A 46,938-nucleotide genomic window follows, 5' to 3' on the forward strand; every position below is an offset into this window, starting at 1 on the left:
GGAGCCCGCCAACCTGGATGAAGTCGCCAAAAGCCTATAACTACGGAACGCTGCGCTGGGAGAAGGATATTCTGGAAGCGTACGCGCTATATTTCGTCAAATTCGTACAGGCATACCGGGACGCAGGCATTACCATCCATCAGGTTCATGTGCAGAATGAAGTGATCGCCGATCAGAAATTTCCTTCCTGCATGTGGACAGGCGAGCAGCTGCGTGAATTTATCGCCGATTACCTAGGGCCTGCTTTTGACCAGCATGGTCTGGACACGGAAATCTGGCTGGGAACGATCAATGCACCTGATCCATGGGAAGAATTGATCAAGAAGAAAACGAATGATTTCGACGAATACGCCGGACTGGTGCTTAGTGATCCCAAAGCGTACGCCTATATCAAGGGAGTCGGTTATCAGTGGGCAGGCAAACATGCCATTCAACGCACAGCCGCCAGCTACCCGGAGCTTCGTTACATGCAGACCGAGAATGAATGTGGTGATGGCAACAACTCGTGGAACTATGCCAAGTATGTATTCAATCTGTACCAGCACTATTTCAGCAACGGAGTGAATGCGTACATTTACTGGAACATGGTTCTGGAGCCCAAAGGCCGCAGCACGTGGGGATGGGAGCAAAACTCCATGATTACGGTAGATCCGGATACCAAAGGAACGACACGGAATCCCGAGTATTATGTGATGAAACATTTTGCTCATGATGTCGTTCCTGGTGCGCGAAGAGTAGGATTGTCTGGTGCATGGAGCGGCAAAGCGGTCGCCTTCCGCAACCCGGACCATAGTCTCGTCATTGTCATCAACAACCCGTTCAAGGACAGACGAAGTCTACATCTGGCCTATGAAGGGCAGACACTGCGATTCGAGCTGGAAGCTGATTCCTTCAACAGTATTGTCATTCCGAAATCCTAGTTATGCGGAATTAAAAAAAGAAATAGCGCTCTGTCCGCTGCTTGATCTGCGGAACAGGCGCTATTTTTGAATACATATGATATCAGAGGAACGTAATTATGCCGATGTGGGCTTAAGGATTGTTTGCCAGATAATTTCTCAGCCACTGCATTGCTGGGCGCTCTGTACCATTGCTGTTCACCAGATGGGAACCCGCTTGCCAGGTTTGATTCTGGTTGTACCCCCACAGCGTCACACCTTTAACAGCGGAATGCTTCCATAGTACAGGGAATTTCTGTTGGTAACGTTGTAATTGCGTATTGTCATCGCCCGTCATGTCCAGCTCGGATACATAGATCGGCAGACCAGTCGCAGCCAGCTTGTTCAATACGGTATTCATCGTGCTTACGGAAACGTTATCCATGTTAAAGTAATGGGCCTGAATACCAATCCCGTCAACAAGGCCTCTGCTTTTCAGGATATTGATGATCTGTATATATTGATCCGCTTTAGCCGGATCACCGATGATGCCGTATTCATTGATCAGCAGTTTAGCATTCGGGAAAGCTTGTCTCGCCTGTTGGAAAGACCAGATTACCCAATCCCAGCCTGTCGCTCCGTCTCCACCAATGGCATTGCGGTAAGAAGGCTTGGCATGCAGCGGCTCATTGACTACATCCACAAATGCCGCTTTGGGGTAACGCTGACCTGCCGCTTTAATCCACTGTGTCACTTCAGCCTTCTGATCCGCTGCTGAAAGACTGTTTATCCATCCAGGCTGCTGATTTCCCCACACCAACGTATGGAATTTGAAAGGAAATCCATTATTGACGGCATAATTGTATGCCATGTCTGCCTGAGACCAGTTCATGACGTTGCGCGTACCCTCCACCGCATCCCATTTGGTTGAATTCTCAGGAGTCACCTGATTCCAGTAGGGATTAAAATTCGAAGGGACACTGCTTGCGATGATATTCCCCAGAAATTTGCTGCCTTTCGCCAAACCGGCACTCACACTACCAACGGCTACAGATGCAGCAAGTACACCCACTAAAGCGAGCGAACCCACCGTTTTGAACCATTTGGACTTAAACAATGTATTTCCTCCTTTGAAAGTATAATATTCGACCATATGGTAGGCGCTTACAAATTCATTTTACTGGATATATTTGTAATTATCCATGTAAAAAGTATAGCTTATGCCTCAGAAAGTATAGGTATTGGGCAGTGAATATATGGGTTGAACCAAAGATCATTTCAATTTATTATATTTACAAATCTATAAATATAGATATAATGAAGTCCAGGGAAGCTGACTTTTAACGATCATTTATAAGGTAAGGAGGTATTTCTTTAAGTTATTATATCTATTTTTCTATATATATAAATATAAGTTCAATTGGAGGTTTACTTTTTAAAATGAAATCACAACAGGTTAACCCGCTGCTCATCCTTATTCTGGCATTGGGTGTATTCGCCATCATCACTACCGAAGTAGGCATTATAGGTGTCCTGCCCCTGATTACGCAGAAATTCAACATCACCGCTGCACAGGCTGGATGGTTGGTAAGTATTTTCGCTCTGGTTGTCGCCGTGTCCGGCCCTTTCCTGACTTTACTCGTATCCGGTATTAATCGTAAAGCCATATTGTTAACGGCTGTGCTGTTGTTTGCCATTTCCAACGTAGTATATGCCTACACAACCCGATTCGACATGATGTTAATCTTTCGAATTATCCCGGCTATCTTTCATCCCGTCTTCTTCTCTGTGGCTCTCGTCACGGGAGCCAAGCTGGTCCCACCGGAAAAGAGCAGTCAGGCGGTTGCCAAAGTGTTTACCGGCATTACCGCTGGCTTTGCATTCGGCGTCCCTCTAACTTCCTATCTTGCGGAACGATTCTCACTGGAGATTGCGTTCTGGTTTGGTGCAGTTGTCAGCATGATCGCTTTCGTTGGTATATGGATTTGGATGCCTTCGATGCCTGTGCAAGAAAAGATGTCTTATGGCAAACAGATCGGTATTTTGCGTAAACCTGCGCTGTGGTTGAACATATCCACCGTCATTTTTATTTTTGCAGCCATGTTCTCCGTATACAGTTATTTCGCCGAATATCTTGGGCAAGTCACTCATATGAATGGTTCCTGGATTAGTGTAATGCTCCTGTCCTTTGGCATCATTATGATCGTCGGGAATTTGGGTTTTGGACAGCTTCTGCATCGGAATATTCCGAAGACCGTTCTCCTTTTCCCCGTACTATACATGGCGGCTTATTTACTCGTTTATTATGCAGGCTCTTATTTCATCCCGATGATCCTTATGGTCTTCGTCTGGGGTGCGATTCACTCTGGCGGTCTGATTGTCAGCCAAACCTGGCTTACGACGGAGTCTCAGGAAGCACCCGAATTCGGAAATAGCCTCTTTGTCTCTTTCTCTAATCTGGGGATTACCTTAGGTACCTCCATTGGCGGATGGTTCATTGCCCAACTCGGCATTCATCAGGTTATCTGGAGCGGAATCCTCTTTGGTTTGCTGGCTGTAGTGTCCATCGTTATCAAAATAAAGTTTTTCACTTCCCGTAGTTCAACTCACTCGATGTGACAAATGAGCGACGGATCACCAAGGAATTGGATTGATTATGCCTATTGGCCCGTTGCTCAGAGACAGCTTGGACCATTCCTAATCGAATTTCCATGGATAGATCCAAAGCAGGCTTTTTTATTTGTCATTTTGTGGTTTACATTTAGCAAATGTTTATCTAGTATTAAATTCAATGACACATATCTTTACATAACACTAGATAAACAAGGGAGATTACAACATGCGCAAATTTTCGCCGAAACGTTACGCCGGATGGCCCTTATCATTCCTCTTATGTGCCTCCATCCTCTTCGCACCTTTTGCCTTCACATCAGCTCAGGCTGCTGAAGCAGACAAGGAAACCAAGATTACGTTGCTGGGCACATCGGACATTCACGGCCGATTCATGCCGTGGGACTATGCTCTGGACGGCCCGAACCCGACAGGAAGCATGACGCAGTTGTATACGATCGTGAAAAAGGTGCGTGCGGAGAATCCAAATACGATTCTGCTGGATGCAGGTGACATGATTCAGGACAACTCGGCTGAACTGTTCAACGATCAACCCCAATCTCCCATGATGGTCGCAATGAACGAAATGAAATATGACGCATGGGTTATGGGAAACCATGAATTCAACTTTGGATTGGACGTATTAGAGAAGATTTCCTCCCAGTTCAAGGGGCAACCCTTGGTAGGAAACATTTTCAAAGAAAACGGCGACCGCTACATGCCTGCCTATACGATTATTGAGAAAGATGGTATCAAGGTGGGCGTCATCGGAATGAACACACCTATGATTACCGAGTTCGAGAAAGGGACGGATCACCTGGACGGTATCATCGTCAAAGATCCTGTAGAAGAGACCAAGAAGGCCATTGCCGAGCTGAAAGGCAAAGTGGATGTCATGGTTGGACTCATGCATATGGGACTCGACAACGAGAACGGGAACCCGGGCACCGGGGTCACGGATATCGCCAATGCCAACCCGGAGCTGGCTGCCATTTTTGCCGGACACATGCATACGCTGATTGAATCGCAAACGGTTAACGGCGTATTAATCTCCGAACCGAACAAATATGGTTCACACATCTCACGGATTGATCTAACGTTCGCCAAAGAAGGCGACAAGGTTGTTCTCAAAAGCAAAGAAGCTCAGGCCCTCGCTGTAAAAGCAGCTGATGGCTCGTATGAGGTGTCCGATCCCGGACTGGAAGATACGCTGCATCCGTTTCATGAGTTCGCTCGTGCCGATGCCAACATTGAAGTGGCTGAACTGAAAGGAACCAATCTGGTACCTTCCGATGAGATCAAAGGTATTCCTGCCGTGCAGATTCAGGAGACACCACTCTCGGACTTCTTCACTGAAGTCATGCTGCATTATAGCGATGCGGACGTGGTCGCGCATCAGATCGATAACGATAAAGCCAAGCTGGACGTTGGACCGATCAAGAAAAAGGATATCGCATTCAACTACCAATATACCTTCGGTGAAGTAACGGTATATGAAGTGACCGGACGTGATCTGAAGGATTACATGGAATGGTCTGCGGGTTATTTTAACTCCACTCGCCCTGGCGATGTAACAATCAGTTTTGATCCCAAACGACGTGCGTCCAAATACAGCACCGACGATTTCTTCGGCGGCGTGACGTATGAGATTGACCTGACCAAGCCTTACGGCAGTCGGATTACGAACCTTAAATACAGCAATGGCACTGTGGTCAAAGAAGCCGATACGCTCAAGCTCGGCATGAATGCCTACCGGATGGAAGCCCTAATTGCCAAAGGCGGCGCGCTGGAAGGACGTAAGTTCAAACAGTTGTGGTCCTCCAAGGATGCTTCCGCATTCGGCGAGATTCAAGGTACGATCCGCAACCTGTCGATTGCTTATCTCAAAGACGTGATGAAAGGCGTCTACGAGCCGAAGATCCAGCACAACTGGAAAATTACTGGTGTGGATCTGACAGCCCCTGCACGTGCAGATATCGTAGAATTGATCAACGATGGCATTATGTCTGTTCCGACAATGGAAGATGGCAAGTATACCAATATTGCGTCCATTAATATTTTGGATGCGGTGACTGAAGAAGAAATGACTGCACTTGCCACCAAAGCGAACGTAAGTATGGCGAAATTGTCTGGCGCAAAAACCAAGGGTGAGTTCTATCAGCAGCTGAATAAAGCTCGCAAGGCATCTACTGGCAGTGGTGAAGAGGTGACTACGCCTGAGAAGCCGACGACACCAACGGTAACTAAACCAAAACCAGACACATCGAAACCCGGCAAACCATCAACATCACCAGGTACAGGTAAACCGGGTACAGTGGTTAAAGGCAAGCAAGCCAAGGTGACTGCGGCCTATCTGAACGTGCGTTCCAACGCTTCATCCAAAGCTAAAGTAGTTACTGCCGTACCGAAGGGTACTGTCCTTGAGGTAATCAGTACAGATCCGTATGGCTGGGTCAAAGTGAAACTGGATGGACGCACAGCTTATGTCTACGGTAAATATGTAAGCATGCTGCCTTAACTTTAACAGCTATATATTGAGGAAATGGCCTGCATCCCTAGAAATCAAAAAAACCAACTCTGGTCATATCCCTGTCAATTAGACAGATGAAAAAAGCTATGCTGCCAACGCGCATCGATATTCAATCGGTGCGCGTTGTTTGAGTTTGGCTTGAAAACCTCGGTAGTTGTAATTGTAAATTGTTAAGGTACAGCTTCTCGGTCTTGAGATTCGAAAAGAAGGATTCGATGCATGCGTTATCCAGGCAGGTTGTGATCTAACAGCATTCAATTTAAATTCTTCGGTATACGTCTGAATGTTTGCCTTTTTTGCCATGAAAATATCCCCTCCAAGTGTCACTTGAACCCTCATGATAACATGAAGGTTTTTTTAAGTGTCTACTTAAAGGGGATAATACCACTCAGCTTGTTAGCTGGGTTGGTTTTTTTGATTGTAATGAACGTCTGACGATAAGCTCAGGTTTCAGACAACTCAGGCTAAAAAGGCGTTTATACTTGCAGTTACATTTCCCCAAGTCCCAAAGTATAGTTGCCGCTGTAGATCTCTCGATACAAATATACATTAAGCTGGGCCGTTTCAAGCGTATTATAATCATAAAATTCGATGCCCGTATCTGGACCATTGCCAAAAATGCCAACCAGCATGTAATTCGACGGATACAGTACCCATGAGTTACCCGGTCCCTGGCTCTCCTGGTGTTCCTTCAGCCAATAATTGAGTTGTTCACCCGCTCCGGCACTGCGTAACATGCCAACAATATCAGGCGTGGGAGACATGCCGCTGTCAATGCCAAAAGAACTGATAATCAGGATATTGCCGGCCGTATCCAGCTTGCCCTGAATGTCCTGCTTCATCTGATCAAACAACACATGGTAGGTCCTGATCCACCCTTGCTCTTTGGGAACCGTATAATAGCGGTCGAGCAGTACATGGCTCAGATTGCTACTGTCCAAAATAACAACTTGATATCCGGCCGGACCGTCCGGTTGCCCGGAGGAGGGCTCGTAGGGAACAGATCCGATGTAGATATCGGGTGCGATGGCCTTATCTTCAATCGGCCAAGTGATTCCACGGCTGCGCGTCCCAATAGCTAGGTGCGGGTGCATACTTCTTGCGTACTTTTCCCAGGCGGCCTGCACAGCTTGCCGCTTCTTTCCGCAAATCTGCCAGATCCCTTCAAGCGTAAAATCAATAATGGCGGGCTCGGATGAGACGCTCTCCACCCACTTACGGAACAGATTTACCGTGTTCTCCCCGGGTTCCAACGGATTGATCAGTGTCAGATCGGTCACCTCCGAAGGGTTGCCTCCATGGGCCCGAACCGTTGTGCTGCTATGTGACGCGTACTGCTTCCACGCACTGCTGTTCTTGACTCCGGCATCCAGACTGCCACTGCTGAACAGTGCCTCGTACTGTGCCTTCATCATGGCGGAGATTTCCTGCACATTGGATAGGCCTTCCACACTTACAGCGGTGTAAAATTGCAGTGAACCGCCAAGTACGATTTTATTGGTAAAATACATGCCAAAGTCATTGAAAAAGCTGCTGAAGACGTCCAAATTTCCATCCGACAGCTCATACGGCAATTCGTTCAGTCGTTCGTTAAATTCATCGGATAGAAAACGAGCGTCATACTGGAATTGCAGCGTAGCCGTTTCAGCGTAAAAATTCCGGTATGCGTAGGCATACTGGCTGTTCTTGTTGAATTCACCCGAGTAATCAAGAGCCATCTCCCCGCTGAACGCACCATAGCTTCCCTGTATGCCTACATGAGCAGCCAGACTGTTCTGTACTTCCTCACGGGTTCGGAACGTGCCGCCTTCATCATAGGTTTCCGTATCCTGAATCAGGTTCACATATTCGGGAACCTCATAGTCTTTTCCCAGAAAGGTAACCGTCTTGACCGCGGCCTTGGCCGGAGAAACAAGCAATTTGATAAACGAGGATACGTCACGTGTACCGTAAATATTCATTCCCTGGGCAAGTGCGTTGGCTTGTGACATTATCGGGGTCTGTTCTGTGTTTTCAATTTTCCCCATGTGGATAATCCTCCTCTGTATTCAAATGATTCGTTCACGCTCTTATTTCAGTGTAACTTCAAAATATTGAACATAGTGATCCGATACAAAATTGTCGGCTTTGCCGGGAATTTCCCTGATCCAGCGAATCCCGTTACCTGGAATGGAGGACAGCATATTTCGGCTGACTACATAATCCAGCTTGCCACCGCTGATCTGGGTTTGCTCCGAACCCGCCGTAACGATCCAGTCTTGCTGCCAGTCCCCTGTTCCCTGATCCAGCTCCGAAGGCTCGCAGTTGAAATCTCCGGCATAGATCCATTGTGACTTTCTAATTTTGGGCAACATAAGCCGGGTATATCTCGAAGCAAACTTGGGATTTGAGGATGGAGCATGCTGGGAGTAGATATACACCCCTCCAGTATGGGCTATCTCCATACCAACAACAGAACGAAGTCCAGATTGACGCGGTGGCGGGAGGATGGCTTCCACATTCCCGGTTGCCAGATCCGCTCGGGTCACAATGGCCAGATTGGTCCGATTGTTATCGACCTCCGCCTCGTAGTAGACCACAAACATTACCTGCCTTGAACTAAAACGGATAGCTCCGGCGGATACGGAGGATTTGGGACTAATGGGTCTCAATTGTCTGAACTCATCAAGCTTTCCGCACTCCTGAAGACAAATGACCGGATTTTCGACAGCTCCTGAAAATAACCAGTTCTTCAGCGCGCTCATTTTATTGCCCATTTTATCCGTGTCCTTGGAGTCCTTTCCTTGCATATTCCATGTCAAAAGGGATAGCTTCAATGCGTTTTTTCCTCCAATCTCTGCAATTCCTGGTGAAACAGTTCTTTCCAGCGCTTTGCGATTTCCTGCCACCTCCATTCCAGAGAAGTTGCGTATTGATAGGCCTGCCAGGATCGGTCCTCCAGATAAACAGGGGAGGTATACAATTCCTCCAGAACTTGGGCAGTTGTCTTGGCAGACACCACGGGCATGTTTCCTGTCTCTGGCTTGGAAGGAATACAGATTCCTTCCGCCCGCCACAATTCTCCGCAGGCACTATGATCCGGCACCACCTGGGCTGCCCCGGTGGCCGCATGTTCAAAAGCAACGAGTCCCCATCCTTCGCCACTGCTGGTGTTTAGCCCCACATCAGCTGAGTTGTATATAAGGTTCAGATCGATTTCGTTCGTACGCGGCCTTTGCCTGTCACGGGTTGTTGTCAATAGTCGGTCCATAATGCCGTACTCGCTCGCCAGTTTGAGCACGTCAACACCGCAATCGCGCATCCCCATGTGTAAATAGAGATAGACATCCGGCTTGCCATGAGCAAACTCGGCAAAAGCCTCAAGGGTAATATCCACCCTTTTTCGTTGTCCGTTACGATTGGCATTCAGTACAATGAATGCGTCCTGCAGCTCCGGTCGATCTGGAAACATGAACATCCGTGCATGACGTCTTTCTCTTGTCAGTCCTTGCTTCTGAAGCGGCCGGGACGACAATGGGTAGAACTGCGATGTCTCCACCCCATGAGGAAGAATGTACATCCGCGGGCTTCCGACATGTACGCCCCGACTCCTCTCTTGTTCAAAGGCCTGGGATACCATATTGAATCCAAAATGTGTATAAGTGACTACTACATCGGCATAACTCAATGCCCTCAATCGGGATGAATCCACCGGGGTATCGATCGGACAATACACAACCGTGATTCCCTCATAATGCCGAAGTGCTTCTTCATGCAGTTCATAAAAACCAAGATCATCACACATCAGCACCAGATCAGGCCGATATTTACGTAATAGCCCCGGCAATTGCAAGCAACCGTACTTGTCACCCAGCATCTGATTGATTTCCAGCTTCCATGTGGTATCGCGTGACACATCACCATAGTCACTGATGGCAAAGTAGACCAGATCAAAATCATCCTTCAGGTAACCAGCCAGGCTCTCCAGAACCCGGGCGTAACCGGTAGCGTTCCCGCCCTGCCCAACGACGAGGACCCGTGACTTGTCCAAACCTGCATCTCTTAAAAGATACCCATATGTCATGAACTCCCCCCTTTCCGTATCACCTTTCTGTATCACTTGAAAAGAAGCACACCAATAATCCAGAAAGAGAATAACATAGGCGTCCATTCACCGCGTCTACCTCCAGTTAGATACCAAAAGAGCCCATTCTATAACCGCAGTTATAGCGCAAGAGTTTTACTCCCCTCTAGGCTTTTGCTGCCAGGTCGTACATAACAATCCTTGGATCAAGCACAAACCAAAAGCGATCCCCCACAACAATGGAGGGATCGCTTTTTCAGTTTCTAACTTTGGCTTAGAATTTTATTAGCCCTGTTTCACATCCCAGTTCGCAAGCATGCCTCTCGCCATTTCCATATTAGACTCTTCTCCGGTGATCAAGGCAAACTTTGCAACGATCGCCGGGTATGCCGCCCACTGCTCCCGAATATGCTCCAGCATCCAAGGCCATGTCCTTCCCCCTGCCTTCTCATAGCGATTGAGCAAATCCCGCAAGCCTTCCTCTTCGAAGAGCGCATAATAGATGATAAAATCCTTCCCCGGGTCGGCAATCTCCGCCTCCGTCCAATCAATCAGTCCGGTAACCCGCTGGGCATCGTCGACGATAATATGCGGTGGATGCAGATCACCATGATTGAACGTTGAGTGCTCAGGCCAATATCTGTCCGTTGTTAGCCACGCTTCCCACCGCTTGGACAGTTGATCTGGCACCTCAAAGCTTTGTTTAATCTCCTCCATATTGGCTGCAAATTCCTGACGAGCTTCCATAGGCGTCTTGCTGCGCACTCCGCCATTTACCGCTTCATCAGGATCAATGTTATGCAATGCGACTAGTGAAGCAGCGAGCGAATCGAAAAAGGTATCGGATAAGCTTTCCTGCGGAAATCGCCATGCGTATCCTCCCCCAGCGGGATCAACGATCGCAACCGGTTCTCCGTCAAGTAAAGGATAGGCGATCAGTTCCGGCGTACAAATCCGCCACTCCGGTACCTCTACCGGCAGATGCGCTTTTACAACCTCCAGCACCTTGCGCTCATTTTCGGCCCTTTCCCATACATCCTCGCGCCTCGGCTGACGCAGTATCCACTGTTGTCCCTGTCCATCGGTGGCAAACGCTACACGAAAGTCCATACCGGACTCGTTGATTTTCATGGATTCCTCAACAATATGAAGCCCGTTCTGTTCAGCTAAAGATAATAGTTCTTTCTGAAATTCATCATGCTCATTCACGTTCGATTTGGTCATATCGGGCACTCCCCTTTTCCTCTATAAAATAAAAAAACACAGACATTCATGCCTGTGCCGTTCATCTCGGATATGGGGTATACCTGAATGCCCGCAAAGAAATAGTAGTACATCAAAGAACCACTCTAGCAGAGTGTTTCTCTCTTCCACCACTAACGGCATACGTGTAAATAGGCAAACCGATCCCGATGAGCTGCACACAGGCAGATACACAGCAAGCGCAAACAAACGTTTCGCCATACTATCTCAATCGGACAAAATTTGCCACACGTATCCCTCCGTTCTGTAAGTTACCCATATGTTAACATATTCCAATTCCTAGTTCCAGCTTCAATGGAGTGATTTTGTTCTTTTTTCGACGATGTACAGGAACTTTGATGGTCCAGAAACCGTCATATGTTTAGATCCATTACAAAAAGGATGAGGTGAGCAGCAGATGTCTATTGTACGAAGCATATGTCTAATACCGCTCATTTTGCTTCTGCTAACGCTAGGATGTTCTGAAGAAGCTGAAGAAAAGGGGGAGGGTAAGGCTCATGTTAGCGGGTTGATCACTGATTTTTATGAAGAAAAGGGACAAGTCCTCATCGATAATGAAGAGGGAAATGGTAATAAATCAGGCCCCATCTTGATCTCACTTCATACGGATGCGGAACTTATCATCAATGGTGAAACCGTCACTGCCCCTTTGGATGGAACATTGGTTGGACGCAGAGCTGAAGTGTGGACAGGTCCGTCGATCGCCAAATCTTCTCCCCCGCAGACCACAGCCTTGAAGATGGTTATTTATTAAAAAAGGTATTGCGTCCGAAACATTTCGTTTCACGTGGAACGATTGGATATACCTTCACCTGCTAGAAGTTATGGCATTCACATCCAAACAGACACATACCTTTGCCCGGAAAATGAAGTTTGGCAGCATTAATCTAAACGCTCAAAGTAATTACTCCGTTAGCGCACCGCTATATAGAGTATAATGAAGAGGTATATGATAAATGTACGGTGCAATGCTTATATGTAAGTACTATTGCATAATTCGATTCCAAACGCTCCCGTGTACAAGTCGCTTTAAGGAATTATGCAATATGCTCTTGTATTCAAAACTAACGTAAAAGAGGTTAACGATGAGTAAGCAACAATTTAAAGATTATGGACTTGGCGAAGAAATCGTAAAAGCGCTGGATAGCCTGGGCTATGAAACCCCAACGGAGGTTCAAACTAAAGTTATTCCAGTAGCCCTTGAAAATAAAGATCTTGTAGTCAAATCCCAAACAGGCAGCGGAAAAACAGCCGCCTACGGCATTCCAGTCTGTGAGCTGGTAGATTGGAACGAAAATAAACCCCAGGCTTTGATTCTCACGCCAACCCGTGAGCTGGCTTTGCAAGTCAACGAAGATATTACCAATATTGGGCGCTTTAAGCGGATTAAAGCAACCGCACTTTACGGTCAGTCCCCTTTTCATGTTCAAAAAGCCGAGTTAAAACAAAGAACGCATGTCGCTGTAGGCACACCTGGACGGGTACTGGACCATATCGAACGCGGCACCCTGCCGCTGGATCGGATCTCATACCTTGTCATTGACGAGGCCGATGAGATGCTGAATATGGGCTTCATCGAGACGGTTCAATCCATTATTCAGGCACTGCCTAGCGAGCGAGTGACGATGTTATTTTCCGCTACGTTCCCTGAAGATGTAGCCAAGCTGTCACGCAAATACATGAACAATCCGGTCGAGATTGAGATCAAGGCAAGCGGTCTTACTACAGCCACGATCGAACATGCAGTGATTCACGTGCCAGAGGTGAACAAAACGGCGCTGCTTCAGGACCTGTTTATTGTTGAAAACCCGGATAGCTGTATCGTGTTCTGTCGTACGCAGGAGAATGTGGATAAACTGTTCCGTGTCATGGCTGACCTCGATTATCCAGCGGATCGCATCCATGGAGGCATGGAACAAGATGAGCGTATCGAAGTGATGAATGCATTCAGAAGAGGACAATTCCGTTATCTGATTGCAACGGATGTAGCCGCCCGCGGGATTGATATCACGAATATTACCCATGTCATCAACTACGATATTCCTTTGGAAAAAGAAGGTTATGTGCACCGTACAGGTCGAACGGGTCGCGCCGGGAAAACAGGTAAAGCATTTACCTTGGTTACCCCGAAGGATGGCAGACGTCTGGCCGAGATCGAATCGTATATCGGATTTGCAATCCCTGTCATGAAAGCTCCTTCCGAGGAAGCTGTTGACCGTCGCCGGGAAGAGTTCGAGAAGCGATTAAAGATCGTGCCTGAACGCAAAAAGGACAAGCGTGAACAGTTGAACCAGCAGATCATGAAGCTAAACTTCAACGGAGGCAAGAAAAAGAAACTCCGTGCGGTCGACTTTGTGGGCACCATCGCCAAGATTGAAGGCGTCACTGCAGACGACATTGGGATCATTACCATTCTGGATAATGTAACCGATGTGGAAATTCTGAACGGCAAAGGTCCGCTCGTGCTTGAGGTGATGCAAAATACAACGATAAAACGCATGCAGCTTAAGGTTCGCAAAGGTCACAAATAGATTTTGAACCTGCTTAATTAGAGTGTTTAGAGTGTTATCCAAAAAAGGGTAGTGGCTTATTCGATAAGTCTGCTATCCTTTTTTTATATATTGAAATGAGGTGAATTACTCGCTACCGCCGCTATATTCCATATAAAGTTCCATTTGTTCATGAGGATGCACATTGTTCACTTGTGAAAGGTTCGCTTTTTATTACACTAAATATGTAAGCGCTTCACGACCGATATAAGGAGGATGTGTGTAATGGGCAGCAGGAAAGCAGTCTGGTTTCTGGTCTTCGCGCTCACGCTAACCATGTTTGGCCTTCATCCTGGACGAACCAGCGCGGCAAGCGTGACCATCACCAACGGTTCTGATTGGCTGGATACCGCAGGCAGCCCCATTCAGGCCAATAGCGGAAACATTCTGAAAGTGGGCAGTACGTATTACTGGTACGGCGAGCATGCGGTTAGCGGCAAGTTTGACAGCGTTAATGTCTACACTTCATCCGACCTGAAGAACTGGACGTTCAGCAATGCCATCCTGACCAAGGATTCGGCCACCGAGCTGGCTTCCAGCAAAATCGAACGTCCCAAAGTCATCTACAATGCTTCCACCAAGCAGTATGTGCTATGGGCGCATTACGAGAACGGCACAGATTACAATCTGGGACGGGTCGCGGTAGCAACGAGCAGCACACCAAACGGTAAATTTACGTATGAGGGAAGTTTTCGGCCTCTGGATTACGAGTCACGCGACATGACTGTTTTTGTTGATACAGACGGTACTGGCTATCTGATCACAGCATCCCGCAAGAATGGCGGCGCCAATGATACCATGGCTATTTTCAAAATGAACGCCAGCTATACCGGTGTGGAATCCTTTGTGGGTTGGCAATTCGAGAATGCCTATCGTGAAGCTCCTGCCGTTGTGAAAAAGGGGAATTGCTACTACCTCTTCACCTCCCAGGCTGCTGGCTGGTATCCAAACCAGGGTGCGTATGCAACCGCATCGTCCATGACAGGCACGTGGTCCGCTCTTACACCTTATGGCAATCCATCGGCCTTTGGCTCCCAGATCCATGATATTGCCACGATTACAGGCAGCAGCACCACATCCTATATGTATATGGGCGACCGCTGGAATCCACTCCATCTTGGTGAGCATAAGCATATCTGGCTGCCTTTAACCTTGAATGATTCCAACGGAACCGCCTCACTGGAATGGTACAACGAGTGGAATATCGACGCTGTAACAGGCACGGTAACGCCGCCTTCTCTTGTTAATCACGCCCAAGGCAAAACAGCTGCCGCCATCTCCACAGCCTCCGGCTCATCTGCATCCCATGTCAATGACGGCAACTATCAGACTTCTTGGACAGCATCGTCCAATACTTGGCCCGCCTGGTGGCAGGTCGATTTCGGCGCACCGAAAACCATCACGGAGATCGACATCTCCTGGTTTATGTATAAAGGCTCAGAGGGCTATTATAAATACAAAATTGAGAGCAGCAATGATGGCGTTAACTACTCCACGCTAGATCGAACCAGCAACACCACCTATGGGTTTACGACTGACGCTGTTCATTTTACCGCCCGTTATGTGCGTATTAATATGGTCAATGCTGTCCTGTGGAACAATCCAGGCAACTGGTATATCCCAACCCTACATGAGGTCAAAATGTTAGGCCCTGCAACTTCTGATGCGACAAACTAACAGCCGTTTCAGCTCAATTATGCGGATCGTTACGTCCGTCATTCCAATTTCACTGCACGGATCGATGCATTAGTTAAATGAACCAGGTACACAAAAACGTTGGGGTATGTTATAGTCGTCGTGCAATGATTTGGAGGGGATAATTATGATTATCACAATTACAATAGGACCCATTTTCTAAAGGATAGCGCCTACTGGTCCAATAACTGCGTGTTTCCTTAAACATGAAGGTGTGAATACCGTGTCAACATATGAAGTCATTTCCATGAAGTATAATTCCCGAGAACAGATTGCAGATATTACTCTGCTTGAACAACAGTGTAAACAACTGGATTCCATTTATTTGAAAGCAGACATTGACCATATCAGCAAAAAAGACGGAGACCATGCGCTTCTCTGTTACAGTGATGATAGTTTGGTCGGGCTCCTTAGCTGGTATCCCTCCGATGACGCAACTGGAAACATTAATGCCATCGTACATCCGCACAAACGTCGCCTAGGTGTGTTCAGTCGCTTACTGAAGCATGCTGTCGCGGACATGAGGACACAGGGGATTAACCAGCTTAGTTATCGCATTCCGCAAGGCTCACCCTCAGGCCTGAAAACCGCTCAATCGCTTGGAGCCGTCCATGATCGTTCAGAATACTCGATGCAGCTTGTGAACGGAAGCTTGACGGTTGTAGAACCGTCCGATTTGATTTTGTCAGTGGCGGAAGCCAAGGACTTTGAATTTATGGTCACCTGCTCGGCCCAGGCATTTGGAGATTCCGAGGAATGGACACGTAACTATTTCACACAAACCGATGAACCCAGCCGGGTCACGTATATTGCATGGAAGAATGAATTGCCTGTAGGGCTTGTCCGAATTAACGTTATAAATAAGACAACGGCCTTTATTCATAATTTTTGTATCCTGCCTGCTTATCAGGGCAAGAGGCTGGGGCGTACTGTTCTTGGCGCTTTAGTGAAACTTCTTATGAAACAACACTATACAGTTATTCGATTGTCTGTAGTTACGGATAACGACCGTGCCTTGAATTTATATCAAAGCGTTGGATTTGAGGTACATTCCGAGTATCAATATTTCAGTGGAAATTTATAACGGATATCCTGAAAGATCGTTTTCCTAATAAGGAAAGCGATCTTTTTTAGGGAGTATTCCTCTTGGCAAGAAGCCTTCCGGAATACTCGTCTGGCCCCTTCCATATCTCTTAATAGAGAACTTTAACGATTTGAAAATCTAAAGATCACCTTTTCACCATCATGGGTTTGGTCCAGCAGCTCCTTATAATTTCCTTGCGTATAACTCGATACAGTCTTTCGCCAAAAGTGTTGACCCACCCTATTCTTCTCCGAGGGATTCGTAAATATCTCCCATCTGCCCCGATACCTCTGAAATACCTCCTTTGCAGCATACTCTGCAATCCCCACACCTCTGAATGGCTGCATCAGAAAGAAATCATGTACAAAGAAATCCGTGTCAGCCGAACAATGAGGCGCAGTAGCCACAAATACAAAACCTGCTGGCACGTCATCTACTCTAATTAAAAATGCATAGAGACAGTTCGGTTTTTCCCACCATATGTTCTGGACATCATATTGATCTTGCAATGTTATATACTCATTACTCACTTCGAAAATCCCGTGTTGATTCGGGGTGTGTTCTGCATCCAGACCATAATGTCCGGATAAATCATGAAGGTAGAGAGGATACATATTTTTGATGATATAAGCCTCATTGTTATGCGTTAATTGTACGTTAATTTTCAATGTAACTCCCCCCATGGCTAATGTACTGTTTTGTTAGTAAACGTTCTGTAATCAAATTGTATGGGTCTTCTTTCACACAATATAGGCAACAAACCATTTAATCCAAATCCTACACAAAAAGCCACATTCGATTTCTCGAGTGCAGCTCTAACCGTTCAATCACCTTTTGGAATATACAATTTTCTTAATACTGTCGATGGACAAACAAAATTGTTCTGTAAGTTGGTCAATCGACATACCCGCAGCGAATAGCTGGCGGATCTCATCGTTCCTTTGCCGCAGCATCATCCTGCTGCCCGAACCCTCGCCCCATTTTTGATGCGTTTCCTTCGGTTTGGGAATATACACTAATCCACCAGGGATATGGCGCTGGATCTCCTTCAATAGTGTTTCCGGGAAGATGGTGTCTGCGTTAATATATTTCATATTGCCCCGCTCCTTAAAAGTAAAATGTTAAGGCAGCAGAGCCAAACGGTGAACGTATCTTCGACGCACTAGACTAGCATGGCGGAAATGGACTTCAGGCTCTATACAAACAACCGCCGTTGTTCATCGCATGGACTCTGCATAGAGCGGATCGTGAAACTTCTTATGAAATGAATCATGGTAGCCCCCCATTCAGTGAATCATATATAAGGTCTTTCATGGTACTACTCTTATATGTTCCATATGAGGACACAATATCCTTTTACAACATTCAATACTGGTTCAAACTCCGCTCCAGCATTTCTCTCACTTGTTGTTGCAGCTCCAGCGGCTCAATCACCTTCACTTCAGGCCCATAGGAGAGCAGCTTCCGCGCTGTAAAAGGGAATTCCTCATATGGAACTAGCCCTCGCCATTCATGACCTTCAACCGACTTAAACAGTACATCTGATCCTGCCAGTCTCGCCCCAAAATCCGTGAATTGCAGCACCACTTCTACGCTTTCTCTCTCTTCCTTGGAATTCAACCACTCATGCAAACTAGGAACCGACTCGTCGATGGAATCCAGCATAACCAGCTCCTGCATGCGATCCACTCGATACAACAGCACCCGACCCTTCCTCCGGCCCGGCATATACCAATAACCGTGATCGTAATAGATGCCGATAGGATTAGCCTGTACTTTTTTATGTCCCTGCCGGGAATGATATATAAATTGTATCTCTCTTTTATCTACTGCTGCGCCTAATATCTCTGTTGTTAATGCCTCGACCTGCACAGCATGATGTTGAAGGAACGTAATGTGCCGCCTCATGCGTGTAATCAGATCCTGTACATCCTGAGGCAAAGTTGAATAATATTCCTCGGCCAGATGCTCACGAATCGATCCATACGGAAAATCCGGGACGTTCTCCAAATATTCAATCATCATAAACAGACCCAACGCCTCATGCTGTGTGAGTTGAAGAGGTGGCAAAATCCGATTAGGAAGCACTCGGTAACCCCCGTTCACCCCAACCTCCGTATACAAAGGAAAGCCCAGCTCCTGCAGATCATTCAGATCTCGCTGGATCGTACGAATCGACACTTGAAAACGCTCCGCCAATTCACGAGCCGTAAATTTCTTTCTCGAATCCATGAGTCGCATCAATGCGAGTTTTCGATTATTCATGTTCACCCCACCTAATTACGTCAACATTTGTCATAGTTTGAGTGTATCATACATTTCAGAAGGGAGTGATGGATATGTCTAACAATAAAGTTGTGTTATATATTGCGATGAGTCTGGATGGGTACATTGCAAGATTGGATGGTTCGGTGGATTGGCTGTTCGATGTGGAAGGCGATGGTGGGGATAACGGGTATGGCGAGTTCTATTCAACGATTGGATCAGTCGTTATGGGACGTCTTACGTATGAAGAGGTGCTCAAGCTGTCAGAGGATTTCCCCTATGCAGATCGCCCGACGTATGTACTTTCCCGTTCCAAACAAGCCCCTGCACCACATGTACAATTTACAGATGAGGCTGTGGAGAACCTGATTCCCCGATTGAAGCAGGACTCCAGCGGTGACATTTGGATTGTTGGCGGAGGCCAGCTGGTGCAAGGCGTTCTGGAACAACAACTGCTCGATGAGATTGAGATTGCCATTATTCCGAAAATTCTTGGTGACGGGATCCCCCTATTTCCAACAGGGACGGTATCAACCCATTTCAAAATGATTCATACTCAGACGCTGGGACAGATCGTTTCGATCCGCTATCAGGTACAAGGGAAGTAAATCGTAGCGTAGTTAACACATCCCCTTTCGGGTGTCGAAGGCCTACAAATCTAAAGCCAGACCTCTCTTGAACAAGAAAGGTCTGGCTTGGCCTATTTTTAAACATAACGTATTAATTTAAAACTCCCTTTAGATATTCCGCTAACGCATCAGCTGTCCTTCTATGGGACAACTCACCCGGATGACTTCTGGCGCCTACCGTCTTCTCGGTTGTATCGGGAAGCTGAATAACCGAGACTTTTGTATCGCCAGCCTGTTTCGTATAAGCATCAACAGCACGATAGATCGCTGGCATCATCGGGAATCCAAGCATGCCGTACGCCCATACGAGATGCGCATTCGGATTGTTTTTACGAAGCTGGATCAGGAATTGGGTTACAGCTTTCTCGAAGGCAGCGAGATCCTCCTCATGGTACGTGCCATCTTCGTTCAGACGTTGCTTATACACCTCTCCGGTGACGGGGTCCTTCCACGCCGGGGTTTGAAAGGCTCCTCCATCATTGCTGCCCAGATTAACCACCACGATATCCGGCTGCCAAGAGTTGAAATCATGCTTGTCCCCTGCGCCGAGTGCTGCGTTCTTATCCCCCGTCGCCAATCCACAGACTTGCTCGTAATAATCAGGGATATTCGCATTCGGATTGTTATCCCAACTTGTCAGTACACCCCAGCCGCTCTGCGAGATGACCCGATATTCTGCATTCAGCGCTTCGGCTGTCATAAACGTATAGTTATGTATGGCACTGAACCACATCGAAATCCAATCCTCTTCTGCTTTCGCTCCAATCGCGCCTTCTCCGGATGTAATACTGTCGCCGATAAATTCAATCTTGTACGGTTTCTCTTCTACAGGCAAGAAGACACCATCCGATTTCACCGTATGAATCTGCAAGGAACAGCCCGGATCTCCATTCATGGCCTGTACATCTTTGACGATGCGTACATGTTTCACCACATTCTCGTTCATGCCTCGGAATACGCAGATCCAATATCTTCCCGCTACTAACATCTGTCTGCTCACCGGCACTCCGTTAATCAGAATGCTGATCCAAGGCTCATACAGATCATAATCGGACTCGATCTCCACCCACAACTCAGAGCCTTTTACATTAAGTTCAACCGCACTTCCGGTCCAAAACAAAGTTAAAGGCGACCGTTGTCCTGTCGTTCTGCCATGTACTTTGAGATTGCTGACATCAGATAACGCGTACGTCTGTAATTTCTCATTAACCCTCACGATGTTTTCCTCCTTCATTAACTAATATTGTGCAAAGCCTGAAGCGCTTCCTCTTTGTTTTTCAAAAAGAAAACATGCTTGCCATGGTTGCACTCATAGATGAAGTCTTTGAGACTTTTGCTGTGGTATCCTTCAAAATCTCCGACTATAGCGAGTTTCACCTGGTAATTCACGTATTTCTGCAAAATGTCACCCGCAAGTTTGGTCTTCAATTCGAAAAAATCTTCGGTGAGATTGGATTTATCGATTAGAATTTTATAGGCATCATCCGTGTAATTCACAGAGGCCATCAAATCCAATGCGTCTTGAACGTTGTTAATAACGATGTCGTTGCTTTCGATGATGGCAACCTTGGAACTGCCCTGTTGATCAATGATTATATTCATTTTATTTCTCCTTCCGCATAGCTTTTCTTTATACTATCTCGCAGTTCCATAGTGAAAGGCAACGACTTTTTGAGCGTGTGTATATATTCATTCGGATATCCCGATTGTGATGAATTTTCCCTTGATTGTAATTATTTACAACAATTCTTCTGCTATAATAGGGGTGTTTCCTATGAAGCTTAATTTCTCGTGGACTTCTCGAAGAAAGAGGGAGTTATTTATGGACATGAAGTGGTTAGAATGGGCCAAACAAATACAAGCTATCGCACAAACCGGTTTAACCTATGCCAAAGATGTTTACGATATTGAGCGTTATGAAGAATTGAGACGAATTAGTATCGATATCCTGGCCAATTACACTTCGGTTAACAAAGAAAAAATCGCACTCACATTTGCCAATGATTCCGGTTATGCAACGCCTAAAGTTGATATTCGTGGTGTTGTTTTCAGGGGAAATAAAATACTGTTGGTTCGCGAAAAAATAGATGGGGCATGGGCATTACCAGGGGGATGGGGCGACATCGGCCTCTCGCCGTCAGAAGTGGCCGTGAAAGAAATTAAAGAGGAATCCGGGTTCGATGTAGTACCCATTCGACTTTTGGCCATATTGGACAAAAAATTTCATGGACACCCCCCAGAACCCTATCATGTATATAAAATGTTCATTCAATGCAATATTGTTGGAGGAACCGCCGAAATTGGCGTAGAAACCAGCGCAGTTGAATTCTTCTCATTGGATGAATTGCCTGAGCTTTCGTTGGAAAGGAATACGGTGGAACAAGTTAAAACCATGTTTGAATTTCTTGACCAACCCGATAAAGAAGTAATTCTGGATTAGATTTTATAGAATTGGTCCGTTTGACAAGACCCGCAAACTAGCAATTCATCCCTCAAAATATCACCGCCACTTCGAGCTGTCACGAATATTAACTAGCACTCTAAACGGCGCATGCCCTGTCTTAGTTAAGTAATAAATATTGGTAGTTTTTGAATGATCTAGATTCCTCATTCCTCTTTATGTATATACGAGTATGGGGAATCTAGTTCAATTCTATCCATCATGTGCTTGAAGGGGATTTTAGGATTGAAAAAATTAGTGACTTTTTTTATATTACTCACATGTTTTATCTCATTTTATACGAGTTATAACGTTTATGATCAACAGGAAATAGAACGCGTTTATGGATTAGATCAACAATTAGGTTCTGAATTTTTCATTCCAGATAACCTGGTGTTATCCAATCCTGATGAAATCTATCCTATTTTATTAAATACATCTACCAAAATGCATGTCAATATTATGCGGCCAGCCATCAACAATAAGCCTGATCAACAGATTGAATTGGTCAAATACATATTACTGAATGGAGAAACTTCTTTTTATGATGCATTTAAACTGGGGTCAGGGAGAGTTCTTAATGACAAAGACACTCTAAGTACGACAATGTATATGTCAACTTCGACTCATGGGGACCAAAATCAAGTTGGAGTAATCGAGGAATTTGGTGGAAATGATACAATTACAATACGGACTCTTAAAAGCTCTTACAATTACTTGCCAGTAAGTGGATATTATTATCTGGAAGCAGACCAAACTGTTCTAAATACATTTTTGGAGAAATTTTCTCAAAATCTGAATAACCACTACAGTCAGCAAGGAATATCTGTTAATTTTTCACCTAATGACTTCACCAATACTACATCTCCAAAAGATTCATACAAGCCTTCGCCGAAGTCAGATGTTAAAACATTATCTTACATTCTAATGTTCATAAACGGTTTTTTTGTGCTCTATTATAGCTTTAAGGAGACGAAACGCGTCGCTGTATACAAACTAATAGGTTTTTCTACTATACGAATATGGACTGAAGTAATTGGTAAAAATATTACATTTATTTTTGCTCTCAGTGCAGGTTTTGCCCTATTTCTATTTCTCCTTGTCCCACATTCTAGCATCCTATTCTTTTATTTTCTAATCTATGAGCAAGTCAAGTTGTTCCTGATTATGGTCATTTCGACAATACCAGCGTTAATTTATATGAACTATATTAAAATAAGTGACGCTATTAAAAATAGAAACAAAACATTTTTAATTTTTTTAATAAATGTTCCACTCAAAATAGTTACCACGATCGTGGTTATGTCTTTATTCTCAGTATTGGTCAGTCAATATAATGCTGTTAAAAATGAAAAATATAACCTGCGAAATTGGAAGGAAAATAGTGGATTTGGTGTGTTTTATCCTGTGAACCAGGGATATGATGCAATAGATTTTCAGAATGGTGCTATTCGATTTATTCGTGCAACAGCAGGCCAACTTTATCCTGTATTAAATGAGTTGGGTTCCCTCCTTATTAATTCTCGTCAGTATGAGGAAACGGCACTTTTATTGGACAAAGATTATAGTGGATTCCGGTCTTTACAAGTCAATACTAATTACCTTAGGGAATTTCCTGTATACGATAATAGTGGAAAGCCCATCCTTATATCTGATCAGGAAACTAGTTGGATTATATTGGTTCCTGAACAGTTCAAAAATCAGGAAGATGAGATTGTCCATTTTTTTAAAGATGAGCGCGAACAAAGGTCAAAGTTCGAGAAAGAGCAACTCCAGCTGGAAATTCCAGCGCTGAAAGAACAACAAAACATTCAGATTATATGGTCTGCAAATCATCAGAATATCTTCAGCTTTAATCCGGATGTCAACCCAAAAAACAATAATACCATTTTAGATCCTATCATTCAGGTGGTTACTGAAAAAAACAGTTTATTAGGAGATCGGGACGCGATTCTTGGTGGAGGAAGTACTGATCCAATGAAAGTCAAATTACTCGATGGAGATACGGCGGGAACATATTCACTTTTAGAACCTACTTTGAAAGAGTATCAATTGGATGATAATCTCCATTACCTTATTACCGTTGATCAGTACATTGCGGAGAAATTATATCATTTGCAGAAACAATTTTATTCTACTTTAGTTTCTCTAATTATCAGTGTGATTATTTTTTGCCTTCTTATGATTCAGCATCTATCCATTTTATTCAATAAATTTCAGCAAAAATTTATTATGCGAGGACTGTTTGGCCTCTCTGATGCCAAAAAATATAAAGAATTCATTCTGTTTTTCAGCATTATATGGGGAAGTGCAAGTATTGGTATTTACGTATTGGGCCTTTTCGGTTCGCTTCTGACTATTGTTATTGTTATTGCTCTCATTATTTTGGAGCTATGCTTCTCCGTAGCTTGGCTAACTCGAATTTCACGCAAACACGCTATCAAGATGCTAAAAGGAGGGCACTAATTTGAAGGTTATACCGGTATATGCACTTCATAATGTGAGTAAAAGTTATTCTACAAACCACATCATAAGTAACCTTAACCTAAATATTTTACAAGGACAGATGGTCGCAATAGTAGGAAAGAGTGGTTCAGGTAAATCGACATTGTTAAATATGCTTGGTATGTTGGAAAAGCCCGATGAGGGAAGCATTAAGTTTTATGATGAAGATATCCTGAAAGTTGGAAGAAAGAAGCAGACACTTGTATTGCGAAATCAAATCTCTTATTTGTTCCAAAATTACGCTCTGATTGAGAATGATCGTGTAGACAGAAACTTGGAAGTGGCTCTAGCCTACAGCCGTAAATCTAAAAAAGAGAAACAGGACTTAAAAATGGAAGCTTTAAGAAAAGTAGGATTGAATATTCCTTTGAACAAGAAAGTATATGAGTTATCTGGTGGAGAGCAGCAACGTGTGGCGCTGGCCCGCATTTTATTAAAACCATGTGATGTTATTTTAGCAGATGAGCCAACAGGCTCTCTGGATGCAATCAATCGAGATTTTGTTGTAAACATGCTTACTGCTCTTAACCGACAGGGTAAGACAATTGTAGTTGTTACCCATGATGATATCGTAGCTGAACATTGTGAACAAATTATTGAATTGTAGGGAATTGCAATAAAAAAGAGGTTCATAAACTTGGGCTATGCCATGTAGATTCTGAACCTCCTGTTTGTTTATACCGACTGTAAAAAAGGGGATTAAATTGCGGGCAGCCTGAGGCAGACTGACCAACCTCATGGTAAGGTAAAGACTTAATCCGAGCGATCGCGCCCGCTTCCCCTGCCTACTCACCCATTCCGCATGCCTCAATGATATCTTGCAGCATATTTCTGGACAAGATATCATCATCCACGATCATGATATAAGGCGTCGTCCGCACCGTCCTCATTGATCAGATTCGCTTTTGGAATGGATACAACAAATGTGGAACCCTTCCCGCCCTGCGGAGCAGATTCCACCGCAATTCGGCCTTCCAGAGACTGAACGATATCCCGTACATGGGACAGGCCAATTCCGGTTGCCGCAATGCCCACTTCATTGAATTTGGTTGTATAACCTGGTTCGAAGATCACGTCTCTCTTCCCCTCGGGTACACCTTTCCCAGAATCGATAACCACAAATTGCACATCTGCTCCTTCATCCAACACGCGAATCCGAATTGTTCCGTCGTTCTCAATGGCTTCCACGGCATTGGCGATCAGATTGTTCATTATCGTCAAGAGAGGAATGTAGTACGGGGAGTCACAATCATATTGCTGCTCGATCTGCATCTCAATCTTTTTGTTCAGCATTTCACTATATTTCCGGTTTCCTTTGGTTGCAAAGTTCAGTACCTCGGAAAGGTTCATCTTCACAGATTTTTCGCTATCGTACAATTTCAACAGACCTGCAAGGATACGCTGGGAGTCCTTTTTGACCTCATGAATCTGTTGAGCAATGCCGAGCGTCCGCTGGCTATACTGGTTCAAGTCCTGCTCTCTGAGATCCCGATAAAGGTCGTAGCTGTCTACCGTAATGCCTTCAATCGTATTCATGGCTTTTTTTAGATAAAAGACCTCACCGTACAGACCTGAGTTAACACTCAGCATCTGCTCCATCCGTTTCTCCTGCTCCGCATGCAGCAATCGGATTTGCCTTACCGCAAAGCTGTTATGCAACCCAATGATAAAATAGCTTCGCAACCCCCCGAGGACCAGCAGATAAAGCCATTCTTTCATATAAAAGATATTCGTCCCACTCAACACACCGCGAATGAACAGCTCCACGAGATTCGATGAAAAATCAATACACGTAATCAAGCCACCAAGCAGCAGAGGCGGTATCTCATGGAATCTGTTCTTGAACTTGCTGAGGCCATAGGCAAACACAACATAATACATTCCCGCACCCAGATTATCCTGCATGCTTTCGATGATCGAGATTGAATTCACATGATTCATTAAATCAGCCGATTGAAAGAGGAAGTTCGTAATGCCCGCCAGAATTCCCGTCTTCACATAAGACAGATGTGGCATAATCATCAGCAGAAATAAAAGTATACTTACACCCAGGCCAATTCGAAAGTAATCCTCTCGAAAAGGATTTATTTTAAAAAGCGCTCCTACCGCTGTAGCAAAAGCAACAGCCGTCATTTGCACATTTTCGTTACGAACCCAACTGCGCATGATTATCCACCCACCGTGACTCCGATTAGCGCTCATTAGTTATCCGCGCCTCTGACGTTAAACATACTATCATAGGAACAATTCATTAGCTATTCATGAATGGATAAGCCTAATTCAGTAACCGAAATATCCCCTTCTTCAATTCTGTCATTATATCCCTGTTTTGATTTTGTAAAATTTAATTGTATAATCTATTTATAGCAAACAGAAACCAATCCGGTTTCCAGAGAGGATAATTCGCATGACAGATGCAAATCAATTATTTGGACAAGCCCTGGTCAAATCGCTGGTCGGTGAACGCGGACATATCCGCATCGCGCGCGCTTTACCCGACATTAGTGCGGAATTGGCTGGTCGCAAACATGAACATATGCCTTACAGTATCTATCAACTGGTGAAACATATGCACTACTGGCAGCAATTCATGCTGGAACATGTGGAAGGCAGAAAGCCGCAGCTTCCGACTAACGTGATGGAAAGTTGGCCGGAAAATCCAGCCCCTCTGGATGAAGCCACCTGGCAGGCCGATATCCAGGCATTCCTGGATGGAGTTGATCAAGCGGTAACCATTGCCGAAACTGCCCAGTTGGATGACCCGCTACCTTATTTCCCGGGTGAAACCAAAGCGGGACTCCTGCGCAACATCGCGTCTCATAACTCATACCATTTGGGTGAGATTGTGCTGCTGCGTCGCTTCTACGGTGCGTGGCCTCCACCAGGAGGCGGATTCCCGGCATAATAAACGGGATGTTTCTCTGTATAGACAGTAACATTGTACACAAAACAGCCTGGTTCCTTTATTTCTTAGGACCAGGCTGTTTTTTTAATCTTCCCGATTCATCTTCTCAAAAATATGGACTAATTGTGCCCGATCCTCTTGCGTTAATTTCTGGAATAAATTCTTGCGTAACTTCTGCCCCTCCAAGATCGCTCTTTCAAGAACTTCGGTTCCTTTCCCGGTAATGTTCAGGTAAATAATGCGACGATCAGCTTCATCTACCATTCTGACGGCTAATTCCTTGGCTACCAGCTTGTCCGATAAATAACTGAGCGTAGGCGGGGTCAAACCCAGAATTTTCGCAATATCCGAAGGTCGGCTTTTTCCATGCTGGTTCAGGTGACTGAGTACAAGCACATGAGAGACGCCGAGGTCCTCATTGAATGATTTGTTCCATTGTATAATTAATTTATTGGTGAAGCTATCCATATTGTGAATGAGCTCAAAAATGTTCTGTTCTTCCATCTGATCCTCCTCGTAAAATAAAACAACAGCCCCAATTCAACGGTAGGGCTGTCATCATTTTACACGCTATTGGGCTGAGTAGCCACCATCGATTACCAGTTCAGATCCTGTAATATACGAAGAATCATCCGAAGCCAGGAACAGTGCGGCGTTGGCAATATCCATAGCCTTACCCAGACGCTGCAAAGGTGTGGCCTGAATTAATCGTTCAAGCAATTCCTTCGATGTGTTCAAGGATTGGGTCATTGGTGTTTCGATGATCCCAGGGAAAAGAGCATTGACCCGAACACCTTGACGACCAAAGGTAGTTGCTGCTGCTTTGGATAATGCACGTACCGCGCCTTTGGATGCTGAATAGTGGTTAAAACCCTGTCCAATCAAAGCGGTATAGGAAGAAATATTGACGATGGAGCCTTTCTTTTGCGCTGCCATATACGGAGCTACATGCTTCATGCCAGCAAATGGGCCAAAACCATTAATGGAGAGCATTTTCTGCCAATCCTGTGCATTGATTTCCTCAAATGGCTTCTCTGAAGAAATGCCTGCATTGTTGACCAGAATGTCAATTTTACCAAAACGCTCGTTGACTACTTTTGCTAATATCTCCCAATCTTCATCCGAGGACACATTTAACTTCATTCCGTACACATTCTCTTTTTGGCTTGCTTTCTCCAGTGCTTCCTCATTAATGTCTGCAGCAATAACGATGGCGCCTTCCTTTGCAAAGAGATCCACCATGCCTTCACCAATTCCTGAAGCTCCACCAGTAATAATAGCTACTTTATGATCTAATCTTCCCATATAAAACGCTCCTATCGTATTTTATTTGTACGACTCTGTCTAGTTGCTAGACGTGTTTTGTAATTTCATGAACTGTTCGAAATCCGGAACTATTGGATTGGCGATATAGTGACCGCCTTCCACCTGAATGGTCTGTCCAGTAATGAATTTGGACTCATCTGAGGCCAGAAACAAGACGGTATATCCGATATCATCAGGCTCTCCGTGATAAGGCAGTGCATTATATTTTGCGAACATATTCAATACGTCCGGAGGCATATTATTCTCGGCTGCCGGGGTCAAGATCAAGCCGGGGGCGATGGAATTGCAACGAATGTTATGCTTGCCATATTGGGTAGCAATATACCTCGTCAGATTCACGACGCCTGCTTTTGAGGCACCATAAGCTACACGAACCGCATCTCCCGTAAAACCAGCCATGGAAGCTGTGTTAATGATGGAACCTTCACCCGCTTGGATCATATGAGGAATAGCGAATCTGCAGCCCAATAACACGCTTTTCAAGTTAACGTTCATCAGCCGATCCCACTCATCCAGATCCACGTTGACCACATCCAAATCCTTCTTCAGATTGGTTAGACCAACGTTGTTGAACAGACATGTGAGTTTTCCATATTGTTGCACCGCAAATTCCACAGCTTCCTTAATCGAAGCTTCATTTCCGGCGTCAAGAAAAACAGCCACTGCATCTCCGCCTTGAGCTTGAATATGTGCTGCTGCATCCTTTGCCCCATCGACATTGAAATCAGCAATGACAATTTTAGCCCCTTCTTTCGCCATCAATTGAGCCGCTGACAAGCCTATTCCAGAAGCGCCTCCAGTGACAAGGGCTACTTTGTCTTTCATTCTTAACATGGTTCTCAAGCTCCTTTCATAAAGAAACCGAAAATAAATAAGCTATCTAATATTTAGATGTCTAAATATTAGATAGCTAAATAATAGCAGAGGAATTGTCTTTCTGCAATGCATACGGCCCTGTATCCTTATTTTGGATGCCTTTAGCAAAGCAAGCGAAGTGTTAAAAAAATACAGCCCTCAAGGATGTGAGGGCTGTATAGCATCAAGTCTCTTAATCAATTTATTGGTTCATGTTCCCTGAAAATTTTGATAATATCACTTTTCATTCTTCATTCCAGAGTCAGGATAAGGCTTGCCCACAGTATCATCCGGTGTCTGAACGTACCACTGAGCATATGTCGCGTTACCAGAATCGGATTCGGATTTTTCTGGCTTACAAGTAAACTGGTATGCAGATATATCCTTTCCGCGTAAGGTTATAGTCACGGCAAGCTCCGGGTCGCCCCAGCTTGGATATTTCTTCCGGTACTGTGCATCAATAATTTCACTTTGAAAAGAAGAGCTAGCCATAAATACTGTGGTTTGAGTGAAAATTCGATGAATCTCTTCTTCATCCGGTTCAGTTTTGACCGTATAAGCGACTTCGACCCGAGGTGTGGAATAACGAATCTCCGTCTTTTGAATAACAGGAAAATCTTGCTCGATATCCTGCCGAAATGATTTAACTTCTTCTGAAGAGACGTTGGTGTAAGAAGTACATGCCGTCAAGAAAAGAACCAGAGCCAGAATATTCACTACGTGCAATATTCCTGAACAATGTTTGATGCCAGACATATAATCACCTGCTCTTTATTTGAAATACACGAATCCTTTGCATAGCCTTCCAATGCGAACTAATACCATTATATTACATTAAATTTACAATGAACTTGCTCTATATATATCAGAATTCCTCTATATTTTTATAGCTCCAGATGCAAAATGGCGACTGCCTTCCGTATCCCACCGGAAATCAATCGCCTCTACTTCCCATTATCCAAAATATTTGTTCATTGTCCCTATCGTGAGCCTGAAACTCAGAAGCGGCCTACTGCTACGAACACAGCTAATGCCAGAAAAACGATATTCACGCCAATTTGCTTATACTCCTTGCGGGCAACGTGGAATATGGCTCCTAACAGCACAACGATAGCAAGACCACTCGCCGCCAGTGGCGTCAAACCGGGAGCTATATTCGTTGCTTGAGGTATCACAAGTCCGATGACCCCAACAAGTTCCACGATGCCAATAAAAAACACCAATCCTTTCGAAACCTCGCTTGCCCAAGGCCACGATTCTTTTGCCTTTTCATACTGGAACGCCTTCATCCATCCCGAGAAAATAAATCCGGCTCCCAATATGCCTTGAACGATCCATAGCGCCATATTCATAACTCGTAAGCCCCTCTTCTTGTATATGATCAACACCTAGGCCTATAATATTTTATGGGGTAACTAATTGGAAGTAGGCACTTAAACTAAACATAGTATAGAAAAAGAAACCTTAGATGAATAAAGGATCGGAGGGATTCCTATGAGTACTTATTGCAAGTTTGAAACGGCGTTGGACATCCTGGTTGGCAAGTGGAAACCGGTGATTTTACTTCGACTTTTCGCCAATGGCACCATGAGGTTTAGTGAACTTCAGAGGGCCATCCCTGACATTACGAAGAAAATGCTCACCCAACAATTAAGGGAATTGGAGTATCATGACATCATCCATCGCGAAGTCTATCAGCAGATTCCTCCCAAAGTCGAGTACTCCATCACGGAATACGGTCAACGAATGACACCTTTATTGCAGGCCATGAATGACTGGGGCGAGGGTCACCTCACTCATTTGATCGAGCTGTATGGGGAAGATTCGACGACAGAGCTGCCTGAACGCAGCTAAACCAGACACACGGTGATTTCGACAAAAGAAATGCTTCTTCTACCGCATGGAACGGGAAGGATTCACGAAAAGAAGCTGCACCCTTTATTACGGGTGCAGCTTCTTCACTATTTTATAAACGGGAAGCTACAACTTTCTTTACATTGAACCCTCAAGGTTCGCTGGCTGATTTTCCTCATTTACCAGACCTTGAATAAAGGTCGCCACATCAGGCGCAAGCCAAGTGACCTTGTAACCTTCTGTTTTGTTCACATGAACAACCTCGGGCTCACCGGCATTGCCGGATTCACGGTAATCCAGCATGACCACCTCCGAATCGGAAGGGCACTCACATAGAACGACACCGATTTCGGGATAGCCTTCCTGCTCGATCATTACCCGACTCCCCGCTGCTCCACACAGTGAATGTGCCTTCTCCCGTCCAACACCCAGGATATTGGAAATTTCGATATGGACCTTCCCATCATTCTCCGCCTGGCTAACCGGAAAATAACGATAGTGGGGCACACCACCATTATGTAGTTTCATCATGTTTATATAGAATGTCGGCAGCTTGAAAACCAATTGCTCCTCCACTGCTTCAATTTGCTCCTCGGTAGGCGGGGACAATACATATTGATCGACATAAGCGGGACTGTCATTCCAAAACCCTTTCGATTCCAGATGCATCCCAATACCAGGTGCAGGCTCAATGGTGATTTCAGTCACAGAGTGGACTGGTTCCGCCGACTCGTCCTCTACCAATTCCTCTCTGAGTTCTTCTGTTGTTTTATTCCGAATCCATTCCAGGAACTCCTGCGTATCCTCATCTCCCGGCTCCAATCGGTCTGCTGCTTCGAAAGCTGCACGCGCATTCTCATACTGCTCCAAGTAATAATACGCCAGACCAATGCGGTAATGCCAAAGCGGATCATTCTCCCCCTCTTCTGCGACAGACAAAAACTGTTCCACTGCCTCCTGGTACCGCTCCATATTATTCAGCGCTCTGCCCAGATGGTTGATCAGAATATAATCCCGCTCATCCTCGGGAACCTGTGTAATCGCATTCACAATCTCCTCATATTCATCCTCTTCATGCCAAGCCTCTAACCGTTCCAAGAGTTCATCATTCATTGATCTTGCCTCCCCTGCTTCGTTGTAGAGATTATATCATTTTGCTTGCCTTGATTTAAGTCAATGTCGGTCATGCGACTCCAGTTTAAAATAAACATCAACCCTATTGCACAGGAGGATATCTTACTTATGACTACATCCATACAAGAATATTCTTACGAGCGAAAAGCTGCTGTAACGGCAGGAATTACGCTAATCATCATGGCTCTGGCTGCATTTTTTTCCTATAGCTTTATCCATGGAAAACTTGTCGTACCTGGCGATGCCAGGAGCACATTCAACCATATCACAGCATCATATGGCTTGTTCAAGGCCGAGATCCTGGGATGGATCATCATCCTGATTAGCGACGTTGTTGTCTCATGGGCGCTATATGTTTTCCTGAAACCTGTTCATAAATACCTGTCCCTGCTCGGAGCTTGCCTCCGTCTTGCCTATTCATCGATATTGGGCGTCGCGATCCTCATCTTGCTCATAGTCATGCTGCTGTCGGGACATTCTTCGGATTATCAACCCTTGCTTCCAATAGAGCAGGCACAAGCACTGATGATGCTCTGTCTGGAGTTATTTGAACGGATCTGGTCGGTGGGCCTTATTGTTTTTGGTGCACATTTGTTGATCGTGGGCTATGTTGCTTTACAAGCAAACCGTATTCCCAAAGCGATCAGCATTTTGGTACTGCTCGCTGCTGTAGGCTACATAATCATTCACCTATGCAAAACATTTCTATCCCAATATGATGGGCTGATTACAGTGCTTCAAGTGGTATTTACTATACCCATGGTTGCAGGAGAACTGGGCTTGGGCATCTGGATGCTGCTTCAAGGAGGAAAGCAATCCCCAAGAGCGTGATGCCTTGTTTATCCATGGAGCACTTCCCTATCCATTACGGCTATGAACTCGCTTCTTGATTCTGCTTAATGACTCCGGGGTGAGTCCAAGATAACTGGCTAATTGATGTTGGGGTACACGGTCGACGAGATGGGGTCGTTTACGTAATAACGCTTGATATCGTTCTTCCGGTGAAGACGCAATAAATGATGTCCATTCATCCTGTACCTGGCCCAGCTTTTCCTCAACCATCTTGCGTATCATCGTTTCCAGTGGGGGATATTGGAGAAGTATACCATTCTCGGCTTGAAAATCACCAACGACCAATACACAGTCCTCCAGACAGGTTAAGGTATACGCCGATGGCTTATTGTGCTGATGACGATTGAAAATGGAGACCGCATGTTCCTCGGTATAGAAATTGGAGGTCACTTCTTTTCCTTTTTCATCTATCGCGTACTGCCGTACACATCCCTTTAGCACAAAATAACATTGAGCGGGAACTTCCCCTTGTCTAAGGAGTACGGTTCCCCTGGTGTATTCCTTCATGAGGATATCTTCAATAATAGCCTGCTGTTCCTGCTCGCTAAGAGATGTGAATTGATTCATATATTTGAACAGTATGCTTTTCATTTTTACCCCACCTGATTCGTATCATATAGGATTTGATCATAATTAGGACGGATAAACTTTGCTCGTTTCTGCTCAAAAAGTGCCAAAAAGCTTTTGAATTCATCTGGTGTGATGAAAAATTTCAGTTTATAAAATCCACTGTGCTTTAATCGATCCATTATTACTCACCGCCCACTATAGACTTATAAAAACTGATCTACGTTCTCGTTCGTAAGCCACATTGAGGTAGCAGTCTGATACCTACTTCCACCATATCAGCATATTATCCTGCTAAGGAAGTTCTATTCCTCCCTACCCCAGACATTAGTTAGTAGCATAACACCGTTCATTCCCCATGAGTAAAAGTAAAAGGGCAAAAAAGGGATCGCGTTACACGAACCATTTTTGCCCTTTCAAACTTTTTAAGGTAACGTTATTACCCTTAACCGAACCTTCCACTCTCGCTTAGCGGCTAACCATTCTTTCAGGTCACTATGTTTACAAAACTTCGATAATTGCCTTGATTGAGCTGTCGCTCTCCAGTGCGCGGATGATCACCGTCACAGCCTCGGCCCGTGTAGCTTTGCCGCTCGGCGAGAACACGGAAGAGGAGAGTCCTTGCACCAGATTAGCCGAGGAAGCCTGCGCAATTGCCGCCGCTGCCCAGGTACTGCTATTCACATCACTGAAGCTCGTCGGAGTGCTGGTTGCCAGAACGTTCAGATCAAGCACACGAGCAATCATCGTCACCATCTCGGCGCGGGAGATCGTGGCATTCGGCTTGAAGCTTCCGTCCGCATAACCGGTAATGACTCCCTTGTCAGCCAGTGCACTGATATATTCGGCTGCCCAGCTTGACTGTGTATCTTTGAAGCTGGCCGAAGCCGGATTCTTGCCAAGGCCGAAAGCACGGGCAATCATGGCCGTAAACTCCGCTCGGGTGACAGATGCATGAGGGCGGAAGGAACCATTCTCGTAACCATCCACCATGCGCAATTTCACGGCAGCTTGAATATGTTTAGCTGCCCAGTGACCCGAAATATCGCTGAACGTCTTTTTCTCATTTTTCGTTGCTGCGATGGCTTCTTTAACCGTCTTCAGTACTGTTTCCTGGCTCACAACACCTGGCTTAAACGGATTAACCTGTGTTGCTGGCGGTACCGATGGTTCGGTTGTAGGAGGCGTGGTAACGGTACCCGAATCCGTTCCAGGACCTGTTGATGGTGTGGACGGTGTTGGTGTTGTGACCGAGCCACCACCTGTACCAGGTGTAGCTGGGGTTGTCGGCGTTGTCCCTGGACTTGTTGTATCCGTAATCGCCAATGCGATGCGATTGCTCTCATACTTCACCTGGGCATTATATTGGCTTGGCAGGCCATTTACCTGTACAGAGGCAAATTTGCCGCTTTGTTGATTGGCGCCATGGCTTACAAGCGTAATCTCACCACCGCCCGGCACATAACTGCTGGCAAAATTAACATGCAATGTCCCAGCAGTACTAACCGTACCTTTAACGTCGAGCACGTCATTCGCGGAAGCCACGTTGAGCTCCAGGGTACCTTCAGCAGCTTGTGCGAAGCTGCCCTCAATGTTCCATTTGCCAGTTACACTCTCCGTAACCGTTCCGCCGGTGTTGACTACATCGCCACTCCCGAAAGCGGTAGCTGTATCACCTTCCAATGTACCCGCGCTAATCTGAGTACCGCCGGAGTACGTATTAGCCCCCCGCAGCTTCAATGTACCGCTGCCTTCCTTCGTCAGCTTGCCTGTACCGGAAATGTTGTTTCGCCAAACGTCTACAGCGTTGAAACCACCCTTGCCAGCATCCATCATGACCGATACATCGCTGTTGAATGCACCGTATCCATCTGCCGCAGCAAACAGATTGAGACGTCCCCAGCCTTCTGGATCATCCAATACCGGATAACCGGATTCAATGCCCGTTGTTGCCAGTACGGCACGGCGTTGCTGATCTGTCAGGTAAGGCTGTCTTGTTTCAAGTAGCACTTCTGCGCCTTTAGGTACAGCTACCGGCTCGATCATTGAGCCGCTCCGTGGGAAACCATACGTAAGACGCTCTGTATATTCGGCCTTGTTCTTCTCATAGTCGGTGAATCGGTCATTTGCTGTTCCCGTCTGTTTCAATAACACGTCATGCGCCTGTTGGTAAGCCTCTTGTTTCAATTGCTGATTTTCCGGATCATTCAGAGCTGCCGCAGCAAGTGCAGTTGCCAGAACCCGGCCGCCGATAACATCAAGCGGGGAGTGCATTCCGGCTACGATCCGGTCATCGCCCATTTCTGAAGCACGGGTCACCAGTTCTTGGAATCGCTCAGGAACGGAATAAGCCAGTGCAAGTGCAGCAAGATAGGAGGCATTGGTATGTCCACTTGGGAAGCCTCCATCTGATGCAGCCTCTGTGTCTGGTTTAATTAATGGTCTCAGCGTAGGCACGACAACCTCGTTAGTCTTCAACCAGCGAAATGGACGCATATACTGGAAGAAATTTTTTGAAGGGTTGGAGGAAGCTGAGTTGCCACGCACGGCTCCGATCAAGTCAACCATTTTGCCAAGCCTGGATTCTGAATCACCGGCCTTGTTTGTTCCATTTTCATCCGTATACTTGGTTGTTGTGGCATCTTCCGGAATACTCTTAATGGAAGTAAATGTACCCGATATCTCACGATAGACGTTGGCAAGTGAACCCAGACCATCTACAGCACCATACGATTGGTTAGTACGATCTGTATAATAAGCGGCCTCTTCGTCTGCCTTGGTTCGGGTTGCAGCACGATCTGCTACATACTGAATGTTATAATCCAGAATATCTTCCCTAATCTTGGTTCCGTTATCCCAGGAATCACCCGGTGTCCATAGATCCAAAAACTTGGACAGGGTGCCCACAGCAGCATTGGAGTCTACGGTTGTATTTGAATTACTGTTGCTCTTGTACGTATCTACAAAATACCCCCACGCCGGCTGCGGCGGCAATGGAATAGTCGTCTCATCCGATGCGGCGAACACGTTGCTTGCGGCAAAGGTGTTTGATAAAAGAACCACTCCCATCGCTGCGGCGAACAACCTCTTCTTGTTGCTTTTGATCACTTTCGTTTTCAAATTTGTCGACTCCCATCGTTTATTAGTTGGTCTCAGTTCGGTCCCAATGTAGCATCAGGTCGGACTAACCAGCAATAAAACAATTTCGTCTTTGTATGAATTTCGGAACAATATCATAAAATCGCAACATTTTACATGAAGTTAATATAAATCGTGAACCCAGGCATAAACGTGTAGTGTATAATTTTCGCCGGGAGGTGTGCGGGATGAGAAAATGGAGCTCTGCATGGGCCGGTTTGGCCATTTCATACGGTTCAATCGTGGTCATCGTTGTGCTGCTGATCTGCTCATTTTTCTATATTTATTTCTCGCGCAGCTACAATGAAGAATTAAGCAATAAGAATCAGCTGATTCTTGAGAATACAGCTCGTACCATTGAAGGAACCGTATTGCAACGAGTGCAGCAAATGTATGTAGATCTGTCACTCGATAAATCTGCCAACATCCGTCTGTTCGCGGATAACGCGGATCGAAGCGGGCTGGATCAGGTCGTTGACCTGCAAGAACTGCTCAAAGCGAAGGTAGCAGGCAATGCAGATATCGTTCAGGGCATCCATCTTTACTATCCCGAACGCAATATCATGTTATCTTCCCTTTATGGGCTACGCTACAACGCGGATCACAGCGAAGGTTCCGCCTATTATAAGGACTGGCTTCAGAAGATGCGGACCAACAAACAAAATAGCCTTTGGACCCCCTCACGTCCCATCCCGAAGGACATCTTTACCAGTCATGCCGGGGAGAGCAGCCATGAATTATTTACGTATGCGCACAGCTACCCTTTTCGTTCAACGGGTGAAACCAGTGATCTCATCATTGCGATTGATGTAAAAGAGGATGCGATCAATCGCATCATTGAGAACATGATGCCTTCCCAATATCAACGAACGTTTATCGTCAATTCAGCAGGAATCACCGTGAGTAATGCGCAGGAGCAGAGTCCGGGGCAGTCCGATAAGTATGCGACAAGTCTAAAGAAGGTGCTCGATCTCGGTAGTGCAAAGGGCAGCTTCGACGATACAATCGGGGATGCACCTTACGTTGTTTCCTATCAGACGCTTCCCTCCACGGATTGGACCATCTATAGTGCAACACCATCCAGCTTCTATTATGAACAATCCATCATGATTCAGAAGCTCATTCTAGGCATCTGTCTGATAGCCCTGCTCATCGGGCTTGTCCTAGCCGCCTTGCTGGTACGGGCCAACTACAGTCCGATCAAACGTCTGGTGGGACGTATCAAGGATCTGTCCGGCACAGGTGCAGCACCGAACCAGATTACGAACGAATATCACCTGATCGACAGTGCATTCATCCAGTTGAAGGATAAAGTAATCAATCTTGAAGAAACATTGCTGGCGAACAGCCCGGCAATCAAACATAAGGCGATGCTTAACCTCTTGCAAGGTAACTCTGAGCAGAGACTGGGGGAAGAGGAGTGGACTGCTCTCGGCCTAACACGGCAATACACGGATTACTGCTGCATACTTCTGAATACCGGAGTTTTTCATATAGGGAAAGGCTCACCTAGCCAGCCTTATTCAATCTCAAGGCTGATTCACGAGCTTGAATCCCTGTCTCTGCAAGACAGCCGTCTGATTGCCGAAGAGCTGCCTGACCAAAGGCTCGCCGTCATCCTGTGTACCGATGTTGCCTCGGAAGCAATGCTGAATACATTCGCCCAGCTTCTGTTGGCTGAAGCCAGACAGCAGTTGCAACCGGATATTCAGCTATCTACGGGCTGCTGGGTCAACGATGTGGGTAATGTGCACCGCAGCTTCAATGAAGCACTGGCTTTTATGAAATATGCTTATTTCCTGCCCGAGCTGAACATTTTGAAGGATCGTGCCATACTCCAGCGTGAACACAGCCTGGATGAAATTCCTCAGGCCATGCTTGCCAAGTTCAGGGACAAGCTCCAGGGGAGGCAGATGGATGAAGCGATAGTTACTATTGAACAGGTGGTTGAACATGTGCGGGAGGGACAGTATCCCGCTGACTATTGCCATTTTATCCTGTCGAACATGGTATTTATCTATTCGGATGTGGTAAAAAACGTACGTTACAAGCATTCCCTTCAGTTCGGCCACCCCGATCTGTATCATGAGTACACCAATCTCCATGATGTTCTGGCGTACCGCAACTGGCTGGTGGAATCGGTCAAAGCATTTATTGAAGACACTGAGAAGCGCAACAGTGATCGGGCCGTCTCGACCATTGAACTGGCAAAGCAATATATTGAAGCTAACCTGTCCGAGGACCTCTCGCTTGAGGCAGTTGGAACGAAGGTATTTCTTAGTCCAAAATATCTGAGCAAGCTCTTTAAGGAAGAGATGGGTGTTACCTACACCGACTATGTGACATCCCGCCGAATGGAACAGGCGAAGGTATTGATGGAGAACAACAATATGACCATTGATCGGATCGCAAGCTCCGTCGGGTATGGCACAACAGCCTATTTTATTAAACGATTCAAGGAAATGTACGGCTGCACACCGGGTCATTATGTACGCAACCTCTCTTCGGCAGTGATGCCAGAGGCTGGATCAAGAGCTTGAGGAGGATTGGCGGGATGAATACGAAGAAACTCTATCACGATAAACTGTTTCTGACCACATTGCTTCTGACCGTCATTGCTGTCGTTCTTGGCGGCTGTGATCTGCTGTCCGGATCCAGGGCCATTGCAGAACGACAACAGGGCGAAGTGATTGATACCGATGCCGGGAAAGCCAAATATCACATCTCATGGACCATGCATCAAAATCTGCCTGTACCCGAGGATGCCGAGATGGTGAAGGTGGTAGAGGATCAATTTGGTGTGGATCTGGACATTTGGAATCTGGAAAACAACAAATACGAAGCCCTTCTCGATATGAAGCTGGCCCAAGGGGACATTCCTGATCTGTTTCGCATTCGTCAGCCAATGGACCTGCTAAAGTACCAGCAACAAGGGGTACTTGCCGAGATTCCCGTCGAGACGCTGAACACATATGCACCGAATCTAATGCGCATCATCCATGAACAGGCGCCTGCTTATGAGCAAGCTGGTGTAATTGAAGGCAGATATTACGGAATTCCTGTCATTAATCCGACCAACATCTACCGCACACCTGTGGTGTATCGGCAGGATTGGCTGGACAAGCTGGGGTTGTCTGTTCCGCAGACGCTGGCAGAACTGGAGAAGGTGATCTATGCCTTTACCTTTGATGACCCCGATGGCAACGGCATTCAGGATACGTATGGTCTGTCCAGCGAAGGCATGAACGTGGTATTCGGCGCCTTCGGACAGATTGTTTTTGCAGATCAACTTTACTTTAACAAGAAGGACGAGAAGAAGGTGATTGGTGCACTGGAACCCGAAATGAAGGAGGCGCTGACCTATCTGTGCAAATGGTACCAAGACGGCGTCATTGATCCCGAGTTTGTGACCGGAGAGAATAAAGGCGGCTACAAACATCTGTCTCATGCTTTTATTAACGGTAAAATCGGGATGACTTCGATGGGCAACTACTACCACTGGATTCAGGATGGTGATTATGAGGATTGGCGTGTTGAGCGTGACGGTAAAGTGGTGAAAAGTCCTGTCCAAGCTGCCTTTAATGTCAAAGAATTAACGTCCAAGTTCCCTGAAGCCCAGGTCACATTGGGTAAACCCTTCACGGGGCCTCACGGACAACGCGGCTCCAAAGGCAACGACATGTTAATGAGCTTCACAGCCATTGGAGTCGATGCGGTCAAAGAACCCGGCAAGCTGGAGATGATCCTGCGCATTTTGAACGAGGTCAGTGCAAGCCCTGATCCAGATCAAGCAGCAAGGTTGGCCTACGGCGTGCAAAATAAACACTGGGTCTGGACACCAACAGAGCCCCGAAACATCGTCATCATGCCGCCGTATGACACCATGTTCGGGTATCAGAATTCGATCGGCGCCAATATCGGGATGACCGTTCCGCTGAAACAGACAGGAGAACGGGAACAATGGGCGGCCACGCTGCACCTCGATCAGAACGGCATTTATAATGCGCTGGAGGTCGCTACCCCCGCTCTCGCCAAGTATGGTGATTCGTTGATCCGGTTCAAAAACAAAGCCTATATCGCCTTTATTACAGGCGAGCGACCGCTCAGTGAGTTCGATGAGTTCGTACAGGAGTTCATGTCCGCAGGCGGCGCAGAAGTGGTGAAGGAAGCGAACGCGTTAAGCAGTAGCGAGTAGTGCTTAAGGTGAAGGTGAGATATCCCTTAATCGCAATTTAAACTTTTCACGTTTCATTAGCTTGCACGCCAGATTTGCATGAATCGCCCACTTAATCTGTTCCTGTGTATCTTCTGAGCCAAAAAGAGCAGCCTTGCAGCTGCTCCTTCCTTTCCCTATGCTTTTTTACACGCATCCAGCATCACTCCATACCTCTCAGGCCAGGTACTCTGCCATAATCTGCTCGATATCATACGGCGTCATGCCTTCATCGACTGCATAGATAGTATCGGCTTGTTCCTTCGTATCCACCAACTGACCTCTCGCCTTGGCGTGCAGCATGAACAAGTCGTACAGATCGGGTTTGCGTAATGTGGTCATCGCTTTCCCCATAAGCACAATACCTTTCTGGTTCCCCTCCACGTTATTGTAGTCCGGATATCTGGTCAGAGCCAGATCGGTCCAGATCATTGTACGTTCAACCAAGTCCAGAATGACGGGAATTGCAATCTGCGTATCAGCGGTGAGATCCACTTTGTTCTCCACTGTGGATGGCTCATAAATCTCACCTGAGCCAGGCTTTTTACGCATCATCCAGCCCGCAAAACATTCCGGCAAGTTACAATACGGATGGCTAGTGAAGGAGTGCAGTGTCGTCACTACATAACGTCCGCCATAATTCACAATCGATGGCATATGCAGATCAATAAATTCACTCGCCCCATAAGGCGCAGTCACAATATCCCCGCTGTGGACAGCCTTATATTTGACAGAGCGCAGATTCGTATACGAAATATGTTCAACGTAGTTCCAGTTCTCGTCATACATGACCGCCGACAGGTCAATATCCACGCGCCCCGTAGGTACACCGTCCACCTCGCCCTCCTTCCACCAGCTGAAGAAACGAATCGTGTCACCCTCCCCCATCGGGATGCGGCTTCCCCGCACAATGGTCCGTAAAGCTTTACTCGCGGATCGTTGTGAAAATGGAACCAGATAATGTTGAAGCCGTTCATCGATGTACGTCTTCCCGAGCACAGGCAAGTCAGCAAACCGTGTAATTAAAGCCTGCTCGCACAACTGCACTACTTCCTGGCAGACTGCCTCGTTAATCTCTGGCAGCTTATTCGGGATACCAAAAGCCTTGGCCACATTGCCCTTGGGGAAAAAGACACGCAGCTCCTGCGAATCATTACGTTGAGCAAAATGCTGCCTCACCTGCAATAGCACGGGTGTAGATACCTGTGCAGCCACCTCGCCAAACGCCAGCAACACATAGGCTTCATCCTCGGTGATTCGCAGCAAGTGATCCAGCTTCCTGGCGAATTCTCCCGGACGCTGTGACAGCAGATCGATCAAGCTCCAGACATTCCGATACTGAAATGCCAGCTCTACGCTTCCATTAAAGGTCGTAAACGGTTTATCATTACGCAAAATATCAAAGGCTTCCTGGCTCCGTGGGAACCGAAGCTTGTATTCGGATGGATGAAGGATTTCACCCAGCCGAATCCATCGATCCTTGTAGCGGAGCATATCCTCCGTGATGGAGCAGCATTGCTCCAGCAAGCTGAGGAGCAAGCGGCGCTCACGGCGCTTGAATTTACGAAAAGGCGAGGCTGTTGCCAGACTGACATCACCCTCTGACCAGGATACTGCCAGTCGGAGCACATCGCTTGCCGTTTTAAAATAAGACCCGATTCGTTCCATGCTAGCCAGTTCATATTTCAACAACACAGCAACGACAAAGCCCACATTCTCCTTAAACGGAATCTCTGGAGGCAGAATAATCTCAACATCACTCGGATCGACATGTTTCAGCACACATTTGATATCTTTTTTGTCCGTATCGGAGATGGAGCCTTTCGCTTCCACTAACTGACGGATCAGCTTCAGGAACGCTTGCTTGCTCCCCAGATCAATGACTTTCAGCTTTCTTTGCTCCAGCAAAGGAGACCTCACGCCAGTGGTCGCAGCCGAAGGATCGAAATCGTCCAGCGTAAGATGCGTCAGATAATGGAAGACAGCGTTCAGGTACAGCTCCGCTTCGTCCTCTCCCATCACCTGTTGCGGGAATCCCGCATACATCGGTTTGTACTCCACATGGGCGCCGACCATGACTTTGAGGTCTTTCACCAGTTGTTGATATAACGCTTCAAATTGTTCTTTGGGTAGCTTTCGCATCGCCTGCATAAGCTCATTTGAGAAAGTAAACCCGAGGGACTCAATATTTTTGAGAGCTGTCGCCAGAACTTTTTTGGGTAACTGTTGTTGCAGCCCTTCACTTGGTTCAATCATAAGTTTGCTGGCTCTGCGCAAATAGATGGTATTGTTCATGATAAAAGAGTCCAGGTAAGCCATATCCCTAAAAGCTTGGTCTGATGTAGAAGGAAGGAATATGATAGCCTGGACGCCTCCTCTCTGAAATGAGATCTTCAGGAAAGCGGCGACCCTAGGATCTCCAATGATGTAGAAGGAAGGATCGCCATAGCCTGAAGACCAAAGGTCCGAAGTTCGTGACCCGAACCTTTGATGAACCCATCATCTCAGATTCCACGATCTCCCAACAGGGCGAAAGTATTACGACTGGTTAAATTAAGGGGGAATGCTCCGATAAGCGTCGAATAGTTTGGAAAGGGCGGCATGTAACTGACGTTCAGTAATCCAAAACCGACCAGAGGATGGATCAGAAGATGAAGATACAACTTCAAACCCTATATAACGAGTATCTCAATATAAAATGGAAAAGAGGGCTAACGCCTGTCCATACAGAGCCTTTTGAATATACCTTATATGAAGACGATAGCGCAGACTTATTCCTTTCCGGACATTCGGAAGAAACCTTTACGAACTGGATGCGCGAGCTCCAGCCAGAAGATCCATACTATGGTAGCAAACCAAATGGGATGCCCATCCTCGCTGATGTTTTCAACCCATTGGATATATACGACGAACAGGTCCTGTATTATCTGCTCTTTACCCTGAATACCACGATGTCGATTCACACGCATAATTCCTATAGCACTATGAATGATTGGATGAAAACCTACAGCTTCTTTCAGCTCGCCCAATTGAATGGACTTTCCAGCCTAAAGGAGGAACAGAAGCGTGAGTTGAGAGACTTTTTCTTCTTTTTCTACCTTTACACACATCCGGTCAATGAGGATACCCTCTACGCCTGTTCGTTTAACGGGCAGGACCTTATACATACCAAAACCGATATCAAGCTGGAGCACTACTTCTCGGCGTTTCACGACCATTACATCGAAAATCAGGATAAATACAGCGAGCAGCTCCTCCTCGCTCCACATGAAATACAGGCCTGCAAAAACCTTACACTGGAGCTGCTGCGAACGATTGAGGGTAAGTCTCCCAAGCTGAGCATGACCTCGGAAGAAGGATTAGAGGCTGTAGTGGAATTGGTGAATAACGTGGATCAGATGCTGCATATGTACGCGGAAAATAAATCTTTGTTATTTGATGTTATAAGGGGTTTTCTGGCTGACCACCGTGCCGGTGCCTATCGAGATCATTGCTTCACGATGCTGCTTCAGAATTATGCTTCATATATCCTTTATTTTAACTTTGATGAGATTCATGCACTATTGGATGGCTTTAGAGACAAGCCGGAGTGGTGCGGCATCATCATTAATAAAATCTTTACGGATGCCATCTTTATTCATAAAATCATGAGAAAGAACGCTATTGATATCAGAGAATACCCGAATGTTATCGAGTTCTTTGACGAGCAAGCAAGAGAATTTTGCCTGTGACGGCCTACAATGCTTGTTTTCAAAAAAGGAAAACTAAAAAGCCTTTGCTGACCCCAAAATATCAGCAAAGGCTTTTCAGTATAGATGGTTTACTTATCGCATATAGATGATTACTTATCGATCAAGTTGGTTAATTTCAGCATTCTTGCGATCAATGCCGTAACTTCAGCACGTGTCATGGATGCTTTCGGACTAAGGACTTCTGGTCCATTGCCTTGAATGATTCCCGCTTGGATCAGCTGGGCAACATCCTCTTTAGCCCAAGAAGATAGGTCAGCGGCATCCTCGTAACGAGCCAACTCTGAGGCAATTTGCTCCTGATTAGGCACGTTCCCGGATTGAATCAAGCGATATGCACGAGCAACCATGGCAAAGCCCTGCTCTCTCGTGATTTGCTGACTGCCTTTGAAGTAGCCGTCATCATAACCGGTAATGATATCAAAATCGCTTGCGATCGCTACTGAATTCCTATACCAATCAGATGGGGACACATCAGGGAATTGAACCTGTGGAGCATCCTGAGCCATCAAACCCAAACCGTTTACCACGATCTCTGCGAATTCGGAGCGTGTTACACTGCGGTCCGGTGAGAACGTATTATCTCCGTTCCCTTTCAAATCCAATCGGGCTGCGATGTTGTTTACATCCGTTTTACCCCAATGAGTTCTGGCATCCTCAAAATCCTGAGGATTCCAGATCACCGAATAGCTTCCGCTGCTGCGCAAATCATTGATGAGTGCGTAATAACGGTTGTCTATTTTCGTCACAACCGTCGGCACATGGAAGATGCTGCCGTCCGGGTTGACGATGACGCCTGTTGTAATCCGGTTCGGATCGATTCCTTCTGGAAGTGCAATATATTTTGGCGCGTACCCGTTCAGTTGCCCGGATCGAACCGTTTGTCCATCTTTCGTAAAGGTGAGGTCCAGATCCACTGGGTTCACCAGAAGCTCATACCCATCGGCTAGAGCCTTGTTTTTCGCGCTACTAATCAAGGCGTCCGAAGAACGTGCAATGTCGACGTGTACAGAAATATCGTTCATTGCAACGTTGCCAAGCTGCTTGGACACACCGTTCAGGTCCATTTTGCCGCCAGGTACCGGATAGATCGCCAGCGGATTGCTGATGTTCAGTTTGGACCCTTGATCAGTTAATTGTTTCAGTGTTTCCAAGGTTAAGCCGTCTACCTTCATATCGCCTTCATTCGGTGAATGAATGGCAAACTGCTGTCCTGTACCTTGGGACATGGCAGCGTTCAGCTTGGCTGGATCAACTTGAACCAACGTTTGCTTGTCACCGGATGGTTTGGACGTCGCGAACGGCTGATCATTGCCATCCCGAGTGGTTTCCAAGTTATCTTTTGGTGCTGTCGGGGTTGGTGTTGGTACTGGCGCAGGTGAAGGTGCTGGTGTGCTGCCTCCATTGCCTCCAGTATTGCCACCGCCATTGTTGCCTCCATTTCCTCCAGTATTGCCACCGCCATTGTTGCCTCCACCGTTGTTACCATTGTCGCTGGATGCTCTGTTCACGTTGATTCTATACTCGGTTACATGGCCGAGCGAATCTGTGACTTTAACAATTATCGTATTTCCGCCGACTTGGAGTGGCAGGCTCTCACTGGCAGCACCATTTGAAGCGTTTTGCCAATCACCATTTCCAACAGAAATTTCAATCTTGGCATGTGGATCAAGTGCCGTTGGCGTTAACTGAAATTGATATACGCTATTAGGCACAGACATAGTATAAGTATCTTTACCCGGATCAAAAGCTGGGGATAAGCTTCCTACGGATGGAATCAATGTTTGCAATGTGGAAGTGTCCGTACCTGGTACTTTGGTGAGACCATTCCGGG

General features: G+C 46.1%; 38 protein-coding genes and 1 pseudogene (1 of these 39 only partly in view). 17 read left to right on the top strand and 22 right to left on the bottom strand.

Annotation, left to right across the window (positions count from 1 at the left end):
• Positions 1-920 carry the 3' portion of a glycoside hydrolase family 30 protein gene (locus tag PPA03S_RS12110; protein WP_062323120.1) on the top strand. Its footprint begins 418 nt before the window's first position, so only the last 920 of its 1,338 coding nucleotides appear in the window; its start codon lies beyond the left edge, outside the window; its stop codon occupies positions 918-920.
• Between the two features lie 112 nt (positions 921-1,032).
• On the opposite strand, the gene PPA03S_RS12115 is transcribed toward PPA03S_RS12110, so the two are convergent.
• Positions 1,033-2,031 (bottom strand): endo-1,4-beta-xylanase, encoded by a 999-nt coding sequence (locus PPA03S_RS12115; RefSeq protein WP_411835217.1) that lies wholly within the window; start codon positions 2,029-2,031, stop codon positions 1,033-1,035.
• Between the two features lie 287 nt (positions 2,032-2,318).
• Between PPA03S_RS12115 and PPA03S_RS12120 the strand changes: the two genes are divergently transcribed.
• Both PPA03S_RS12120 and PPA03S_RS12125 read left to right on the top strand, forming a co-directional pair.
• Positions 2,319-3,497: an MFS transporter gene (locus PPA03S_RS12120; protein WP_062323124.1), complete on the top strand. Its 1,179-nt coding sequence runs from the start codon at positions 2,319-2,321 to the stop codon at positions 3,495-3,497.
• 220 nt (positions 3,498-3,717) lie between these two features.
• Positions 3,718-6,006: a 5'-nucleotidase C-terminal domain-containing protein gene (locus PPA03S_RS12125; RefSeq protein WP_062323126.1), complete on the top strand. Its 2,289-nt coding sequence runs from the start codon at positions 3,718-3,720 to the stop codon at positions 6,004-6,006.
• A 96-nt stretch (positions 6,007-6,102) separates the two neighbouring features.
• Here PPA03S_RS12125 and PPA03S_RS33895 read toward each other — a convergent pair.
• The 5 genes and pseudogenes from PPA03S_RS33895 to PPA03S_RS12150 all read right to left on the bottom strand — a co-directional run.
• Positions 6,103-6,253, bottom strand: a pseudogene (locus PPA03S_RS33895) (IS3-like element ISBth8 family transposase); the annotation flags it as partial.
• A gap of 253 nt (positions 6,254-6,506) precedes the next feature.
• On the bottom strand, positions 6,507-8,045 hold the full coding sequence (locus PPA03S_RS12135; RefSeq protein WP_157284111.1) for an MAC/perforin domain-containing protein: 1,539 nt from the start codon (positions 8,043-8,045) through the stop codon (positions 6,507-6,509).
• A 42-nt stretch (positions 8,046-8,087) separates the two neighbouring features.
• The gene (locus tag PPA03S_RS12140; protein ID WP_217998936.1) at positions 8,088-8,819 is read right to left on the bottom strand and encodes an endonuclease/exonuclease/phosphatase family protein; all 732 of its coding nucleotides are present in this window, start codon (positions 8,817-8,819) and stop codon (positions 8,088-8,090) included.
• An 11-nt stretch (positions 8,820-8,830) separates the two neighbouring features.
• On the bottom strand, positions 8,831-10,081 hold the full coding sequence (locus PPA03S_RS12145) for a glycosyltransferase family protein (RefSeq protein WP_068964084.1): 1,251 nt from the start codon (positions 10,079-10,081) through the stop codon (positions 8,831-8,833).
• Between the two features lie 285 nt (positions 10,082-10,366).
• The gene (locus PPA03S_RS12150; RefSeq protein ID WP_062323134.1) at positions 10,367-11,305 is read right to left on the bottom strand and encodes a macrolide 2'-phosphotransferase; all 939 of its coding nucleotides are present in this window, start codon (positions 11,303-11,305) and stop codon (positions 10,367-10,369) included.
• Positions 11,306-11,741: 436 nt separating this feature from the next.
• Between PPA03S_RS12150 and PPA03S_RS12155 the strand changes: the two genes are divergently transcribed.
• The 4 genes from PPA03S_RS12155 (at position 11,742) to PPA03S_RS12170 (ending at position 16,672) form a co-directional block, all read left to right on the top strand.
• A complete protein-coding gene (locus PPA03S_RS12155; RefSeq protein ID WP_062323136.1) occupies positions 11,742-12,098 on the top strand; it encodes a hypothetical protein in 357 nt (118 codons plus the stop codon).
• Positions 12,099-12,429: 331 nt separating this feature from the next.
• Positions 12,430-13,875, top strand: a complete 1,446-nt coding sequence (locus PPA03S_RS12160; protein ID WP_062323138.1) for a DEAD/DEAH box helicase — start codon at positions 12,430-12,432, stop codon at positions 13,873-13,875.
• 294 nt (positions 13,876-14,169) lie between these two features.
• Complete coding sequence (locus tag PPA03S_RS12165) at positions 14,170-15,570, top strand: family 43 glycosylhydrolase (protein WP_245683585.1); 1,401 nt, start codon at positions 14,170-14,172, stop codon at positions 15,568-15,570.
• A gap of 241 nt (positions 15,571-15,811) precedes the next feature.
• Positions 15,812-16,672 carry a GNAT family N-acetyltransferase gene (locus PPA03S_RS12170; RefSeq protein WP_062323142.1) on the top strand — a complete coding sequence of 287 codons (861 nt, stop codon included), beginning with the start codon at positions 15,812-15,814 and terminating at the stop codon, positions 16,670-16,672.
• Between the two features lie 122 nt (positions 16,673-16,794).
• Here PPA03S_RS12170 and PPA03S_RS12175 read toward each other — a convergent pair whose 3' ends face one another.
• From PPA03S_RS12175 to PPA03S_RS12185, 3 genes are all read right to left on the bottom strand, one after another.
• The gene (locus PPA03S_RS12175) at positions 16,795-17,340 is read right to left on the bottom strand and encodes a GNAT family N-acetyltransferase (RefSeq protein WP_062323144.1); all 546 of its coding nucleotides are present in this window, start codon (positions 17,338-17,340) and stop codon (positions 16,795-16,797) included.
• A gap of 159 nt (positions 17,341-17,499) precedes the next feature.
• Positions 17,500-17,766 (bottom strand): CD3324 family protein, encoded by a 267-nt coding sequence (locus PPA03S_RS12180; RefSeq protein ID WP_062323146.1) that lies wholly within the window; start codon positions 17,764-17,766, stop codon positions 17,500-17,502.
• A gap of 271 nt (positions 17,767-18,037) precedes the next feature.
• Positions 18,038-18,937, bottom strand: a complete 900-nt coding sequence (locus tag PPA03S_RS12185) for a helix-turn-helix transcriptional regulator (RefSeq protein ID WP_062323148.1) — start codon at positions 18,935-18,937, stop codon at positions 18,038-18,040.
• Positions 18,938-19,005: 68 nt separating this feature from the next.
• On the opposite strand from PPA03S_RS12185, the gene PPA03S_RS12190 reads away from it, so the two are divergent.
• Positions 19,006-19,545 (top strand): dihydrofolate reductase family protein, encoded by a 540-nt coding sequence (locus tag PPA03S_RS12190; protein ID WP_062323150.1) that lies wholly within the window; start codon positions 19,006-19,008, stop codon positions 19,543-19,545.
• A gap of 112 nt (positions 19,546-19,657) precedes the next feature.
• Here the strand turns inward: PPA03S_RS12190 and PPA03S_RS12195 are convergent, their stop codons facing one another.
• Positions 19,658-20,782, bottom strand: coding sequence for an SGNH/GDSL hydrolase family protein (locus PPA03S_RS12195; RefSeq protein ID WP_062323232.1), 1,125 nt, complete (start codon positions 20,780-20,782; stop codon positions 19,658-19,660).
• Positions 20,783-20,799: 17 nt separating this feature from the next.
• Positions 20,800-21,168, bottom strand: a complete 369-nt coding sequence (locus PPA03S_RS12200; RefSeq protein WP_062323152.1) for a DUF4180 domain-containing protein — start codon at positions 21,166-21,168, stop codon at positions 20,800-20,802.
• Between the two features lie 220 nt (positions 21,169-21,388).
• Between PPA03S_RS12200 and PPA03S_RS12205 the strand changes: the two genes are divergently transcribed.
• From PPA03S_RS12205 to PPA03S_RS12215, 3 genes are all read left to right on the top strand, one after another.
• Positions 21,389-22,006: an NUDIX hydrolase gene (locus PPA03S_RS12205; protein ID WP_062323154.1), complete on the top strand. Its 618-nt coding sequence runs from the start codon at positions 21,389-21,391 to the stop codon at positions 22,004-22,006.
• A gap of 246 nt (positions 22,007-22,252) precedes the next feature.
• The gene (locus tag PPA03S_RS12210; RefSeq protein ID WP_062323156.1) at positions 22,253-24,472 is read left to right on the top strand and encodes a DUF1430 domain-containing protein; all 2,220 of its coding nucleotides are present in this window, start codon (positions 22,253-22,255) and stop codon (positions 24,470-24,472) included.
• A 1-nt stretch (position 24,473) separates the two neighbouring features.
• Entirely contained in the window at positions 24,474-25,118 is a 645-nt protein-coding gene (locus PPA03S_RS12215) for an ABC transporter ATP-binding protein (protein WP_082704121.1), read from the top strand.
• Positions 25,119-25,357: 239 nt separating this feature from the next.
• Here PPA03S_RS12215 and PPA03S_RS12220 read toward each other — a convergent pair whose 3' ends face one another.
• A complete protein-coding gene (locus tag PPA03S_RS12220; protein WP_062323158.1) occupies positions 25,358-26,677 on the bottom strand; it encodes a sensor histidine kinase in 1,320 nt (439 codons plus the stop codon).
• A 241-nt stretch (positions 26,678-26,918) separates the two neighbouring features.
• Here PPA03S_RS12220 and PPA03S_RS12225 point away from each other — a divergent pair, with 241 nt between their 5' ends.
• Positions 26,919-27,416 carry a DinB family protein gene (locus PPA03S_RS12225; RefSeq protein WP_062323160.1) on the top strand — a complete coding sequence of 166 codons (498 nt, stop codon included), beginning with the start codon at positions 26,919-26,921 and terminating at the stop codon, positions 27,414-27,416.
• 84 nt (positions 27,417-27,500) lie between these two features.
• On the opposite strand, the gene PPA03S_RS12230 is transcribed toward PPA03S_RS12225, so the two are convergent.
• The 5 genes from PPA03S_RS12230 to PPA03S_RS12250 form a co-directional block, all read right to left on the bottom strand.
• Positions 27,501-27,920 (bottom strand): MarR family winged helix-turn-helix transcriptional regulator, encoded by a 420-nt coding sequence (locus PPA03S_RS12230; protein ID WP_062323162.1) that lies wholly within the window; start codon positions 27,918-27,920, stop codon positions 27,501-27,503.
• A gap of 66 nt (positions 27,921-27,986) precedes the next feature.
• Positions 27,987-28,721 carry an SDR family NAD(P)-dependent oxidoreductase gene (locus PPA03S_RS12235; protein ID WP_062323164.1) on the bottom strand — a complete coding sequence of 245 codons (735 nt, stop codon included), beginning with the start codon at positions 28,719-28,721 and terminating at the stop codon, positions 27,987-27,989.
• A 39-nt stretch (positions 28,722-28,760) separates the two neighbouring features.
• Entirely contained in the window at positions 28,761-29,576 is an 816-nt protein-coding gene (locus tag PPA03S_RS12240) for an SDR family NAD(P)-dependent oxidoreductase (protein WP_062323166.1), read from the bottom strand.
• Positions 29,577-29,834: 258 nt separating this feature from the next.
• Complete coding sequence (locus PPA03S_RS12245) at positions 29,835-30,353, bottom strand: hypothetical protein (RefSeq protein ID WP_062323168.1); 519 nt, start codon at positions 30,351-30,353, stop codon at positions 29,835-29,837.
• Positions 30,354-30,595: 242 nt separating this feature from the next.
• Complete coding sequence (locus PPA03S_RS12250; protein ID WP_062323170.1) at positions 30,596-30,949, bottom strand: DoxX family protein; 354 nt, start codon at positions 30,947-30,949, stop codon at positions 30,596-30,598.
• A 142-nt stretch (positions 30,950-31,091) separates the two neighbouring features.
• Here PPA03S_RS12250 and PPA03S_RS12255 point away from each other — a divergent pair, with 142 nt between their 5' ends.
• Entirely contained in the window at positions 31,092-31,451 is a 360-nt protein-coding gene (locus PPA03S_RS12255) for a winged helix-turn-helix transcriptional regulator (RefSeq protein ID WP_062323171.1), read from the top strand.
• A gap of 138 nt (positions 31,452-31,589) precedes the next feature.
• Here the strand turns inward: PPA03S_RS12255 and PPA03S_RS12260 are convergent, their stop codons facing one another.
• Entirely contained in the window at positions 31,590-32,564 is a 975-nt protein-coding gene (locus PPA03S_RS12260; RefSeq protein ID WP_062323174.1) for an SMI1/KNR4 family protein, read from the bottom strand.
• 129 nt (positions 32,565-32,693) lie between these two features.
• On the opposite strand from PPA03S_RS12260, the gene PPA03S_RS12265 reads away from it, so the two are divergent.
• Positions 32,694-33,416, top strand: coding sequence for a DUF4386 domain-containing protein (locus tag PPA03S_RS12265; RefSeq protein WP_062323175.1), 723 nt, complete (start codon positions 32,694-32,696; stop codon positions 33,414-33,416).
• A gap of 27 nt (positions 33,417-33,443) precedes the next feature.
• On the opposite strand, the gene PPA03S_RS12270 is transcribed toward PPA03S_RS12265, so the two are convergent.
• Together PPA03S_RS12270 and PPA03S_RS12275 are read right to left on the bottom strand one after the other, a co-directional pair.
• Positions 33,444-34,028: a Crp/Fnr family transcriptional regulator gene (locus PPA03S_RS12270; RefSeq protein WP_062323177.1), complete on the bottom strand. Its 585-nt coding sequence runs from the start codon at positions 34,026-34,028 to the stop codon at positions 33,444-33,446.
• Positions 34,029-34,505: 477 nt separating this feature from the next.
• A complete protein-coding gene (locus PPA03S_RS12275; protein ID WP_157284114.1) occupies positions 34,506-37,124 on the bottom strand; it encodes an S-layer homology domain-containing protein in 2,619 nt (872 codons plus the stop codon).
• Between the two features lie 206 nt (positions 37,125-37,330).
• Here PPA03S_RS12275 and PPA03S_RS12280 point away from each other — a divergent pair, with 206 nt between their 5' ends.
• A complete protein-coding gene (locus PPA03S_RS12280; protein WP_062323180.1) occupies positions 37,331-39,682 on the top strand; it encodes an AraC family transcriptional regulator in 2,352 nt (783 codons plus the stop codon).
• A 14-nt stretch (positions 39,683-39,696) separates the two neighbouring features.
• A complete protein-coding gene (locus tag PPA03S_RS12285) occupies positions 39,697-41,337 on the top strand; it encodes a type 2 periplasmic-binding domain-containing protein (protein ID WP_062323181.1) in 1,641 nt (546 codons plus the stop codon).
• A 195-nt stretch (positions 41,338-41,532) separates the two neighbouring features.
• Here PPA03S_RS12285 and PPA03S_RS12290 read toward each other — a convergent pair whose 3' ends face one another.
• Positions 41,533-43,650 carry a TerD family protein gene (locus tag PPA03S_RS12290; RefSeq protein WP_062323238.1) on the bottom strand — a complete coding sequence of 706 codons (2,118 nt, stop codon included), beginning with the start codon at positions 43,648-43,650 and terminating at the stop codon, positions 41,533-41,535.
• A gap of 356 nt (positions 43,651-44,006) precedes the next feature.
• Between PPA03S_RS12290 and PPA03S_RS12295 the strand changes: the two genes are divergently transcribed.
• Positions 44,007-45,086, top strand: a complete 1,080-nt coding sequence (locus tag PPA03S_RS12295; RefSeq protein WP_245683581.1) for a hypothetical protein — start codon at positions 44,007-44,009, stop codon at positions 45,084-45,086.
• Positions 45,087-45,196: 110 nt separating this feature from the next.
• On the opposite strand, the gene PPA03S_RS12300 is transcribed toward PPA03S_RS12295, so the two are convergent.
• A partial coding sequence (locus tag PPA03S_RS12300) for an S-layer homology domain-containing protein (protein ID WP_217998937.1) occupies positions 45,197-46,938 on the bottom strand: 1,742 nt, incomplete at its 5' end.

This window comes from Paenibacillus pabuli NBRC 13638, assembly GCF_001514495.1.
In the GTDB taxonomy this organism is placed as follows: Bacteria; Bacillota; Bacilli; order Paenibacillales; family Paenibacillaceae; genus Paenibacillus; species Paenibacillus pabuli.

What these genes read in the sequence shown, in the direction of transcription:
- PPA03S_RS12145 (WP_068964084.1), bottom strand. Translation starts at nt 10,081, where the DNA reads ATGACATATGGGTATCTTTTAAGAGATGCAGGTTTGGACAAGTCACGG.
- PPA03S_RS12240 (WP_062323166.1), bottom strand. Translation starts at nt 29,576, where the DNA reads ATGTTAAGAATGAAAGACAAAGTAGCCCTTGTCACTGGAGGCGCTTCT.
- PPA03S_RS12115 (WP_411835217.1), bottom strand. Translation starts at nt 2,031, where the DNA reads ATGGTCGAATATTATACTTTCAAAGGAGGAAATACATTGTTTAAGTCC.
- PPA03S_RS12290 (WP_062323238.1), bottom strand. Translation starts at nt 43,650, where the DNA reads ATGAACAATACCATCTATTTGCGCAGAGCCAGCAAACTTATGATTGAA.
- PPA03S_RS12150 (WP_062323134.1), bottom strand. Translation starts at nt 11,305, where the DNA reads ATGACCAAATCGAACGTGAATGAGCATGATGAATTTCAGAAAGAACTA.
- PPA03S_RS12235 (WP_062323164.1), bottom strand. Translation starts at nt 28,721, where the DNA reads ATGGGAAGATTAGATCATAAAGTAGCTATTATTACTGGTGGAGCTTCA.
- PPA03S_RS12285 (WP_062323181.1), top strand. Translation starts at nt 39,697, where the DNA reads ATGAATACGAAGAAACTCTATCACGATAAACTGTTTCTGACCACATTG.
- PPA03S_RS12260 (WP_062323174.1), bottom strand. Translation starts at nt 32,564, where the DNA reads ATGAATGATGAACTCTTGGAACGGTTAGAGGCTTGGCATGAAGAGGAT.
- PPA03S_RS12265 (WP_062323175.1), top strand. Translation starts at nt 32,694, where the DNA reads ATGACTACATCCATACAAGAATATTCTTACGAGCGAAAAGCTGCTGTA.
- PPA03S_RS12255 (WP_062323171.1), top strand. Translation starts at nt 31,092, where the DNA reads ATGAGTACTTATTGCAAGTTTGAAACGGCGTTGGACATCCTGGTTGGC.
- PPA03S_RS12295 (WP_245683581.1), top strand. Translation starts at nt 44,007, where the DNA reads ATGAAGATACAACTTCAAACCCTATATAACGAGTATCTCAATATAAAA.
- PPA03S_RS12185 (WP_062323148.1), bottom strand. Translation starts at nt 18,937, where the DNA reads ATGAATAATCGAAAACTCGCATTGATGCGACTCATGGATTCGAGAAAG.
- PPA03S_RS12120 (WP_062323124.1), top strand. Translation starts at nt 2,319, where the DNA reads ATGAAATCACAACAGGTTAACCCGCTGCTCATCCTTATTCTGGCATTG.
- PPA03S_RS12205 (WP_062323154.1), top strand. Translation starts at nt 21,389, where the DNA reads ATGGACATGAAGTGGTTAGAATGGGCCAAACAAATACAAGCTATCGCA.
- PPA03S_RS12270 (WP_062323177.1), bottom strand. Translation starts at nt 34,028, where the DNA reads ATGAAAAGCATACTGTTCAAATATATGAATCAATTCACATCTCTTAGC.
- PPA03S_RS12280 (WP_062323180.1), top strand. Translation starts at nt 37,331, where the DNA reads ATGAGAAAATGGAGCTCTGCATGGGCCGGTTTGGCCATTTCATACGGT.
- PPA03S_RS12160 (WP_062323138.1), top strand. Translation starts at nt 12,430, where the DNA reads ATGAGTAAGCAACAATTTAAAGATTATGGACTTGGCGAAGAAATCGTA.
- PPA03S_RS12165 (WP_245683585.1), top strand. Translation starts at nt 14,170, where the DNA reads ATGTTTGGCCTTCATCCTGGACGAACCAGCGCGGCAAGCGTGACCATC.
- PPA03S_RS12135 (WP_157284111.1), bottom strand. Translation starts at nt 8,045, where the DNA reads ATGGGGAAAATTGAAAACACAGAACAGACCCCGATAATGTCACAAGCC.
- PPA03S_RS12230 (WP_062323162.1), bottom strand. Translation starts at nt 27,920, where the DNA reads ATGGAAGAACAGAACATTTTTGAGCTCATTCACAATATGGATAGCTTC.
- PPA03S_RS12250 (WP_062323170.1), bottom strand. Translation starts at nt 30,949, where the DNA reads ATGAATATGGCGCTATGGATCGTTCAAGGCATATTGGGAGCCGGATTT.
- PPA03S_RS12220 (WP_062323158.1), bottom strand. Translation starts at nt 26,677, where the DNA reads ATGCGCAGTTGGGTTCGTAACGAAAATGTGCAAATGACGGCTGTTGCT.
- PPA03S_RS12200 (WP_062323152.1), bottom strand. Translation starts at nt 21,168, where the DNA reads ATGAATATAATCATTGATCAACAGGGCAGTTCCAAGGTTGCCATCATC.
- PPA03S_RS12245 (WP_062323168.1), bottom strand. Translation starts at nt 30,353, where the DNA reads ATGTCTGGCATCAAACATTGTTCAGGAATATTGCACGTAGTGAATATT.
- PPA03S_RS12125 (WP_062323126.1), top strand. Translation starts at nt 3,718, where the DNA reads ATGCGCAAATTTTCGCCGAAACGTTACGCCGGATGGCCCTTATCATTC.
- PPA03S_RS12155 (WP_062323136.1), top strand. Translation starts at nt 11,742, where the DNA reads ATGTCTATTGTACGAAGCATATGTCTAATACCGCTCATTTTGCTTCTG.
- PPA03S_RS12225 (WP_062323160.1), top strand. Translation starts at nt 26,919, where the DNA reads ATGACAGATGCAAATCAATTATTTGGACAAGCCCTGGTCAAATCGCTG.
- PPA03S_RS12180 (WP_062323146.1), bottom strand. Translation starts at nt 17,766, where the DNA reads ATGAAATATATTAACGCAGACACCATCTTCCCGGAAACACTATTGAAG.
- PPA03S_RS12190 (WP_062323150.1), top strand. Translation starts at nt 19,006, where the DNA reads ATGGATATGTCTAACAATAAAGTTGTGTTATATATTGCGATGAGTCTG.